Below are 57,671 nucleotides of genomic sequence, written 5' to 3' on the forward strand. Positions count from 1 at the left end.
AGCGATGCCCCGCTGTCTTTCAGCATGTAGCTCAGCCGCTCCTTTGGATACGCAGGATCAAGCGGCAAATACGCCCCGCCGGCCTTCAAGACAGCAAGGACAGCGATCAGCATGTCAGGTGAGCGTTCAGACAGGATTCCGACGATACTTTCGTTTGTGACACCGCGTGCCGCAAGGTGCGCAGCCAGCCGGCTGGCGTACATATCAAGCTCAGCGTATGTCAGCGAACCGCCTGAAAAGCGAACGGCCAGCCGCTCAGGTGTGAAAGCTGCCTGTCGCTCAAACAGCCCATGCAGGGTGAAAGCTTTAGGCGAAACAGCTTCCGTCTTGTTAAACTCATACAACAATTTTTGCTTTTCTCTTGTATTCGTCATATCTAATTCTCTTATAAAGCTGTGCGGATGTTGAAGGGCGTTTTCCAGTATGGTAAGCAGATGAGATTGTATTCGTTTAATATCCTCAAGAGAAAACAAGGTATTTTGATAGTCGAAATTTAATTGAATGGTTCCATTGTCTATCCGTTCTTGTATTTGAACTGAAAGCTCATTCGCGGTGTATCCGCTGAAATAAAGCGCTGTTTCATAGTCAAAATCATCTGCATTGTGCCACTGAAGTGGCTGATACTGCATAGATATACCGATAAGGTTGTGTAAATCCTTCTGTTCATTTCTTAATTCATTTACAAGCAAATTATAAGGAAACCGTTGATGACGCATAACAGAAAGCTGTTCCCTGCCTATTGTGCGGACAAAGGAAAGAAAATCTGTGTCAGGATCAACCGTTATTCTGATTGGAAGAGAACTAACGAACATGCCGAGCATTTCTTTTTCAGCCTTTGACCCTCTGTTGCCATAGTAGGTGCCAATGGCAAGATCTTTTTTAGAAGTGATTCGGCTGATGCATATGTAAAATGAAGCCATAAATAAGGAAATGATATTGATCTTGTGTTCTTCGCAGAAGATTCGAATCGTTTGCTCTAGATCAGGTGAAAGAATGATGGTGTCTCTGGATGCAGATGTGCTCTGTTTTTGTAAGGACGTCTGGTCGGCTAACGAGTGGTATTCCAACGGGTGCTCAAAGGTTTGCGTCCAAAATAAACGGTCCTTTGCAAACCGCGGAGATTGTAGATATTGACTCTCTTTTTCGATGTAGCTCAAGTAAGAAGGTTCCGGCTGATCAGGTAAAGGATCTTTCTTTTTCATTTTTTGATAAAGATCTATAATTTGATTTCCCATCACATTTAAAGAGATTCCATCTATTATGATATGATGGAATTTCGCAAATAGCCAAACTTCATGAGAGTCAATTCTAAGGAGGTAAAATTGATAAAGAGGCGAGTTGAACAGTTTAAATGGAATGCTCGCTTGATCCTGAATCCATTGCTCTATTTCTATCATTTCAACATTTGAAAAATCAATTATTCTAAGTGGATAATATTTATATTCAGTAAGGTGCAATCGCGGCTCAAGCTCTTCTCCTTCTAACAGCTGAAATCTAATGGCGTCGTTGCGGGAGATGGAATGATTCAGCGCTCCCTCCAGAGTATCAAGCTCAATATTGCCTTTGAATTTCACACAGGCTGTGAGATTGCAAATGCTGGTATCTGGCTCCAGCAGTTCGGTAAACCACACTCTCCTTTGGGCATGGGTTAAAGAATAAGTATGTTCGCTCAACGGATTCCCTCCAGTTCTCATAATAAGAGGATAAGAAAAAGTAGAAAAAAGCAGAAAAATGACAATAAAAGAAATTATATGACTATATAATCCATATATGCACTATATTAACGGATATTTTTTAAAGTACAATAAAAAACATTAAATTTTTATAACATTTTTTTGAATATAGTATTATTTCTTTATTTTTCGTTTCTTTTTTTATCAAATTTCCGGATATAAAGTGATAAAAGTATTGTTTTACATAAGGTCTTATACACTACTTTTTAATCGAACTAATTTGCTTTTGTGCATCATTCTTATAATTATTGGAAGATTCGACAAAGACAGACATAAAAAACCTGTTTTCTCATGGAAAACAGGTCTGCCGCTATTATTGATTTGCCAAAATGACAGCGATTTGATCCTCAATATCTTTTCCATCCTCTTCATCAATCAATCCATTTAGAAGAATAGAGAAAACAAGTTTTTTTCCGCTCTTTGTTTCTGCGTACCCCGATAGAGAGCTTACCGTACTGAGCGATCCGGTTTTTGCTCTTACTTTTCCTTGTGCAGGAGTGTCTTTCATACGGTTTCTCAGCGTTCCGCCCACCATTCTGTCAGGATTCCCCGCAACAGGTAAAGAATTTAGATAAGCCGAGAACCAACTCTGATCCTGAATGTCATATAACAGCTGTGAAAGTTGATCTGAAGATACAGCATCAATATGTGAGATTCCTGATCCGTCCCTTAAGACGAGTGATTTAGAATCAACACCAAATTCCGGAAGCGTACTGTTTAACACTTCGAGCCCCTTTTCCCAGCTCCCTTCTCCTTTTTTCACTTTCCCCATCTCTTTTACGAGCACTTCGGCATGTCCGTTATTACTTAATTTCATGAACGGCACAAAAAGTTTCGATAAAGGCATTGAGCGATGAGAGAGCAGCACATCTGAAGAACTAGGTGCTTCACCCGTCTTGATGTCCCCTTTCACAGTAATTCCTTGTTTTTTTAGTGACTGCTTAAATAAATCTAAGGCATATCCGGCAGGCTCCCAGACAGAAATCCATTCCTTTGTCTTGTTTGCGTCAACCGGTATGCTCCCTTCAATTGTAATCGTGTTTGTTCCATGCTCTCTTTCGATTGTGAGGTCTTTCTCTGAACCGGCAGCAGTCGTTTCAGCATCGTTCTTTATCGTTATATAATCGGTTTTCGGAGAGACAGACACGGCAGGCTCTTCCCCTTCTTTTTGATTTGGGGTGACTTCAACAATCACAGTGCCTGCATCATAGTCTTCGTTTGGAGACGCTGTTAGAGCGGAGATTGGCGCGCCATAATATGTGTATTCATCGCTCCAAGGCATATCAGGTGATAATCGCATGTTATCATGCCACGTATCATCACCGATCAGATTGCCTTTAATTACTTTTACGCCGGAATGTTTCAATTTCTCAGCCATTTTGTCAAAATCAGATGGTAAAAGTGTCGGATCGCCTTTCCCTTTCAAATAAAGGTTACCATTCAGCTTTTTCCCTTTCAGTGTTCCATCCGTCCGGACCTCGGTTATAAAAGAATAGTTCTCGCCAAGGACAGAAAGTGCCGCGGCCGCTGTCAAAAGCTTTAGAGAAGAGGCAGGCCTCATTCGGGTGTCTCCTGAATGTTCATATAGAACAGCACCTGTTTCCGCAGAGCGAACGGTGATGCCGGCCATTGCGCTTTCGAGGGCAGGATGATCAGCTAAAATCTTATCGATCTGCCCGGAAAGTGCATCTTGTTTTTCAGCGGCAAGCGCAGCCTGATGCATATAAGGCACCGAAGCAACGACGAAAAGCAGTAAAACAGCAACATAAAGCTTTATGCTTTTTTTCATTAATTTCCCCGCCTCTCTGCGTTTCATCATTAGCTATTGATGATTCAGTTCAATGGTGATACTGCTTTTAGCTGTCGTTTCTTCTCCCGGCTCCAGCACTTGTAAACCAGTGAGTGACGAAGGTAAATCAAGATTCACTGCGTTTGTCACCCATGTGTAAGGTTCAGGGCATAAATACCCTTGTTTTCCGTCCGCATTGTATACAACCCAATGTTTAAACTGTTCATCTGCCTTATAAATAATGCTGATATGTGCATGCTGATGATAAATGACTGCCTGGTTTTCTCCGCCCCTCTTCTGATAAGAAGATAAAAAGACATCATCCAGCTGCTTGTGGCGCAAATCCATTCCTTCATGCAAAGCTTCTTTATTCGGTACATCCATCAGTTTCCCGGTCGGCAGCAGGCGTTCATCCAACTCCCATTGCTGATCTGCTGTCAGGGAGAATAACGAGCTTTCTGCCGGAAACACAAATGTAGTATGATAACCAATTCCCCAAGGAAACGCTTCCTTTCCTTTGTTCATGACCGTCGCATGTTTAAATAGAGTATTCCCCTTTACCGTGTATGTCATCCGAACGACGGCATGGTGAGGAAATTGCTTATACACATGGGGGAGCTCAGAAAGATCAATTTCTGTTTCAACAATCACTTCTTCATCAGTTTTCTTCGCGGTCACTACGTTCCACTTTTCATGGTAAAGAAACCCATGAAGATGGTTGTGTTTATCCTTCTCGTTGATATCAAAATGATACGTTCTGCCCCGGAAACTGAATGTACCGTCACTTATGCGGTTAGGCGGGAACAGGATTGGAATGCCATACAATGTTGGTGTGTCGTGAAAACTTTCTGCTGTTTCCGGTTCACGCAAAAGCTGGACTTTTGTTGTTTTGTCCACGAGAGAAATGACGTTGCTCCCCCACTCAGGGACAACAATCATTTCTAGATGTTCGTTGCCCGCTTTGATGGCCGGCGTTCCCAAATACGTGATTTTCTCAATAAAGTTTGCCATGTTTACTCAACCTCTCCTTGATTCATTGCTAGTATAAGAATTCAATGTACTGTACCATATTTCCTCCATTTTATATTTTCCCCTATCAAATAAAAAAACACCGTTCAAACTTATGAACGGTGTGATTCGGAGGCTATTGGATGAGACGTGTGATTTGTTTCTTTTTCCAGACGAATTGATAATACCCATAAATCAACAGCAAGCTGACGGCAAACGCAGCTGGATAACCAACCCAGACGCCGAGTATTTCAAGCTTTGTATAGTGAGAAAGGACGAAAGCGACAGGCACCTCTACTCCCCAGATTGCAAAAATACTGATGACGGTCGGCCATAAAACCGTTCCGCTTGCCCGCATCGTTGCAGAAATAATTTGGGCATTTCCAAACAGCAAATAGCTCCACAATGTAATCATCAAAAGACGGTGCGCAATGTAAAGCGTCTCTTGCTCGGTTAAAAATAACGATAAAATCTGATGTGAAAAAACATAGATCAGAATGATCAGTACGCCGCCAATGATATAATTCAGCCAAATCCCCACGCGAATGACCTGCTTTAAGCGGTCAAACTCGTTCGCTCCGATCGATTGCGCAGCGAAAATAGAAACCGCAATACCAAGGCTGACGGCCGGCATCTGTACATAGCTGGCCACCTGGTTGACCACTCCGTATGCAGCTGTTGCATTAGAGCCGTAATGATTGACGAATGAAATAACCGCTATCTCTGATAATGAGACAAGAATCATATTGATGCTTGCTGGGACCCCAAGACGCAGCAGGAGAACCAGCAGTTCCTTATCCATTGTCAAATAACGACGCACTGTTTTATCAAATTGCAGCGGGTGTTTTCGCTTTCGTAAATACACCATTAACACGAGAAAAGTCGCAATCGTAGAAATGACAGTTGCATATGCCGAGCCGTATATGCCCAGTTTCGGAAAACCAAACATGCCAAGGATTAAGACAGGCAAAAGCGCGATGTTGATAACCGTGCTCACAATCAGCGTATAAAACGGTGTCTTGGAATCTCCTGTTCCGCGCAAAAAGGTAGTATATGCAAAATATAAAAACATAAACGGCATAGCATAAAATAAAATACGTGCATAGTTAGCGCTGACATGAATGACATTTTCAGGCGTACCCATTAAACGAAGGATATCCAGGGTGAAAATACTGCCGATGACGGCTAACACAACGCCTAATAAAAATGTAAACGTGAGCGTCGTCCCGACAACAGCCTTTAGCCGTTCCTCATTTTTCGCTCCGTAAGCTTGTCCGATCAGAATCGAACTTCCTGAACCGATCCCAATCGTAAATGAGATTAAAAGAAAAAATAACGGGAAAAAGGATGATACAGCTGCCACTGCATCAACACCGAGCCATCTGCCTACAGCCATCATCCCGACTAGCTGGCCGACTGATTGCAGCACATTGCTCAGCAGAAGCGGCACTAAAAAGAGTGACATCGACCGCCAAACTGATGGTTTGCTTTTCTTTTGAGTTACAAGAGGTTCTTGTGATGTTTCCATATTAAAGGACTCCTTTATTTGAAATCGTTTTTAAACATGCCCTCATTTTTTGACAAAAACAGGATATGTAACATGTTATTATTCATCACTGCACATATGAAACCCTTCCCGATTCTTCTAATTTTACACATCTTTTTAGCTTATGAAGAATAAACTAGCAAGTAATGGCGTATTTTTTGTGAGTAAAAGAATAAAAAATAATTTATGCAAAAGTATTGTAATCTATCCGTAATTATTGTAACATTTGTAACATAAGAGAAAGAGATTTTGAAGGAGAGAGCGATAATGAAAAAATGTCTTCTATTTCTAACAACCATTGCACTTATTCTGTCATTAAGCACAAATGCATTTGCGAAAAATACATCAGGCGATTTATCACAAAAACAAGCATTACAGTTGGCATTATCCGCTAGAGAACATTTTTGGAACACCATGAGCGGCCACAATCCGAAGGTGAAAAAAGCAGTTTGCCCATCAGGCACATTCGAGTATCAAAATCTTCAATATGTATACATGTGCAGTGATCTAGGCACCAAAGCAAAAGCGGTGAATTACTTAACTCCTATTTTTACAAAAACAGCAATCGAAAAAGGCTTTAAAGATTATCATTTCACTGTTTCAAAAGGAAAGCTTGCTGTTCCAATCGGTGACGGAGACAATCTTTTGAATTGGAAAAAATCAACTGCTAAACTGGTCTCTAAAAAAGGCGGCACAATCACATACGAATTTACCGTCCCTACATTAGACGGATCCCCTTCTGCAAAACGGAAAGTGACATTCGTGAAAGAAAATAAAAAATGGAAAGTCAATCAATTTGACGCAGTTATATAAGAAAAACGCCCGGTATAAGCGGGCGTTTTTTATTTGGTTTGCATAAAGAAAGACAACAGGCGAAAAGTGCCTGTTGTCTTTTTGTGAATATAACGCTCTAGGAGAGATTCGAACTCCCGACCTGCAGTTTAGGAAACTGCTGCACTATCCGCTGTGCTACTAGAGCTTTTGGTATTTATATAGTAGCTCTGATGATCAATATTTTCAAGCGATTTGTATTAAAGCCCTCCAAAAACCTTATATGCGGCTCTTGTCGTATCTTCATCAATACCGATATACCGCATTGTAATTGATGGTGATGAATGATTCAGTATTCTCTGCAGCTCGGCGATGTCTTTCGTTCGCTGATAAAAATGATAGCCAAACGTTTTCCGGAGTGTATGCGTCCCTATCTCCTCAAGTCCGCACGCCGCAGCGGCCTCTCTTAAAATTCTGTAGGCCTGAATGCGGGAAATCGGCTTCCTGGTCCGCACTGATTTAAAAAGATATTCGTTTTCCTTCATGTCTTTCGTATACTCGTATATTTCCTGTTTCAGCGATTCTAAAATAAGAATCTTTCTTTTCTTTTTCGTTTTGCTTTCAGTCGCCCATAAATGATCTTTATTTTGAACGTCCTTCACTTGCAGCGGCAGAATATCAGAAATGCGGAGCGCGCTGTTGATGCCGAAAATAAACAGAAAATAATCCCGCTTGTTTTTGTTAAGCAAATACTGTTTGACTTCTTGGATTTTCTCTAGACTGCGAATTGGCTGTACAATATGCATCAAAAAACTCCTTAAAACCGTTATGTAACGTTTTGAGGTCTATGTTACTATTATATCTGAAAAACGTTGAATGTCAAAGTGCGGCGGCATTTATGTAACATAATATACATAGTGTTACATAAGCTTTTAAAAAAGCTTCTTCAAACCTTCACCCTATAAAATAAGCTTTAAAGCCTCTTATAAAGCTTTTAACCTCTTGGATACTTATCCCCCTACTAATCATCAAAAATCCTCTTAAAACACAATCTGACGCTCCCAATTTTCTGGAGCTTCCGCAAAAACATACAAAAAAAGACACAATTTCAAATTGTGTCCTAATCCTCATCCTTTACATCAATATCTTCCGGGATTGGTTCATTTAATATTTCCTGCACAAGTGCTTTGTAATTCTCCAGCTGTTCGAGATGCGTTTTGAACTGCTCCTTATAAATCAAAAATTGCTCCCCGTCATGAACGGCTCTGATTTTCCCTTCGAGCACCAAGCTTTTAATATAATCCTCTGAAAGATTTGTATATTCTGCTGTTTCTTCAATCGTTAAATACATATAGCAGTCCCTTCTTAATCCGTATGCTGATTCTAATATAGCACATGGCTCATATCAATATAATCAATTTTGCACAGAAAAACGGCTTTATGCACTATATAATATACCATTTGTCACTTGTGAAAACGCTGTAATTTTTTTACGCTAAGATTGTAACAATACAGCTTCATATAGGAGGGAGAACATGAAAAGAACGTGGAACGTCTGTTTAACAGCTCTGCTTAGTGTTCTGTTAGTCGCTGGAAGTGTCCCTTTTCACGCGGAAGCTAAAAAACCGCCCAAAAGCTACGATGAGTACAAACAAGTAGATGTTGGAAAAGACGGCATGGTTGCGACCGCACATCCTCTTGCTTCTGAAATCGGTGCTGATGTGCTGAAAAAAGGAGGAAATGCTATTGACGCAGCGGTTGCCATTCAATTTGCACTCAATGTAACAGAGCCGATGATGTCAGGTATTGGCGGCGGCGGTTTTATGATGGTGTATGACGGAAAAACGAAGGATACAACGATAATCGACAGCCGTGAGCGCGCTCCAGCAGGCGCAACTCCTGATATGTTTCTGGACGAAAACGGAAAAGCAATACCTTTCTCTGAACGTGTAACAAAAGGTACTGCCGTTGGTGTTCCAGGCACTCTGAAAGGGCTGGAAGAAGCCTTGGATAAATGGGGAACCCGTTCGATGAAGCAATTAATTACCCCTTCTATTAAACTCGCTGAAAAAGGCTTTCCGATTGATTCTGTGTTGGCAGATGCCATTTCTGATTATCAGGAAAAACTTTCACGGACTGCCGCAAAAGATGTATTTTTACCAAATGGCGAACCGCTTAAAGAAGGAGATACCCTTATTCAAAAGGATTTGGCTAAAACATTTAAGCTTATTCGCTCCAAAGGCACTAACGCTTTTTATAAAGGGAAATTCGCCAAAACGCTTTCTGACACTGTCCAGGATTTCGGCGGATCAATGACAGAAAAAGATTTAGAAAATTACGACATTACAATTGATGAACCGATTTGGGGAGACTATCAAGGCTATCAAATCGCTACTACTCCTCCTCCAAGCTCCGGCGGTATTTTCTTATTGCAAATGCTGAAAATCCTTGATGATTTTAACCTTTCACAATACGATGTCCGCTCATGGGAAAAATATCAGCTGCTTGCTGAAACGATGCATTTGTCTTATGCCGACCGTGCGTCTTACGCAGGTGATCCCGAATTTGTAAATGTTCCTCTCAAAGGCTTGCTTCACCCCGATTATATTAAAGAACGCCAGCAATTAATCAACCTAGATCAAGTGAATAAAAAACCGAAAGCCGGTGACCCTTGGAAATACCAAGAAGGATCAGCAAACTATAAACAAGTTGAACAGCCGAAAGACAAAGTAGAAGGCCAAACAACCCACTTTACAGTTGCTGACCGTTGGGGAAATGTCGTTTCCTATACAACAACAATCGAACAGCTATTCGGAACGGGTATTATGGTCCCTGATTACGGTGTCATCCTAAACAATGAATTAACGGATTTTGATGCGATACCAGGCGGAGCTAACGAAGTACAGCCAAACAAACGGCCTTTAAGCAGCATGACCCCGACGATTTTATTTAAGGATGACAAGCCTGTCCTCACTGTTGGATCTCCTGGCGGGGCGACAATTATTTCATCCGTTTTGCAAACCATTCTCTACCACATTGAATATGGTATGGAATTAAAAGCAGCTGTTGAAGAGCCGAGAATTTACACAAACAGCATGAGCTCTTACCGTTACGAAGACGGAGTTCCTAAAAATGTCCTCAGCAAGCTAAACGGGATGGGCCACAAATTCGGCACAAGTCCGGTGGATATCGGAAACGTGCAAAGCATATCAATCGACCATGAAAACGGCACCTTTAAAGGTGTAGCTGATTCAAGCAGAAACGGCGCGGCGATCGGCATTAATTTAAAACGTAAATAAATAAAAAAACTGTACTCGCTTCAAATGAGTACAGTTTTTTCATGCAGATCTTTAATAACAACGGGCATTGCTGATGCTCTGTATCCCTGATTGCAATCCAAAATGACAGAATGATGACTGCTTCTTTGACAAACGTCTTTATTCTGCTAATGCACGTCTATCTTCATCTTTTCATTTCGTTTATCTCATCAAGAAATGTCTGAAACGCACTCGTAATAAAAAAGTCTTTCCTGTATATAAAGACGATCTCTAAGTCTTGATATGCTGGTGGCAATTGATGAATCCATACATTTGTACGATGCTCGGAGCAGTCAACAGCGGACTTTGGGAGCAGCGCCGTACCCATCCCGGCGGAAACACCTTTTATAATAGCCTCCAATGTGCCAAACTCTATGATTTTTTGATTGTGTATGCCTGCTTCCTCTAGTAATCTTTTGACCCTGTCACGATGAGAACAGCCAGCCCCAAAAAAGAGCATCGGCTGCTGAAGCATGTCTTCTGCCGTCCCTTCTCGTGATGAAATCAAAACTAATTCATCATGGGAAACATGGAGTTGTCTAACTGCAGCGTGTTCAACCGGCCCATATACAAAAGCGCCATCAACTTTATGATCAAGAACCTGTTGAATCAAATGATGCGTATCAGCTGTGTTCACTGATAAATCCACTTCAGGAAAACGCCTGAGGAAGGATGCTGCATGCTCAGGCAGATGCGTTACCGCCGTCGTTTCCAGTGATCCGATCCGCAAAGGCCCTTTTGGTTGCCTGCTCATTCGGGTCGATTTTTCAGCTTTGTCTAACAGCGATAATACTTGATCTGCATATTGTAAAAGATTTTCTCCTGCAGCAGTCAGCTTCATCCCCCGATTCGTTCGATGAAAAAGCCTGATATTCAAATCTTCCTCAAGGTTATGCACTCTGGCTGTCACATTCGACTGAACATAATTCAGCATTTGGGCTGCTTTCGTTATGCTTCCTTCGCGGGCGACAGCCTGAAAAATCTTTAAATCTCCGCTTTCCACGCGCTCTCACCTGCTTGCTATGATGAAAAGTGATATTGGCTATCATATTTGTTCATTTTACTCGAAGAAAACCGCTATGTAAAATATGTAAAGATATGAAAATACAATTCAATGAGGAGGCAGACAGCATGAAAGCTGTAATTCACAACGGAAAAGCCGGCCTTCAGGGGTTATCAGTCGAGGACGTTCCATCAACAAAGCCTGGATACGGAGAGGTAAAGGTTAAATTAAAATCCGCGGGCGTGAATCATCGTGACTTGTTTCTTATGAAAAACAAATCGGAACAAGATCCTCACATGATACTGGGTTCTGACGGCGCGGGTATCATCGAAGAGATTGGTGAAGGCGTGAAAAATGTTACTGTTCAGACAGAAGTAGTCATTTTCCCGACATTGAACTGGGATTTAACAGAGAATGTACCACCTGTACCTGAGATTCTGGGAGGTCCTTCGGACGGAACACTTGCTGAATATGTGATCATTCCTTCACAAAATGCAATCAAAAAACCTGCTTATTTATCTTGGGAAGAAGCGGGCGTTTTACCTTTATCCGCTTTAACTGCATATCGGGCTCTGTTTACAAAGGGGCAATTAAAAAAAGGCGAGCATCTATTGATACCCGGCATCGGCAGCGGTGTGGCAACCTATGCTTTATTTATGGCTAAGGCGATTGGGGCAACAGTAAGCGTGACCTCCCGCAGTGAGGAGAAAAGAAAAAAGGCGCTGCAATTAGGTGCTGATTACGCATTTGACAGCTACAGCAATTGGGATGAGCAGTTGCAGGGAAAAAAGGCGGATGTTGTTCTTGACAGCATAGGACCTGCTCTCTTTTCGGAATACTTCCGCCATGTAAAACCAAATGGCCGTATTGTCAGCTTTGGGGCAAGCTCAGGGGATAATCTCAGTTTTCCGGTGCGTTCTCTATTCTTTCCTCAGGTCAATGTTTTGGGAACCTCGATGGGAAGCGGTGAGGAATTTCAAGCTATGCTCGCTTTCATTGACAAACATAAGCTGCGGCCTGTAATTGACCGGATATATCCTTTAGAAAAAGCATGTGAAGCATATAAAAGAATGCAGGAAGGCAGACAGTTTGGAAACATCGGGATCGTAATGGAATAAAAAAAGAAACCGGCTGGCAACCAGACCGGTTTCTCTTATATGATAATCCCCTTTATTTACGGAAGAACTGAACTCCCCATCAAATATCGATCCACTTCACGCGCCACTTCACGGCCTTCATTAATCGCCCATACGATTAAGCTTTGGCCTCTTCTTGCATCCCCTGCGGCGAATACACCATCGATATTTGTTTGATAATCCCCATATGCTGCACTGATTTTGTTATTTACTGAATCAACACCGAACTGTTTCAACAGCGGCTGTTCTGTGCCTTCAAAGCCGATAGCGATAAAGACAAGCTGAGCAGGCCATACTTTTTCCGTTCCAGGCAGCTCGCGGAACTCGTATTTTCCATGCTCATTTTTCACTTTTTCCATTTGGATGGTATGAAGCTCTTTCAGCTTTCCGTTTTTATCCGCAACCATTTTTGTCGTTTGAATGGAGTATTCTCTCGGATCTCTTCCGAATTTTGCTTCTGCTTCCTCGTATGCATATTCAAGCGTAAAGACGTGTGGCTGTTCAGGCCACATATTGTCATTCGTGCGGGTTGGCGGAAGTTTCGGGTGTTTGCCGAATTGGTGCACGCTTTTGGCTTTTTGACGCAGAGCAGTAGCCACACAGTCAGCTCCTGTATCTCCGCCTCCGATTACGATGACATCCTTCCCTTTGGCATCAATGAATTGCTTGTCTTTAAAATTAGAATCTAAATAGCTTTTTGTTGCAAGTGTCAGGTAGTCCATCGCGTAATGGACTCCTTTTGAGTCGCGTCCTTCAATTAAGAGGTCCCGCTGTTTTTGAGCGCCTGTGCATAGGATCACAGCATCAAATTGCTCCTTTAGCTCATCAGCTGTAATGTCAACACCGATTTCTGTGTTCGTGACAAAATCAATTCCCTCTTGCGTCAGCAATTTAATTCGGCGTTCTACAATGCCCTTCTCAAGCTTCATGTTTGGAATGCCGTATGTTAAAAGGCCGCCCGCTCTGTCTGAGCGCTCAAAAACAGTGACGGAATGCCCTGCTTGATTCAGCTGGTCAGCACTCGCCAGTCCGGCTGGGCCCGACCCGACGATAGCCACTTTTTTGCCTGTTCGTTTTTTTGGAATTCTAGGTTGAATCCAGCCGTTCTCAAATCCTTTATCGATAATGGTCCGCTCGATGTTTTTAATTGATACGGCCGGATCTGAAATCGCTAAAGTGCATGATCCTTCACAAGGAGCGGGGCATACCCGCCCTGTGAATTCAGGAAAGTTGTTTGTTTTCAACAGACGTTCCAATGCTTCCTTCCATCTGCCCCGGTAGACAAGATCATTCCATTCAGGAATTAAGTTGTAAATCGGACAGCCGGATGTAAATCCGTTAATGTCCGCACCGATCTGGCAAAACGGTGTACCGCAATCCATGCACCGCGCCCCTTGCCGTTTCGATGCTTCTTCTGAAAAAGGAGCAGAATATTCTTTCCAATCCTTTAAGCGAGTGAGAGGGTCCCGCTCCGCAGGTTTTTCTCGTTTGATCTCCATAAATCCAGTTGGTTTCCCCATGTTCCTCTCCCCTTCCTTACTGTACTACCGCTTGTTTTTGTCCCGATGCTGCTGTATTCTGCTTTGGCTTCGTGTTGGCCTCAAAAGCGAACATGATGGCTTCTTCATCTGATAAACCTGCAGCTTTTTGCTCTTGGATGCTTGCGAGCATTTGTTTATAGTTTTTCGGAATGACTTTGACGAATTTTTTCACACTGTCTTCCCATTGATCAAGCAGATCTTCTGCTTTTTGGCTGTTTGTATACGCAGTATGTCTTTCAAGCATTGCTTTGATTTGCTGGATTTCTTTCTCATCCTCTAATGATTCAAATAAAATCATCTCAAGGTTGCATTTGCGTTTAAACGCTTTGACATCTTCGGCCAGTACATAAGCGATTCCGCCGGACATACCTGCCGCAAAGTTTTTGCCTACTTCACCGAGAACGACAACGCTGCCGCCAGTCATGTATTCACAGCCGTGGTCGCCAATGCCTTCTACAACTACGTTCACACCGCTGTTTCGAACGGCAAAGCGTTCACCAGCACGTCCGTTAATATATGCTTCTCCGCTTGTTGCTCCGTAAAAAGCCACGTTGCCGATAATGACATTGTCATCCGAAGCAGAGTTGAATCCTTCTGGTGACTTGACGATGATTTTTCCGCCAGAAAGCCCTTTTCCGACGTAATCATTTGAGTCTCCGTCCAAATAAAGCGTCATCCCTTTAGGAACGAAAGCTCCAAAGCTTTGGCCGGCTGATCCGGTAAAGTGCAGCTTGATTGTATCTTCAGGAAGACCTTCTTCTCCGTAACGCTTTGAGATTTCACTGCCGGTTATCGTTCCGGCTACACGATTTGTATTATTGATTTCAATCGAAATATCAGCTTCTTTTCCAGATTCGATGGCTTCTTGTACAGCCGGGAGAATTGTTGTGATATCAAGCGATTGATCAATTTTATGATTTTGCGGAGATTGGAATGTCCGCACTCCTTCAGGCTGATAAAGAAGTGTAGACAAATCAAGCTGGCCTGCTTTCCAGTGCCCCTTCGCCCGTTCACTTACATGAAGTACATCAGTGCGGCCGATCATTTCATCAAATGTCTTGAAGCCTAACGCAGCCATGTACTCACGAACTTCTTCAGCAATGAACAGCATATAATTCACAATATGATCAGGATCTCCCATGAACTTTTTGCGAAGCTCTGGATTTTGTGTCGCTACACCGACAGGGCATGTATCCAAATGGCAGGCACGCATCATGACACAGCCGAGTACAACTAACGGAGCTGTTGCAAAACCAAATTCTTCGGCGCCGAGCAAGGCAGCCATCACAACGTCGCGGCCCGTCATAAGCTTTCCATCTGTTTCTAATACAACACGGTCACGAAGTCCGTTCAGCATTAATGTTTGATGTGCTTCTGCAAGGCCAAGCTCCCATGGAAGCCCTGTATGTTTAATACTGGTTTTCGGAGAGGCACCTGTACCCCCGTCGTACCCGCTGATCACAATGACATCTGCAGTCGCTTTGGCAACACCTGCAGCAATTGTTCCTACACCTGCTTTTGACACCAGCTTTACGCTGATTCTTGCGTCACGGTTGGCATTTTTCAAATCGTGGATCAGCTGGGCTAAATCCTCAATCGAATAAATGTCATGGTGTGGCGGAGGTGAGATTAATCCGACACCTGGCGTTGACCCGCGGACATCGGCAACCCATGGATATACCTTGTTGCCAGGAAGCTGCCCGCCTTCACCCGGCTTAGCACCTTGAGCCATTTTAATCTGCAGCTCGTCAGCATTGACGAGGTAATGGCTTTTGACACCAAACCGTCCGGATGCAATTTGTTTGATCGCACTTCTTCTATCATCGCCGTTCTCATCTGGAACAAAGCGTTTGGGATCTTCACCGCCTTCACCGCTGTTGCTTTTTCCTCCAAGACGGTTCATTGCGATTGCCAAAGCTTCGTGCGCTTCCTTACTCAAGGACCCGAATGACATCGCACCCGTTTTAAAGCGTTTGACAATCGATTCAGCGGATTCAACCTCCTCCAACTTCAAAGGCTTGCGGTTTCCGTCAAATGCGAACAAGTTCCGCAAAAATCCGATGCGTTCTTCATCAGCCGCTTTTGTATACTGTTTAAACAGATTGTAATCATTTCTGCGGCACGCCCATTGCAAAGTATGAATCGTTTTCGGATTAAACGCATGATGCTCTCCGCCATTTCTCCATTGGAAGTCACTTCCCGGTTCAAGCGTTTTGCTGTAATCATCCTGATACGCTTCCCGGTGGCGGCGCTGTGTCTCTTCTGCAATTGTTTGTAAATCGATGCCGCCTAGCTGTGATGCAGTACCTGTGAAATAGCGGTCGATTACATCGCGGCTGATTCCTACCGCCTCAAAGATTTGGGCGCCTCTGTAGCTTTGCACAGTTGAAATTCCCATCTTAGACATCACTTTTACGACGCCCTCTGTAATGCTTTTTCCATATTTACTGACCGCTTCTTCATAGCTGATATCCAAACGGCCTTCATCAATTTCTTGCTTGTAGGTCGCATAAGCGAGATAAGGGTTAATCGCATCCGCGCCATAACCGATTAATGCTGCAAAGTGATGCACTTCACGCGCTTCTCCCGATTCCACAATAATACTGACCTTCGTACGCAGCCCTTTGCGGATTAAATGCTGGTGCAGCGCGCTTACTGCCAGAAGCGGCGGAATTGGGGTCAGTCGTTCGTTCATCTTTTTGTCTGATAAAATTAACAAACTTACGCCTTGGCTGATGGCTTTCTCTGCTTGTGTGAACATGTCCTTCAATCCGCGTTCAAGATCTTCTGAAAACAGCACATCAATTTTTTGGCTTTTTAAATCAGGATGAACAATCGTTTTCAATGCGTAAAACTGTTCATTGGATAAAACAGGTGTATACAGTTTAATCCGGCGAACATTTCGTTCACTCGGATGAAGAAGATCGCCTTCCGCACCGAGCCAAGTCATCGTTGAAGTGACAAGCTGCTCACGAATCGCGTCGATTGGCGGGTTCGTTACTTGTGCAAACAGCTGTTTAAAGTAGTTAAACAGTGATTGCGCTCGGTCAGAAAGTACAGCAAGCGGAGCGTCATTCCCCATTGAACCAAGGGGATCTTTGCCTTCTTTAATAACAGGAATTAGATACTTTTGGATATCTTCATATGTGTATCCGAATGCCTTCTGGCGAGTAAGAAGATCACTAAATTGTTCTTCTTCTCTTGACTCCGGATCAGGATTCACTTGTACGAGCTCTTCTTCAAGCCATTTTTGGTACGGATACTCAGTTGCAATTTGTGTTTTGACTTCTTCATCGGAGATAATACGGCCTTCTTCCAAGTCGATTAAAAGCATTTTCCCAGGCTCAAGGCGGTTTTTATATAAAACGTTCTCCTGTTCAACTTCAATAACGCCTACTTCAGATGAGAAAATAATATAATCATCTTTTGTGACATAATAACGGGCCGGACGGAGACCATTCCGGTCAAGGATCGCCCCGATTTGTTTACCGTCAGTAAATGAAATAGCTGTCGGTCCGTCCCAAGGCTCCATCAGGGAGCTATGGTACTCGTAGAACGCCCTTTTTTCCTTGGACATATGCGTATTTTCCGTCCAAGGCTCTGGAATGAGCATCATTGCCGTATGTGCCGGTTTGCGTCCAGCCATCACAAAAAACTCAAATGCGTTATCCAAAATGGAAGAGTCACTGCCATCAGCATTGAGAATCGGCAAAATCTTGTTTAAGTCCTCACCGAAGCTTTCAGAAACAAATTGCTGCTCACGTGCTCTCATCCAGTTGATATTTCCGCGAAGGGTGTTAATTTCACCATTGTGAACCAAATAGCGGTTAGGATGCGCTCTTTCCCATGTAGGGAATGTATTGGTACTGAAGCGTGAATGAACAAGCGCAAAAGCAGAAACGAATGCTTCGTCTTGCAGATCAGAATAAAATGCATCAACCTGTTCAGGTGTTAAAAGGCCTTTGTAAACAATGGTCTGGCTTGAAAGACTGGCAAAATAAAAATCAAGACCTTCCGTTACTCCCCAATTTTCAGCCTGTTTACGAATGACATACAATTTTCGTTCAAAAGATAAATTGTCCTTTAGATCAGAACTTGCGCCGATAAATACCTGACGGACAAACGGACAGCTTTTTTGTGCCACTGTTCCGATTTTTCCGACATTTACAGGTACAGTTCTCCATCCAAGAACGACTTGACCTTCTTGTTCAATCAGTGCATTGATTTGCTTTTCAATTTTTTTTCTTTCATCTTCTTTCTGTGAGAAAAAGACCATTCCTACCCCGTAACGTTCTTTTTCTGGCAGATTGATGTCTTTGCACTCTTTTCTAAAGAAAGCATCAGGGATTTGAACCAGTAAGCCGGCTCCGTCTCCTGTATCCGGATCACTGCCTTGCCCTCCTCTATGGTCTAGCTGGCAAAGCATCTTAAGTCCTTGTTTGACAATGTCGTGAGTCTGCTTGCCCTTTAAGTGTGCATATAGGCCGATTCCGCATGCATCATGTTCAAATTCAGGACGGTAGAGACCTTGAGCTTTTGGCATTTGATTGTACGTCATAATTCCTCTCCCCCGATCAATTTCCGATAATACCGGTCATAAAATCTAACAACTCTATAATCATTGTAGGTTTTCAAAACGATATAAACAATATATAATTTAGATCAAAAGAATCTCAAAATGAGATAGATGGATGTGAGACAAACATGGAGCTGCGCCAACTGCGTTATTTTATGGAGGTGGCTGAAAGAGAACACGTTTCAGAAGCCGCTGATCATTTGCATGTGGCCCAATCAGCAATCAGCAGACAAATTGCCAATCTTGAAGAAGAATTAAATGTGACCTTATTTGAGCGTGAAGGGAGAAATATCAAACTCACGCCAATCGGAAAAGAATTTTTGATTCATGTGAAAACGGCGATGAAAGCCATTGATTATGCGAAAGAACAAATTGATGAGTATCTTGACCCGCATCGCGGAACGGTAAAGATCGGCTTTCCTACAAGCCTCGCCAGCCAGCTTTTGCCGACTGTCATTTCAGCGTTTAAAGAAGAATATCCGCACGTCGAATTTTTGCTGCGCCAAGGCTCCTATAAGTTTCTGATTGAAGCTGTCAGAAACCGCGATATTGATCTGGCCTTATTAGGGCCGGTGCCGACGAATTTCTCTGACATAACGGGAAAAATATTATTTACTGAAAAAATTTACGCGCTTGTTCCATTAAATCATCCGCTTGCTAAACAAAAAACGGTTCATTTAATCGATTTGCGCAACGACCAATTTGTATTGTTCCCGGAAGGATTTGTACTTAGAGAGATGGCAATTGATACTTGCAAACAAGCAGGCTTTGCTCCTCTCGTTTCTACGGAGGGTGAGGATTTGGATGCTATCAAAGGGTTAGTGTCCGCAGGAATGGGCGTTACCCTTCTGCCTGAAAGTACTTTTGCTGAAACAACACCTCGTTTTACTGTGAAAATTCCAATTGAGTTCCCTCAAGTAAAACGGACTGTTGGAATCATTAAACCGAAAAATAGAGAGCTTGCGCCTTCTGCGAATGATTTTTATGAGTTTGTCATTCAATTTTTCTCTAAGCTGGAGCAGTATCAATAAAAAAATGAACCCGAGCTTCTATATAGAAGCTTCGGGTTTTTTTCTGCAAATTAATTTACAGGTAAAGAAAAATCCACATGGCAAACAAATGCTTCTTGATCAATTAGAGCTCTGTTTGTCAGTTCCTTTTTCTTTTCCGGTTCTTGAAGCTGTACAGAAGAGTAATTGACGATTCCAAGGCCGATTTCCGTCCCTTTTGAATCCATCAGCCGAACAACTGAACCGCTTTTGAATTTCCCTTTAATCTTCTGTACACCGTCCAGGTATAAACTCGATTGGCCGTTTGTTATTTTTCGTGAACAATCATCTGATAAAAACATTTCACCTTCCGGACCGGAATTAAAAGCGATCCATTGCTCCTTTTGATTCAACGGAAGCGTTCCTTCTGCTTCAAAATAGGTGCCTTCCGCCTGTTCATGAACGGCGTGGTATAAAATATCGCCGGCATCTGCCTGACCTAGGAAACCTTTAATGCCAGACGCCATTACGATTTTAAACGCATCAAGCTTAGAGCGCATGCCGCCGGTGCCAACGATGCTTCCAGTGTCACCTGCGCATGCTTCGATGTCAGGTGTTATTTCACTCACCCGCTGTATCCTTTTCGCTTCTGGATTTGTGCGCGGATTGCCGTCATATAATCCGTCTATATCTGATAAAATCACAAGCATATCTGCATCAATCAAACCTGCGACTTTTGCCGCGAGCGTATCATTGTCGCCAAACTTGAGCCGATTGACAGTAACTGTGTCATTCTCGTTTATGATCGGGATAATGCCGCGCTCGAGCAGTACATTCATTGTATTCCTGACATTGTTGTATCGATATTCATCAGAAAAATCGCTTCTCGTAATTAAAATTTGGGATGCGACATAGCCGTGTGCCAAGAACAGCTTTGAATAAGCCTCCATCAGCAATCCCTGGCCGATTGAAGCTGATGCTTGTTTTTCTGGAAGCTTCTCGGGCCTTTGGATAAATCCGAGCTTCCGATATCCTGCCGCCACCGCGCCTGAGGAAACCAAAATCACTTCATAACCGGCGTCTTTGAGTTTGACGACCTGGTCGACCAACGCTTCTAATTTTCGAATGCTGATTTCTCCATGAAGGCTTGTTAATGAACTGCTTCCAATCTTCACAACGACTCTTTTCATGCTTGTATCAGGCGTCACTTTATCACTCCTGATAGCGGCGCTGCAGTTTTTTCGATATCTTCGCTGATTTCCTTTGAACGCTTAGCCGCATGCTTTATTGCTTGAGAAATCGCTTCTCCGCCGCCGCTTTTTTTCAAGGCTTGCAGCCCCGCTGCTGTCGTTCCGTTCGGTGACGTGATATTATCTCTTAAGATCTCAGGATGTTCTCCTGTTTCCATGAGCATTTTTGCGGCACCTAAAAGTGTCTGTGCGCCGATGCTTCGAGATAACTGTTTATCGAGGCCCGCTTCCTCGCCTGTCTTTTCAATGAATTCCATTAAATAATAAAAATACGCGGGGCCGCTGCCTGCAATTCCGGTGAATATATCCATTTGATTTTCTTGGATTGTATAGACTTCGCCCATGCATCCGAGCAATGCTTCGGCCAGCTTCTTCAAGTCTTCCGACACATATTTGCCAAGGGCAATAGCTGTTGCAGAAGCGCCAATCATACTGGAAGTGTTGGGCATCACTCTGACAACAGGCTGTTCATTAAGCAATGATTGTTCAATAAAAGAGGTGGTTATGCCGGCAAGGACCGACAATATTAATTGTTGGGGTTGAATACGTGATTTTAGTGATGACAGAGCGTTTTCGGCGTCTTTTGGCTTCATTGCCAAAATGAGTACATCCATGTCTTCAATACATAGCTGGTTCGGCAAGGCGCCTTTGATTCCATATTGAAGTTCAAGTTCAGTTAATCGCTCTGTATTGCTGCGGTTTGTAACGCAGATGTTTTGTTTCGGGATTTTGTTGGCACGAACGATACCTGATATCATTCCTTCCGCCATAGATCCTGCTCCTATAAAGGCTACTTTCTTTTGATCAAAGATCGGTAACATCTCCTTTGTTCGCTTTTTTGTTCGCATTTTCACACGTTTAAAATGTTACCACGTGAGGAAATGATGTCAAGTTTGAAGGCCATTATTGATTTGTATTGTTTCTTTTCGACAAATATGTATAATGAAAAGCAGAAAACACCCGGTTCATACTGCTGCGCCGGGTGTTTGTTTCTATTAAAAGTTATCTGAGAGAGCTTTTTCAATCAGTTTTTTACAGCGATCCAGCTCTACCTTCAGCTGTTTTTTATATAGCTTGGCAGCTTCGTAATCTTTAAATTGATAGAGGACGACTTCCTGGAGCTTAGCCCCTTCTTTTTTTACTTTAATTTGTTTTAATATCCCGTCATCAAGAAGCTCATGCAAAGACCGGTATACTTCTGTATGATTTGGTTTAAAACCAATCTCTTTAAATTCAGACCGAAGTACTTCAAGCAGCTTTAACCCATAGAGTCTCTCTTGCTCTGTCATCGTTATCATATAAAGCTTCAAAAATGCGCGCTGTTTCACTAAAAAGCCTGTAGAACTCCTTTTTTCTTCTTTCATCATATGCACTCCTTCTTCTGTCACTGACAACACTATGTACTAAATATTCAATTTTCTTTTATTGTTTTCCTTCTTTATATTAAATACTGATAGTCCAGTCATTTCATGTTTACTGATTATAGGTGTAGCGGAGAAAGTAAATTCTTACTGAACATTTGGTACATAGTTTTCTTAGTTCTATTATAGCCTGCATTCACTGCTATCTTCAATTTAAACGATTGTCAGGTTTACATATCGCATTTTACCGGTACGGATTTCATTCAAATAAAAAAACCTGTCGAAAGACAGGTTTTCATTTTTAAGGATTTGTTGACCATAATCCCGCTGTTTTGATGAAAATACGAGGATCTAATTTCAATTGTGCCACCATGTACTCAGCAAGATCCTCAGGCTGCATAACTTTTTCAGGATTACCGTCTGTTAAGTTCAATTCGATAGACATATCACTAGCGACAGTGCTCGGCGTTAACGCGCTGACTCTGATATTATGTTTTCTCACTTCTTGCATAAGAGACTCTGTTAACCCGAGAACGGCAAATTTAGAAGCGCTGTAAGCACTTGTTACAGCTGCTCCTCTTTGGCCCGCTGTAGATGAAATATTAATGATGTCTCCGGCTTTGCGTTCGATCATTTCCGGAAGCACCGCGCGCGTGACATGGTACACACCCATTAGGTTGACTTGAATAATATTTTCCCACTCATCGGCTGACAGATCTAAGAAACCGCCAAATTTGCTGATGCCGGCGTTATTAATGAGGATATCGATATCACCAAGCTGTTCCTTCACTTGAGCTACAGCTTGATTAACCTGATCGGCATCTTTTACATCTGCAGCAGCAAATGCATCTTTTACACCAAGCGCTTTGACTTCTTCAGCCACTTTTTCTACATTAGCGGAAGTCCGGCCAATTAACCCGATATTCACGCCTTCTTTGGCAAGCGCCAGAGCAGTAGCGCGGCCAATTCCTCTGCCTCCGCCTGTGATTAGTGCAGTTTTATGTTGTAAACTTTGCAATTGAAGCACCCTTTCTTTGTTTACATATGTACGATATCACATTATAAGTACAATACATCCAATACGCAAATCAAACGAACTGTGTAAATATCATTTCTTCTGATTAAAAAAACGGATACAGGGTAATGACATAAGAAAAGGAGTGAACATATGATTATTGTTTATATCAGTCTTGCAGTATTAGCAGTTTCTATTATCTTCTTAGGAGTTACCGTGATTCAAAACAAGAAAAAAATGGACCCTGCACTAAAGGAGCTTTCCTCTGTTACGCAGGCTATGCAAAAACAAATCGAAGGATTAAAAACAGAAACAGAGCTGCTGACGCAAAAACAAAAGAAGATTCAGCAGGATGTCCAAATGAAAAAATCCGCGTTTCAGCAGACCGCAGCTGAAGTGAAAGAAGTTCCTAAAGCCGTTAAAGAGGTGTGGCAGGCTGGCCATTTAAATAGCAGGTCATGATGAATGATATCCCGTTGTTTCGATCAGAATGGACAATGGGATATCATTTTTTGAGGAGGCTTTCGCATGATTGTAAACCGCAGCTGCTTAAAGGAGTTCGCAGAAAAACTACATTCTCTTCCCTCTTCACTTACAAAGTCGGATTTACTTATTTCTCCATTTCATCTTCATCAAGAAAATGAACTTGACATCTACTATTCACCTCATAATGAATATATCAATCGGACTGCTACGATTGTGATTGCCGGGATCACGCCGGGTTTTTCCCAGATGAAAACAGCGTACGAAACAGCAGTCGAAAGTCTGCGGCAAGGCCGCACTCTTGAGCAAATGGCGGTAGATACAAAAATAGCAGCGGGTTTCTCCGGGTCGATGAGACATAACCTTATCACCATGCTGGATTTATGCGGGCTGCCGCAAGCTTTCGGCATTCAAAGCGCCGCAAAGCTTTTTGGAGAATTACGGCATATGCTCCATACAACTTCCGTTATTAAATATCCTGTCTTTATCCAGCAAAAAAACTATACCGGATACAAACCGGCTATCACTCATTCTCCTATCCTAAGCACTTATGCTTTTGGACACTTCCCTGCGGAGCTTAACCATGTGACGGGACCAGCTCTTCTCATTCCGTTAGGAAAAGCGGCCGAAACAGTATGTGAAACATTGATCAGACAGCACAGCCTCCAGAATTTGATTTGCCTTAACGGCTTTCCCCATCCATCAGGCGCGAACGGCCATCGTTTGAAACAATTCAGCAAAAACAAAGAGCAACTAGAAACACAAATTCGTTCCTTTGCTGCATTGGTTGATTTCGCTATAGAAAAGAGGAAATAAAAGGGATATGATAAACAAAAACACAAACGTGGGGAGTGGTTGAATGTTTCCTATATTAGAAACGGATCGGCTTATACTTAGGCAAATCACAGATCAGGATGCGGAAGCCATTTTTGCTTGTTTCTCAAACGATGAGGTGACACGCTATTATGGGCTTGAAAACATGGAATCTATAGAACAGGCCATTTCAATGATTCAAACGTTTGCTGCCCTCTACAAGAAAAACGCGGTATACGGTGGGGAATTGAAAGACGGGACACTAAAGAACTGATCGGAACAATTGGCTTTCACGCTCTGGCCCAAAAGCATAGGCGCGCGGAAATCGGTTATGAAATCATCCCGGAGCATTGGCGAAACGGATTTGCATCAGAAGTCATTTCAAAGGTCGTATCTTACGGATTTTCTGCCCTTGGACTGACGCGTATTGGCGCAGTTGTATTTACCGCTAATGAAGCATCAAATCGTCTGCTTCTAAAAATGGGTTTTCAAAAAGAAGGCGTTTTAAGACAGTACATGTATCAAAATGGTACTCCATACGATACAAATGTGTATTCTATTGTAAAACCAAGAGAATGACGTCATTCTCTTGGTCTGTGCGCACATCCCTTTTCCTTTAAAAAGATAAAAAACGCCCTCAAACAGGGCGCTTTCTACTTAAGATGCATATTGAGGAGATGATTCCTCCTTAACTGCTTTTTCCTCAGGTATATGAATACATTTCGTCAAGACCGCACTTGCAAGGTAAAGGACCGCAAAGATCCAGACGACGCCTTGCGCGCCGACGAGACCGATGAACAGCCAAGCGAGTGCAGGGCCGACAAACGCTGATAAACCTGCAGCCAAATTCAATACAGACATGGCTGCCCCTTTATCTTTTCCTGCCACCGTCGGCACAATTGCACCAATCGGCACATAGCCTGCCAGCAAACCGCCCCAAATAAAGCCGATCACGCTGACAACCGCTAAGCTTCCGCCGGAGAAAACAGGTGCGTAGTATAATAAGAGGGTGAAAATGCCGCAGCCGACTCCACCGAACCAAATAACAGTATTTTTCCAGCCGAATTTATCGCCGACAATACCAAAGATAAGGTTAAACACAATGTTCCCCAGAAAAATCGTTCCCCAAATTTGCAGCCACACATTGGTTGAAATTCCATGCTGGGCCATGTGCATCGGCAAAAAGACTGGAAAACCATATGTACCAATGCTGTTGATGATTCTGATGATTCCGCCTGTAAGCACGCGCGGATTTGTAAATAAAATCGTAACCCCTTTTAAAAGCTCCTCGGCTGTTTCTGATCTTTTTCTTTTCTTCTTTTCAAAACGGTCTTTATTGATAAACAATGCAAAGAATGCACCGAGACATACCCAGAAAATAGAGCTCCAAAGCGTATTCAAATAACCGAACGCTTTGATCGCGTAGCTTGAGTACCAAGCGCCGAACACAAACATGCCGAGGCAATATGCTATCCAAAACCAGCCGACAGCAGTGCTCAGTTTGCTTTGCGGTGTTCTGTAAATGACCCATGTCAAGAAAGAATAAGCAAAAAGCGGGTAACCTAACCCTTTTACGAAGTAAGTCACATACATCACTGGCAGGTTCAGCTGTTCAAATCCAAATACGATAAAAGCAGCTGTACCGATCACATAAAACAACAGCCCCATAAACATCGTTCGTTTTGCGCCAAATGCTTCGAGACATACACCCGAAAACCAGGAAGCTATGGCAAGCGCAATTCCGTATATACTAAAAATAGAAGCGGACTGCTGAACGGTGAGCCCGTTTTCGATCAAAAAAGGACTGAGCCAGCCTTGTTCAAGGCCATCTCCCATCATAAACAAAACAACCCCTAAAAATCCCCAGGCAAGCCGCTTCGGTATTCCTATTTTATCCAACATGTCTGTCTCCTCCTTAGATGCTCATATCAATCAATTACCGTATTACCTTATTAAAGTTGAAAATTAAATGATTCCTCAAAACAGCAGAAATGCCGCCTTAAATTAATACTTTGCTTTCTGAACCTGAAAAAAAGCGCTGTGTTTGCTTCCATTTCTCATATAAAGCCAATTCTGTCTGACAGTCCTTCGGTTCAATCACCTGGACATTTGCTGACATCTCCTCCGTTAATTGAAAGGTTTCATTGCAAATGACTGCAGCACCAACGACAGATGCCTGATGATATCCCTCTTGGACATAGACCTTTTTTTGAAGAAGATCCGCGATATATTGAGTGAGCACTTTGCTTTGGAATCCCCCTCCGCACACCCAAACATAGTCACGTTCAAACGGAGTAACCTCTGTTAAAATGTCAAAGTTCCATTTGATTGAAAATGCGATTTCTTCTAGCGCTGCACGTACAAAATGTGCCCTCTTTAAATGTGCTGACAGCGGGGCATCAAAAAGAAAACCGCCTCTCGTTAATGCATTCTTTTCAGCCGATAAATAAGAGCCGAGAGCCGCTACACATGCATGGTCTTCTTTTGCAAGTGCAGAAATCTCCTCCTCCATTACTTCGTACGTTTCATTCGGATAAAAAATCTGTTTTAATTTTTGATAATTCAAGCCGGTAATTCCCGGATTCGTTTCCACAAGCCAATGCCCTTGATCTGTATGACAGTTCAGCCAGGCTTTATGTTTTGTGTCGCCATGATCCGCACTAATTTTGGTTATTGGCGTTGTTGTCCCTGATACAATGACAATGTCCTCAAGTCCAGCTTCGGTGCTTTTGACAGCCAGCTGTGTATCCCCGCCCCCTGCTATAACCTTAGCATTTATTGAAAGGCCTAATTCGGATGCATATTCATTTGCTACCGTTCCAATTGCTGTTCCCGCTCTTACAAGAGGCGGAAGGATAGATGGAGAAAAGCCGAAAATGTCGCACATCTCTTCTGACCAAGTGTTTTGCTTCACATCAAATAGCAGGGTTTCTGTTGCCTGTGATGGTTCATATGTTAATATTCCGCTCAGTTGGTACGTCACCCAATCACTGATGCTTGTAAAGCTTGCAGTCTTTTCCCATAAAGAGGGCTGGCGCTGTTTTAATCCATAAAGCTTGAGCGCAGAAAAAAGTGCGGTTGGCAGGCGGCCTGTGCGGCTGTATATCTCTTCCCGATCGGGAATGCTCGCCTCCCACTCTCGGCCGCGATTATCGATGTTCGGCAGCCCGAGAAAAGGATTGCCGTTTTGATCAATCAAAACAATCCCCTGTCTTTGGCTCGTCGATGTCAAACCAATGATGTCAATATCACGCGAACGGGATAGCGCACGTTTTGCCAAATCCATCACCTGCTTCCACAGCACCTGAGGAGAAAAATAACGGCTGTCCGGGTAAAGCGTCTCTGTGGAATACACGATGTCCTCCCGTTCAACTGTTAGAACACTGCCAGTTACACTCACGACCGCTACCCTCGCATTGCCTGTGCCAATATCAAAAACGAGATAGCCTTTTTGTTTTTTCATTCTCTTAGCCTCCTTTCTTATACCCCTGTTTTCAGTTCGTCCTTGTTATACATTGTCGGAATATTAAGAGTTTTTTTACCCTTCCACTTTTTGAGGGCTTTATTCAGTATCGTCACGTGATGATCCTCCACTTCAAATGTTGCTCCAGCGAGATGCGGTGTTGCCAGAACATTAGGCAATGAAATCAATTCATAATCTGATTTCTCTGGAGGTTCATGATAAAAAACGTCTAATATCGCACCTCTGATTTTATGTTCTTTTAATACAGATAAAAGATCTTCACGGTTTACAACAACTGCTCTTGAAGTATTGACGAAAATCGCACTCTGTTTCATCAGATCAAAATACTTCCGATCAATAAGTCCAAGTGTTTCCTCAGTACGAGGCAGATGTACAGAAACGATATCACTGTCTGAAAACACCGTTTTAAGAGATACTTTTTCATACAACGGATGATCGTCTTGAATGTATGGATCGTAATACTTTATTTTACAGTCAAACGCAGTCAGCAGTTTTGCAATCCTTTGGCCAACCGCCCCGAACCCAATCATGCCAACCGTTTTTCCTGATAATTCATTTCCTTTAAATTTGACATAAGCCTGTAAGTAATCCCTGTCCCACTTTCCATCCTTCAGCCATTGATTCGAGACGCTGGTATGGCGGAGAAAGGTAATCACATTTCCAATAAACATTTCAGCAACGGCTTGTGCATTCCGCCCTGGTGTATAAAAAACAGGTATGCCTCTTTTTGAGGCAGCTGCCACATCCACATTGGAGGGCATTCCCCTGCAAACACCGACAAATGAAAGTTCGGGAACAGAAGCAAATACGCTGCCTGTTACCTGATCAAGCTCAGTAATCAAGCCTGTCGCATTTGTTGCTTTTAGCAACTGAATGAGTTCATCTTCCCGATATGCCCGGCCTTGTTCCTTCCAAGATTGATAAGCAACTGAGCCAAACAAGTTTTCAAGCTCTTTTCGTCCTTCTTCGTTGTACGGTGCTGTAACCAAAACCGTCATGGTGCAAAACATCCTTTTCATCGTATTTTTCATAAAAAAAATCTCTTTCCGAAGATGGAAAGAGATTCATATATAGGCGCGCTCTGTTACAGGCAGACGCCGGTATAAACCTTGCTTTCCTATCTTTCAAGCTGACGCTTGCTGGAATTGGCACAATAATGTTGCCGAGGTTTCATAGGGCCAGTCCCTCCACCTCTCTGGATAGAAAATGTTGAGTATGTAATTTTCAGAATAAAGAATACATTTATCATAAAGAAGTCTCAGATTGATGTCAATCTCTTTTTTCAGAATTGACGTTATGATCCGAAATGTTATAATTCTTACAAAATATCTAACTAGAGAGAGGAACTGGGCCATGAAATCTTTTGCCACACAACAAAACGGCATTTTCAAATCCGTTTGCTCGCTGGACTGCCCGGATCAGTGCGGATTGTTAATACATAAAAAAGACGGGAAAATCGTAAAAGTGCAAGGAGACCCTGATCATCCTGTCACAGCCGGAAACATATGCAACAAAGTCCGGAATATGACGGAGCGCATATATGATAAAAAGCGGCTTACTACACCGCTCAAACGAACAGGTGCGAAAGGCCAAGCGATATTTGAACCGATTTCTTGGGAAGAGGCAATCGATACGATCACCTCCCGCTGGAAACAGCTGATTGATGAAGAGGGAGCTGAAAGCATACTTCCTTACAGCTTTTACGGAAATATGGGGAAATTGACAGCTGAAGGAATGGACCGCCGCTTTTTTTACCGCATGGGGTCAAGCCAGCTTGAACGGACGATTTGCAGCAAAGCGGGATCTGAAGGCTATAAATATACAATGGGCATAAGCGCGGGAATCGATCCTGAGGAAACCATTCATACAAAACTATTTATTTTTTGGGGAATCAACGCGGTCAGCACAAATATGCACCAAATTACGATCGCCCAAAAAGCGCGAAAACAAGGTGCCAAAATTGTCGTGATCGATGTGCATAAAAATCAAACAGGACGTCTCGCAGATTGGTTTATTCCAATAAAGCCGGGAACCGACAGTGCACTTGCTCTTGGCATCATGCACATTTTATTTAAAGAAAATATGCATGATGAAGCATTTCTGTCCGAGTACACGGTTGGCTATGAAGACCTCCGTGAACACGTGAAACAATATGATCCTAAAAAGGTATCGACGATCACCGGTGTCAGTACCGAAGATATTTACCGACTGGCAAAAATGTACGGGGAAACCTCCCCTTCTTTTATCAGAATCGGAAACGGACCCCAGCATCACGATAACGGCGGGATGATTGTAAGGACGATTGCCTGTCTTCCGGCGATCACCGGCCAATGGCTGCACACAGGGGGCGGCGCAATTAAGCATAACAGCGGAATTTTAGAATATAACACAAATGCCTTGCAACGGCCCGACTTATTGAAAGGGCGCACCCCGAGGTCATTTAATATGAATCAGCTTGGCAAGGTGCTTTTGGAAACAGACCCGCCTATTCGCTCTCTATTTATTTACGGAACGAACCCTGCCGTCGTCGCGCCCGAAGCAAACAAAGTCAGACAGGGCTTGCTGCGGGAAGACTTGTTTACTGTGGTTCATGATTTGTTTTTAACGGAAACGGCTGCATATGCGGACATTGTACTGCCTGCAACATCCGCTTTTGAAAATACTGATTTTTACACCTCCTACTGGCACCATTACATTCAGCTTCAGCAGCCGGTGATTGAGAGATATGGGGAAAGCAAGTCTAACACTGAGGTTTTCCGATTACTGGCTGAAGCCATGGGATTCACAGATCAGGAGCTTAAAGATTCAGATGAAGAATTAATCCGCCAGGCGCTTGACCATCCAGATAATCCGCATTTGGCAGAGATTGATTACGATGCACTTGCTAAGCATTCATTTATGAAAGCGAAACGCGAAAAGCCGCTGTTTCCGGGCGAACTTCCAACGCCAAGCGGAAAAATAGAATTATATTCAGAAAAAATGAAACAAGACGGCTTCCCTGCTTTACCGACATATACACCTCTTGTAACCGATAATGAACATCCTTTTATGTATGTTCCGGGGCCAAACCATAATTTCTTAAACTCAACATTTTCCAATAATGAAAAACACATCAAGCTTGAAAAGACGCCAAAGCTCTTTATCAACACAAAAGATGCTGAAGAACACGGAATCGTTGATGGGGCACCTGTACGAATTTGGAACAGCCGGGGAGAATGCCAGCTGACCGCTGCAGTTGGAGAACAAGTGCTGCCAGGTGTCGTTGTCAGCCAAGGATTATGGGCGGATGAACAAGGAAAAAAACAGCTTGTAAACGCGCTAACCCCAGACCGATTGTCCGATATGGGCGGCGGCGCCACCTTTTTTTCAGGCCGTGTACAGATTGAAAAGGTTTGAAAAATAATGAAACCCGGAGTATGCCAAGCCCGTATAACATAACATTGACATAATGGAGGCATACACATGGACGTTTTTTTAGGAATTGGTATTGCTTTGGCAGGATATTTTATCGGTGAAGGCTTAAAGCAGATGAACCATACAAAAGGTAGTGAACAAAATGATATCTTGCTTATAAAAGAACGGGATATTTACTTTTACATCGGACTTTTTTTAGGAATAACAACGACTGAAGCAAAACAGTTAGCTGGAGACATGGCAGACCTGCCTTACATTGAAATAAACGGAAAAAAATATGTACAGAAACATATGTTAAAAGAATGGACATTCACATTAGTTGAAAAACATCAGGGTGAATAAAACAAATCTGAGGAGAGCGAGATTCATTGTCACGCTCTCCTCTGTTTAGCTGTATGGATTGACCGCCACCAAAACTTTGTTCTATAAGCGCTGATAAAACGATAAACCACCATCTATGTTCTTTCCTCAAACAACTCAAGATGCCCGTTCCACAACAATAGTTTTTATATTCCGATGACGTGATGATCTTGATGAACGTATGTATCGTAAAACACTTAGAAAACCTATTCGGTTCGAATGTGCGCTCTCATTATGCCCCCATACTGCGCCTTTATCCGCGGAGGATTTTTTAAAAAAAATATGAAACCTAAAGCTTTTAGATCCTGAATTTTTATTGAACCTCCATATTTCTCCGATTGGTAAAAATTAGCCTATACGCCGGAAGCTGTTCGTTTATAAAGGATCAGAGAATCCCATAACCAGTAAATCACTGCAGCCGCAATACTTAACATATAATAAAAATACGATTGCAATGTCCATGCTATTGACGCAGGTTCATTGATAACAAAAAACAGGAAAGCTGCGATAAAAGCAACCACACTGTAAATCAATAGGTACATGACATTGAATGTTCTCGCTTTTTTCTGCAACTTCATTTGGAGCGGAACAGCAAAAAGGCCATACACCACAAAACCGTATAATAAAGCAATTGCTGCCGTAAACAATGCAATTATCATATCGCCATACATAACGAAAGAATAAAACCCTAAAAACAAACCAAATGTAAGGCTGGATAGCCCTAATGTCATTAAATAATATGATGCGATTTTTTTCATTTTTTCACCCCCCCTTGTTTGATTTATTCACAGTGCTGTTAGTATAAATTCACAACCTTTGTATTTCTTTTATCGAGTTGTCTTCCCCAACGTGCTATACGCAATGCGCTAATAAAAGGTTTCAAAAATGACGTTCTTTTATTAGATAATACGCTGGCATGAAAACGCCTCTCCTGATTGGCGAAAGCGCGAATGAAAAAAGTGAATGAATACCTGATCAACAGACAAAATAAGAAGAGTTGATATTCAACACTTTTCGTAAAGGAGTGAAACCAATGAGTAAAAAGGGAATTCAAAATTCAAGTATTGAACAAATGAGAAATGACCATGAGACTGAAACAGCTTTTAAAGCAGATGATCCTAAAAAACATGGTTCTGAGCCTAAAAGAACGAAATAAAACGAAATAAGTTCTTACCCCCACTAAAATATCAATAATCTGGAGGAAGTAAAGTGACTCAAAAAAACGGTGCAGACAGACCTGATGATTATAAAAGATTTTCTTCATTAGACAAGGAATATGATTTTCAGCAATCTATAAGCAGCAATACTAAGACAGAAAGTGTAAACACTGAAACACAAACTCATAACAAAGAAAACAAAAATGACACAACAGATGTTGCCGGGAAATACTTTGAGCCCTCAGATTATAAAGGAAGCACGCAATTAGAAAAAGGATTAGCTGAAACTCATGAACAGGTCAGCGATGACTATTTTGAAGGGACGATCGATCAAAATTTGGACTAGCCATACAAACGGAGCTAACTTAAAAGGTCAGTTAGCTCTGTTTTTAGAAACAACCACAGTAAAAGAGCCAACCCCCACCGAATAGGATGGGGGTTGCACGTAAGTAGCCTGTTTAATATTTAAAACGATTAATGACTTTTTGAAGTTCTTCTGCCAACTGAGATAGAGATTCTGCGGCATAGGAGATTTCCCCCATTGAATGAAGCTGTTCCTGTGATGAATTTGCAACCGCTTCTGTATTAGCAGACGTTTCTTTTGTTCCAGCGGCCAATGTATCAACTGTGTGCTGAATCACTTCAACGCCTGATGTAAGCTGTTGAGTTGCCGCTGCGACTTCTTGTATTTGAGAAGTGACCTGTTCCACAAGGTTCAGTATTTCATTGAAATTTCCTGTTGCCTCTTGAGAAAGAACAATACCTGAGCTCACATTTTCTTGAACAACCTTAATATTGTTTACCGTTTCTATCGATTCATTTTGGATGGTCGCTACCACCGATTGGATGTGGTTTGCAGATTTATTTGTTTCATCCGCCAACTTCCGAACTTCTTCTGCCACCACAGCAAATCCTTTTCCTTGCTCTCCGGCTCTGGCCGCCTCGATCGCTGCGTTTAGGGCCAGCAAATTGGTCTGCTCTGAAATCGTCGTGATAAGCGAGGAAATATCACTGATTTCTGCTGTGCTCGCTACCAATGCCTGTAATCCATTGCCGGCTGAATCTACAGATTTATCAATGAATTTCATCTGATCTAACATCTTGTTGACGGACTTAGAGCCTATTTCAGCCTTGTCTCTCATCGAAGAAGAAAGATCCGCTATGTTCCCTGTATTTGAAGCAACAGATGATATACTGTCTAATAATTCAGTAATGGATTCCGCACTCTTTTCTGTCATTGAGCTTTGTTTCACATTGCTTTCGGCAGCCATCTGCATGGCTCGGGAAATATGTTCAGATGTTGATTTCGATTCTTCCGCGCTTGCCGATAATTCTTCGGAGGAAGCGGCGACTTGTTCAGATGAACTGCTGATTTGCTTCACAATTTGAGATAATGAATGAGTAAAAGAATTAAACGATTGGGCAAGCTGGCCAAATTCATCTTTATTTTTCACTATGACTTTTTTGGTTAAATCAGCCTCGCCATGAGCAATTTCCTCTAGCTGCTTATTTATGCTTCTTAGTGGCACCATAATGGACTTTAACAGCATTATGCTTAGAACAATGCCTAATATTACTGATATCCCTGTGACAATGATAATGAGCGATTGACTCATTTTACCATTGCCCTGTATTTCATCCTTTAGATCCTCTACCTCTTGATCCAGGCGATCAGACAGCTTATTGACAGCCGGATCTACGACTTCTTTTCTTAATGTTCTTTCTTCTCCAAAATGGATGGTTTCTGCTTTTTTAGGATTTGAAGAGTAGGCTGTTACTACCTGCTGATTCAAAGCTCTATACTGAGTAAAACTTGTCTTAATGTCTTCGATATTGGATTGATACTTCTCTTCATCAATCAAGTCATTAACCCGGTCAAGGCTCTTTAAGACATCGTCTGCTTTTTCCTTCATACCCTCGTCGTATTCTTTGTCTCCGGTAATCAAGAAGCCTCTTTCATCATTTGATAACCCGGTCAATTCATATTGGATGTGTTTTATCTCTTTTTGGAATTCCATTTTGTCTTTAAGTTCTTCATTCTTTTTCACAGTAGAAGAAATCATAAATACTGAGGAGCCTCCAATTCCAATAATTGAAACAACTAATATTGATATAATCCCCAGCAATTTTGTTTTCACTTTCATGTGTCGTTTTCCCTTTCCGCACAATGTAATGGCTGAAATAAAATATGTTCAAGCGCGTTTAAATCCAATTCGCTTACGCCCATGTCCATAATATCGACACGTGTTATCAAGTTTTATAGTGCCATTTTCATATGAATAAGCAAATTCTTTACGGCTCTGAATCTTCAAAAAGGCTTCAAGAAAAATTGGCTGTCTTTTGTTGTATAAGCTTCTTATTTTCTATTAGGCATACAAAAAAGGCTTTTCCCACCTCAAATTGGCTGAACCGGCTGTTTTCTCGAAAATATAATACAATACGCAGCATAATATGAAGGAGCGAAACTTAAATGGGGATCATCAATGGTAAAGAATTCATTGACCGATTGAATAAACTAGAAAACGAAATATGGTATGATGGCGAAAAAATAAAGGGTAACATTTCTGAGCATCCTGCATTTAAAGGAATAATCAAAACAAAAAGCTCACTTTATGAATTGCAAACAAAGGATGAGTTAATACATGAAATGACTTATTGCCTTCCTGGAGATCATAATCGAATCGGCCTTTCCTATCTCCAGCCTAAAACCAAAAATGATTTAAAAAAAAGAAGGAACATGATTGAACATTGGGCTAGACATACTCACGGAATGATGGGGAGAAGTCCGGATTACATGAATACGGTTATGATGAGCTTTGCTTCGTCAGCGGAGCTTCTCAAAGATAAAGAGAATTGCTTTCCTGAACATATACTAGATATGTATGAACAAGCTGCTAAGCATGACCTTTCCTTTACCCATACATTCATTACTCCGCAAGTGAACCGGTCACAGTCTTATTTTGGGCTAAGTGAAAAACCGATATCTGCTAAAGTCATTGATAGAACCGAAAAAGGTTTAATGATTCATGGCGCACGTCTGCTTGCCACACAAGGCGGATTGACCGATGAAATCTTGGTTTTTTCAGCGCCTAAATATTTCTTTGAAACAGATGAAGCTTATGCTTTTTCAATCCCTTCTAATACAAAAGGCGTAAAATTCATCACAAGAGAATCATTTGTATTAAGCGACTCTTCCTTTAATCATCCCTTAAGCTCAAGGTATGAAGAAATGGATTCAATTGTGGTTTTTGATCATGTGTTAGTGCCGTGGAATCGTGTGTTTTTTTACGATAATGTGGAAGCAGCTAAAGATTTTATGACAAAAAGCTCCTTTCATGCCTTTACCTTTCACCAGGTTGTCATTAGGCAAATGATAAAAATTGAATTTCTATTAGGTGTTGCACAGCTTCTTGTCGACACCATTAATGTTTCCGAATATCAGCACATCCAAGAAAAGCTCTCAGAAATCATTGTGGGATTGGAAACAATCAAAGCGCTCATTGACAAATCAGAAAATGATGCTCAGTTAGATGAATTCGGCTATATGCGCCCCTGTTTAATTCCTCTTCAAGTCATCAGTACGATCATTCCTAAGCTATATCCTCGATTTACTGAAATCATACAATTAATTGGAGCTAGCGGAATGGTGACACTGCCTACCGAAAATGCATTTGACTCAGAGATACGGGAAGATCTTGACCAATATCTTCAAGCAACCAATACAAATGCTGAAGAACGTGTGAAAATTTTCCGTTTGGCATGGGATTTAACAATGAGTTCATTCGGAACTAGACAAACTCACTACGAAAGATATTTTTTCGGAGATCCTATTCGGATTTCAAGCAGGCTGTATACCAGTTATCCAAAGCAGGAGCAGTTGAACATGATTAAAACATTTTTACATGCAGATGCAGAACAATGAAAAAACAGCGGGAAAAGATCCGCTGTTTCGTATTTTTTATTCAGGAAACTGAACATGGCCCGGTACAGTATAGGCTTTGGACGTTCCGCTTTCAGGCAGCTTTGGAATGGTGTCTTTCACAACTTTTCCGCGGATGTCAGTCATTCTGACTTTGAGAGAGCCTGTCCCTAAATTCGTACTCACAAAATGGTTATAGTCCATTTTCTCCATGTTGATCCACTTACCATCCTTTTCATATTCCATTTTCATAACAGGATACTTGTGATTTCTGACTTGGATTGCTGCCCACCACCTGCTGCTGCCTTCTTTGATCCGGTACGTGAAATTGCCGGTGATTGGGGCTTTGACAACACGCCATTTAATATTGATTTTTCCGTCTTTCATATTGCCGATTTTACGGAAGGCATTAGGTGACAGATCAAGAGCTCCCCGAGCGCCTTCGGGATAAAGATCAGTAACATATACGGTTGTTTTCCCTTTTGGCCCTTCAACTTCCAAATAAGAGCCGGCAAGTGCTGCTTTTACTCCTCCGTAATTGAGATCCGCCGGATTTATTGCAGTAATCTCCATATCGGAAGGAATGGGATCCAGCAGGAAAGCTCCTCCTGAATAACCTGACCCTGTATACGTTGCATAACCTTCATGCAGGTCGTCATATGCTGCCGAAGCTTGCGGGGAAAAACAGAAGATCGTCAACAAAACCATACCAACAAATGCACTCATGATCTTTTTCATATTTGGTCCTCCTCAAACCAGACTTCAAATGAGAATCATTATCATTATAAGACTCAATCCATCTGGTTTGAAAGAGGAAATAGATTCATAGATGCTTTTAAGGCAAATTCACTATCATTCATATATCAAATGTAGGTACTTATGAAAAAGCCAATACAAATGAACGAATGTGCACTTCAGCCGAATGTCTTATTTTGCCCTCTCAAAATTCGCATAACAATAACGAAATGAGACAGGCTGTTGTGATAACAGCTATACAGGAAAAGCTATTTTTCCCCGCTCAGTTTCAACTTAGCTGTCATCATGATGCCAAATATCAGCACAATCGGAACCCAAATAATGAAGTGATAAAAATCAGGCTCAGCCAGAGCAACAATAATAGCCCCCACACAATACAAAATAATAGCCAGTGCTCTTAACACAGTATCTCTTAAGAAAGTCTTCTTCTGCATCTTAAAAAACAATCGGCCGGATATATCCTCTAAAAGAGAAGCCAAAGTGCCGGTCAACACAGTTGAAGAAATACCTGCGATCCCCAGTTTTTTTGCTGCTGTAGTTTGAATCCCCATAGAAATGCTCATGAGTATAATTAGAATGTGCACAGGAACAAAAGCCCGGTAAAAAGAAAGACAAGCAAAGACAAACAAAATGAATGCTTCAAGTGCGAGGGCTTTTGTCACAGCAGAAGGCCAAAGGGTATTTTCCGCCTTTCCGACCATCAATGTGGCAATGATCACGCCGCATATAAATCCGATTAGTGCAGTCAAGGAATTAAAAACAGTGACCTGAATGGATTTGCCGATAGCTAACCCCAATAATACAATGTTTCCAGTCATATTAGCTGTGAACACATGTCCCAGGCTTAAATACCCGATTACATCCACGATTCCAGCTGTTAAACATAAAAGTGATAGCAAGGTGTTTCGATAAGCTGCTGCAGTCAACGGTGTATCAATCCTTTCTTCTATTTTAATTGTTAGTATGTCTTTTGGCGCAATCTGTATTTTTTAAGTAACCCAACATTAATTAGGAAGATAGAACCTATCATTCCTTTCCATTAACTGTAATAATAATCCCCGCAAGGAAATTATTAAAATTGAAAGGAAGCATATTGTGATGAAACGACTTTGTTTATGGTTCACCGTCTTTAGTTTGTTTTTGGTTCTCTTGCCTGGAAAAGCATTAGGTGCAGCCGATTTTCCGAACACCTCAACAAATGGCCTTTTAGGTTTTGCCGGAAATGCCAAAAATGAAAAAGGCATTTCTAAAACGGGCACAACGGGTGGAAAAAACGGGCAGATTGTTTACATTCAAAGCGTAAATGATTTAAAAACCCACCTAGGAGGATCCACTCCGAAAATTTTAGTGCTTCAAAATGATCTTTCCGCATCTGCGAAAACAACAGTTACCATTGGCTCAAATAAAACACTCGTGGGCTCTTACGCGAAAAAAACGCTGAAAAATATTTATTTAACAACTTCATCAGCTTCTGGAAATGTCATTTTTCAAAATTTAACGTTTGAACACAGTCCGCAGATTAACGGAAATAATGATATCCAGCTTTATTTAGATTCCGGTATGAACTATTGGATTGATCACGTCACATTCTCAGGTCATAGCTATAGTGCAAGCGGAATTGATTTGGACAAACTCCTGTATATCGGAAAATCCGCAGATTATATCACGATCAGCAACTCAAAATTTGCGAATCATAAATACGGTTTGATTTTAGGATACCCGGATGATTCTCAGCATCAATATGACGGCTACCCTCACATGACAATCGCCAATAATTATTTTGAGAACTTGTATGTTAGAGGCCCAGGTCTGATGAGATATGGTTACTTTCATGTTAAAAACAATTACAGCAACAATTTTAACCAGGCGATTACAATTGCTACAAAAGCAAAAATATATTCCGAATATAATTACTTTGGGAAAGGCAGTGAAAAAGGCGGCATCCTTGACGACAAGGGCACTGGTTATTTCAAAGACATAGGCAGCTATCCATCACTCAATAAGCAAACCTCTCCGCTGACTTCTTGGAATCCCGTGTCAAACTATAGCTATCGTGTCCAAACGCCGGAATATACAAAAGAATTTGTCACGAAATATGCCGGATCACAAAGTACAACTCTGGTATTTGGCTACTGATATAAAAGAGGCCCTGCGTTAAAAACGCTGTGCCTCTTTTTATACTTATAGGCTATTTTTAAGCGATCCTTGTAACTCCATCAAGATCCAGCGTCGGTCCAACCAAAAAGCATATGTTTTTTTCCACAATAACTTCTTAAATGGCTTTCTTATTATACCAGTTTATCGCAAGTGAAAAGAAATCATTGTTCTGAACCTGTATTAAATGAACGTTCGTCCCACAAACTATTCAAAAACCCCTAAAAAGGATGATGGATATGTGCGGCAGGTTTACTTTGTACTCTGCATTTGATGATATTATTGACCAGTTTGACATCGATCAATTTTTTCCTAAAGATGAATACCAGCCAAGCTACAATGCCGCACCATCACAAAACATCCTTGCGATCATCAATGATGGATCAAATAATCGCTTAGGCAAGCTTAGATGGGGACTTATTCCACCTTGGGCAAAAGATGAAAAGATCGGTTATAAAATGATCAATGCTCGAGCCGAAACAATTACCGAGAAACCGGCCTTTCGAAGACCGCTTGTCAGCAAACGCTGCATCATACCAGCAGACAGTTTTTATGAATGGAAACGACCTGATTCCAAAACCAAAATCCCAATGCGGATCAAATTGAAATCATCTGCTCTTTTTGCGTTTGCTGGCTTATATGAAAAGTGGAGCACACATCAAGGATACCCTCTTTATACCTGCACCATCATAACAACTGAGCCTAATGAGTTCATGAAAGATATACACGACCGAATGCCGGTTATATTGGCCCATGATCATGAAAAGGAGTGGCTTAACCCCCAAAATACAAGCCCTGATTATCTGCAAAGTTTGCTGCTGCCTTATGATGCTGATGACATGGAAGCATACCAGGTTTCATCATTAGTAAATTCACCTAAAAATAATTCAGCTGAGCTTCTTGATGCAGAAAATCATATGTAGTGATTGAAATTCTCTAGCAAGAACTTGTCAAATAGCTTTGTTCCTTAGGTGCCAATCCCTCTAGTAATTATGAATATTTAGTACATAGATCAATTAGTTATTTTCAATATCAGTTTGAAATAATTTTATTATGTAAACTTAAATAAGCAATGTTATCCCTTTCATATAAAATAGTTTACATTTCTTATAAAATCGCTTCACTTTTCTATTTTGTCAGCAAAAAAACTGAACCACATTACACTGATAAAACCTGCCGCACCTGTGATTGCAAATATGATATAAGCCCATAGAGGTAAATCCATACACTTTCCCTCCTAAGAATTAAATGAAATTTCTTTCATCTTACATGAAGGTCTTCTTTCTTTTGTTTATCCAGTGTAATACTTAATAATATGTTGATGAATGCAGCTGGAAAATATATAAATCCCACTCCCAGAATGCCTAGTATCGTACTTAAACTTACTATGTAATTCTTTGTCATCGTTTGACTGTCAATCAATAATAGAAGTGAAATCAATCCAGCTAAAACACCTATAAACCAAGCATCGCCAACAGCATAAGAATCATCCAGCATCCCTAACCATCGCCCCAATATAGAGCTCCCAATAGCAGTCAAACTGGATAAAAATATGAGTGCTTTCATTCTTGTCCTCCTTTAAAGCCAATCAAACTGGTAGAAATCGGCCATTGAATTTCCATTAGCGGGTGGTTATCATTTCCACATTAACATTTTAAAGCTCATTACAATACGATTCAAGCAGAAAAACCCTACATAACGTATATATAGGGATTTGATAAAACACAGGCCAACACCCAGCTCTAGTTACTTTAAGACCACTGTATGATCGGTTCAGTCTTTACGTACCGGGATATTTCACAACAGGCACTTTCTTCTTACGCAGAGAATCAAGCATGACTGATCCAGCATTCAAGTTGCTTTGCACTAATTCTTTAGGCGTCAATGCCATCCACTGATTGAGTGACACATCTGCATAGCGGTCACTTTTGAACATTTCTAAAAACCATAATGTTTCTGTACCAGTGTTTTGTATATAGTGTCCAGCATTAGAAGGCACGTATCCAACGTCGCCTGCTCTATAATCAAATGTGCGGGCAGTCCCATTTCCGATAAATACCGTCATTCGTCCCTGTCCTGTTAGATAATATTGCCACTCATCGCTATTGGGATGCCAATGAAGCTCTCTCATCGCGCCAGGCTCAATCTGAACAAGTGCAGCGGCTATCGTTTTTGAAATTGGAAAGTTAGAAGAATCCACAATTCGTACACTCCCCCCTGGCATTTGAATTGGGGGTTGATTTAACAACTCGTGTTTAAAGGTCATGGGGACTTTTCCATATGGTGACTGAATGTCTTCACTGGCGACTGATCCCGGCACATTCCCTTGGTAGATATAGACTTGCTCAGACGGAAGAGAGTTGAAAGCATTCTCCGGAACACCGAAATTTGCAGACAGAACGTCTTTTGGTGTGTGTGCAAGCCAATCTGAAATGGTTAACGTTGAAAACTCAGAAAAGTTTCCATCATCGAATACGAGCAGAAACTCGCAGTGTTCCAATCCCTGTATGGAATGCGGAATTCCTGCTGGGAAGTACCAAAGGTCGCCGGGACCAACATCAGCAATGAAATTTCGTCCGTCTTGGTCAACAGCGGTGATACGTGCCCGTCCCAAAAGCATATAAGCCCACTCCGCTTGCTTATGCCAATGAAGCTCGCGGACGCCTCCCGCAGTTAAGCTCATGTTTACACCTGCAATCGCAGTCGAAATCGGAAGCTGTCTTACGGTGATTTCTCTTGACCAGCCGCCGTGATCTAATTTCATAGGAGCATCAGAGAATGAAAATCTCAAGTTAGGAATCATACCCTCATCTGTAACAGGCGGCACAAGTATATTCGGATTTTGAATATCCCGCATTATATTTCGCGGGCCTGCATCAATAGCTCCAGCTCCATCACTTCGAATAGGCTGCGGCACGTTTCTGTCTTCATGATTGATTGGTTGTTGTTCCAACAGCATGCACCTCGTTTTAGAAATGAACAAGATTTTATTTCAGCCTATGCAGAATCTTAGATTGCTGTGCCTAGGAATCCGCAAATAAAAAAGTGACCACGAATGTGTCACAAATACATCAAATAAGCTATTTTTTATACCATGGCTTCTTATGTAATTTGATTTCTTCTGTCTGTTTTTTCTGGCCTGTCCTCCACTCCACTTTCACTAATACATCATGTCCTATCACTTCATCTTCAGGCATATAATCAAAGGTGGCAATATGGTCCTCCATGCGTCCCCCACCCGGCATTTCATCACCTGTGTACTCTGACAAATCATAATTTTCCCTGTTATCATACATTTTACCATCTATGTATAAGGTGATTTTTTCTATGACCGTCCTCTTTTCGTCCTTCTTACTCCCCTGCCAATACAGATTTAGAAAATAATTGGGTCCAATTGAAGTTTTGTCTGATTTTTCAAGGTTAGACATCCACAGTCCGCTTTTCCCGCTGCCCTCATATTTCACTTTGTTTCCTGACACCATTACAAATAATGTGGTGATGCAGATGATCAAGAATCCAGCAATGATCAATAGCCATTTCTTAACATTGTTCTTTTTTCTCATGTTTTTCCCCACTTTCCTAACTCGTTAGTAGGAAAATATGATCAAAATGTTACTGAAAAGAAAATAAAAAAGAGCTAATGATCTAACAGATGGCTGTTTAAACTTTTGACTTAAATTAATGCGCTCTCTAAAGACAAGATTAAAACTTTTAACAGCTCTTAAATGCATTTTTTGTTTCATTGAGTCAATAACCTTAAAATGGGCTTTTTATTTTTATAACTGAATTGACTGAAATTGAACTCTGAAAATTTAGAAATTAGAGTTTTTTAATAATGAACGGGCTGCACTTGTTAGGTGTTACTGTCATTATCAGTAAAATGTTAAGCTGAAATGCGCAGTCAGTCACAAAGTCTCTATTCGTATTCAATAAAGACTTTGTGATCATCGACAAACATTTCACTCTCATCAGATAAGTGTATCCAAAAGGCCTCCTCTGGTTCTTCTCTATAGTCATAAATCACAGTCACTTTGACATTTGATTCAGCTATGATTGGTTTCCCAACAATTATTTTCGTTTTTTCCTCAGGCAAAGTAAGAGATCGAATCATCAAAGCCATTCCATCTTTACTGTCTAATTAACGCCATCTTCAGTGAATTTAAAGGTCTGTTTTAAATTGCGTCCTTCTTGCCCTTTCTGTGTCCAAATAATCACAACCTCTAATTCAGAGGCCTTATCTGCCAGCATAAAATGATTGAACTTCAGCGGTGAGCCATCATTTAAACTTTCAGCTAACATTTTAGAATCTTCTTTTGGTTTGTCACAATTTTCATCGAGGCATCCAAAAAGTGAAAATCTTGTGATTGAATCAGGATCATTTCTATACAATTGCACATCCACTGTAGCTGCTTTTTCCCCTATATTTTTGACTTCCAAGGAATATACTTGATATTCTCCTTTTTGAGGTCTCGCAAATTCCTTTACATTTTTTGCTTCACTTACTTTTACTGACCACTGTTCTGTTTTTTGTGTAATAGGCAACACCGTAAAAGTCAGGGCATGCGCTTTTGATTGGCAAAACGTAAATCCAACTGCTGTAAAAACAATTACAGAAAATAATACCCTTTTCACTTCATTTATCCCTCCTTCCTTTCACTGGCCGCTCCTTAAAGAATTGATTTTGAGCAATCTACAAGCTCTCTTAACCAAAACCTTACCTGAGGTTTTGTCTTTACTGCTCAGCATTTATTTCTTTCGGTATCCGAGATGGAGCTTTGGGGATTTTTCTCAATTTGCTGTTTATCACATCAGAAGAGTATAGCGTAATAATCATACTTCCCCCATACCTTTTTGCCCGAATTAAGATTGGTTGGTTATATTGGTTTTGAAAGCGAAAGTCAGGACCTCCCCAGCTTACCGTCGCATCCCGTCCGGGCGGTACATATGGTACACTTCTAGTATGAGAATAGCGCTGAACGATCTGCAGTCCTGCACGATCAACTGCATTAAATAGAGTTGAGGACACCTGACAAATTCCTCCTCCTACACCTTCAGACAACTCCCCTTTTACAATAATGGGTGCACTTTTATATCCTTTGTTCCGAGTTCTCATTCCCACAACTTGGTTAAACGAAAACGTCTCATTAGGGAAAACAACGTGATTATCGATTGCTTTTGCAGAAAGAGAAATATTGTGTGAACGGCTTTTATTGCTTGAGTTAAAATACGTCACGTACTGACCAAGCTGCTGCGTACTGATGTGAGCTAGCAGCTCGCTGTCAACTTTCGGATAAATGTTCATTTCCGGCACTTCTATCTTGGAGGGACCTTGCCCATAAAAATACGCATAAAACTTTTCCATAAACGCCTGTTGATACAGTTTGTAGCCAACCCTGCCCGGGACGATGCTTCCATGATCGTTAAGGACAGCATTTATCGGCTCACGGTACACTTTCTGATCAAGCTGTTTGATGAATTTACTGTATTTTTCATAGTCAACCATTGGAGTGCCGGGAAGAGGCATTGTAAAGTCTTCACGGTTAACAGTGGCAATCGTCCGTCCTTGCTGTGTGACCGTTAAACTGTCCTGCGGCTCACTCGGCTGAGCCAATAAAAAAAGACCAGTGATCAAAATTTGTATCATAAGTCGGTTTACCTCCCGATCATTAGTATGAACAGCCGCTTATCCTTTGATGTATTTCTTCCCATCGTTTGTTTGAATCTTTAGACGTTGATAAAAGCCTTCATAAAAGAGCTTAGCTTTATGTTCACACCGATCCCTGAGTTCACTGAGGTACACGGTTCATTCAGTCGGCAAAGTTTAAAATAGTTGAGCATCTCCAGTGATGAGGGATGCTTTTTTGTCTTGTCAAAAATGAAAAGGGTCTCCTATAACAACAAATCAATCCATTTCAATATTTTTTTATTGAGAAACGATAAATTTTTTGTTACATTCAATTAGACAACAAATAAATGAGGTGCTTGTTATGAATCGAATGTCGACAATTTTTTTAAAGATAGCTTTGGTTCTTATTGGAATTCCAATTCTTGCTTTATGCATTTTTTTAGTGCCTAAGATAGCCAACTATTCAGCTGAATTATTTCCAAATATCGCTTATATAAAATATCTCGTTTTCATCTATTTGTATGTAACGGCGATACCTTTTTACTTTGCTCTTTATCAAGCGTTCAAACTTTTAAGCTATATTGACAAAAACAAAGCTTTCTCGGGTTTGTCTGTAAGAGCTTTGAAGAATGTAAAATACTGCGCAGTCACTATCAGTATCTTTTACGCAGCAGGCATGCCTGTCTTTTATCTGATGGCCGAGATAGACGACGCCCCGGGTATCATTGTGATCGGATTGATTATTATTTTTGCTTCAATGGTGATTGCGGTCTTTGCTGCTGTTCTTCAAAAACTGTTAAAAGAAGCGATAGATATAAAATCAGAAAATGACTTAACGGTCTGAGGTGATGACATGGCGATTATTATCAATATTGATGTGATGCTAGCTAAGAGGAAAATGAGCGTAACAGAGCTTTCAGAGAGAGTTGGCATCACCATGGCTAATCTTTCGATATTGAAAAACGGAAAAGCAAAAGCTATTCGATTATCAACTTTAGAAGCGATTTGCAAGGCTTTAGAATGTCAGCCCGGGGATATATTGGAATACCGAAATGATGAAGACACACAGGATTCGTAAAGAAAAAATATGTAGGATCAACAGAAAAATAAAGTGATTGGCGGTGAGCTTATGGACATAAACTTATATCCATCTAGCTGCTATACTAAGCGTCCCTTCCATACACGAAGAACACAACTATGGAGGAGGCATACATCATCATGAGAGCAATAAAACAAATCGTTCATTTTGGCTGGGAACAAGCCCTTTCATGTTTGTTTCCTGCCGTTATTTTTGCCTCTTTGGCTATTACGCAAATCATCCCACTACCCTTCTTGCCGCGGTATGACTGGCTGCTCATTATCTGCGTTCTCATGCAATTGTGGATGGTGCGTTCCGGTCTTGAAACACGGGATGAATTAAAAGTGATCACATTATTCCACCTTATTGGGCTTGCTCTGGAACTTTTTAAAGTCCATATGGGCTCCTGGTCTTATCCAGAAGAAGGATACTCCAAAATATTTGGAGTGCCTTTGTATAGCGGCTTTATGTACGCAAGTGTAGCCAGTTATTTGTGCCAGGCATGGAGAAGGCTTAAGGTTGAACTGGTTAAGTGGCCGCCTTTTTTTGCAGTTGTTCCGCTTGCCGCAGCGATTTATTTGAATTTTTTCACCCACCATTTTTCTATAGACATTCGATGGTGGTTATCTGGGCTTGTCATCATTGTCTTTTGGCAAACATGGGTTACATACGAGGTGAATGGAGCTCGTTACCGTATGCCGCTCGCACTTTCTTTTGTACTTATCGGATTTTTTATATGGATAGCGGAAAATATCGCTACGTTTTTTGGAGCTTGGAAATATCCAAACCAAATCGATACATGGAGTCTCGTACACCTTGGAAAGGTAAGTTCATGGCTCTTGCTAGTGATTGTTAGCTTTCTTATAGTAGCATCATTAAAACAAGTTAAGGAGCAGAGTCCCAGAAAGGCAGAGATGGATGAATCTTTTTCTTAGCATACAAGGTCCCAAATAGAGTGAAAAGCAACGTTCAAATGGTTGCTTTTTTCTTTTATGTAACTCTGCCGGTGAGTATTCATCTTCTTCAAATTTCATCGCAACACGATAACTGATTCAGATTACAACTGCTTTCAACACTTTGACAAACTCATGCGCCGCCGGCGTTATCTCTTCAAATGAATGTGCGATGACGCCAATATCGCGTGTGACCCTAGGAAAGATGTCCTTTTTAATCAACTGATGCGGGACGGATGAAAGTGTAAAGTTTGAAATGATGCCGATACCCAAGTTATTTTTGACCATATTAATCAAGGTTTCGGCATTTTGCACAGTTAAGTTTTCCTTTAATTCGATGTTGTATTGCGAAAATGCGTTTGACATCGCGATTTCATGACCGCCTTTACAAAAAATGAGGTCATCTTGATATGTTTCAAGGTCGACATGCTTTTCAAGTTTTAATTCGTCACGCTGCGGCGGGATGACGGCCACCATATAGTCGTTACACAATAGCTGATTTTCAAACGGTTCAAATGGAGATGCTGCGATCCCGATATCAACCGTCCGATCTTCAACCCATCCTTTTATTTGGTCAGAGGTTCCTTCGATCAATTCTATGCGGATCAGCGGGTAGTTTGATCTGAATGCCGCAATCGCCTGTGGCATGATATTTGTTGAAACTGCAGGAAATGAACCAATTTTCACCTTCCCGTTTAACAGCTTGTTTTCCCGGTTGGCTACTTGATATATTTTGCTTTCAATTCCCTTCATTTGCCTCGCCAGCAGCAAAATTTCTTTTCCAATGTCCGTCAGCATTAAACCATGATGTTTATCCCTGATCAATAATTTGAGCTGCAGTGAGCTCTCCAGGTTTTTTATCGCTTTACTTACCGCCGGCTGAGAGATGAACAATTCTTTTGCCGCTTCTGTAATATTCAATTTCTCCCCGACTTTTACAAATATGTGAAGATGGTTCATATTCATAACCATTTGGTTATACCCCCAATAATAAAAATGTATTTCAGTTATACATAAATGTAACATATGATAGAAACCAGCACGATATTTAAACAAGAAAGGCGGCTTCATTATGGTAAAAGTTATGCTGGGAATCATATCTGTCACACTTATTTGGGGTTATACTTGGGTTGCGATGAAAGTAGGAATTCATGACATCCCCCCGCTTTTATTTTCGGGTTTGCGCCTGTTCATCGGAGCGGTTCCTTTATTTCTCATTCTCTTCATCCAAAGAAAAAAGCTTTCAATTAAAAAAGAACATCTCAAAAGCTATATCATCATGAGCCTGTTGATGGGGCTGGGGTATATGGGGATCTTGACATATGGAATGCAGTTTGTCGATTCAGGGAAAACCTCTGTTTTGGTATATACAATGCCTATATTTGTTACGGTGATCAGCCATTTTACATTAAACGAGAAAATGAATGTGTATAAAACGATGGGACTGGTCTGCGGCCTCTTCGGACTGTTATTTATATTTGGAAAGGAAATGCTCAATATCGATCAAAGCGCTTTATTTGGGGAGCTGTGCGTCCTTGCAGCAGCGCTTAGCTGGGGAATCGCGAATGTGTTCAGCAAGCTACAATTCAAGCATATCGATATTATTCACATGAATGCCTGGCACCTTATGATGGGAGCCGTCATGTTATTGGTGTTTTCCTTTATATTTGAGCCGGTCCCTTCAGCCGAGTGGACATATCAGGCGGTGTGGTCATTGCTGTTTAATGGCTTGCTTTCCACTGGCTTTACCTTTGTCGTATGGTTTTGGGTGCTCAATCAAATCCAAGCGTCAAAAGCATCCATGGCATTAATGTTTGTTCCCGTATTGGCCCTATTCTTTGGATGGCTGCAATTGCACGAACAGATCACCATCAATATTATCCTCGGCGCACTGCTGATATGTTGCGGGATTTTTATGAATACATTTACATTTTCACGACGGAAAGTGTGAATGATATACATTTCCCCTGTCATTTGGGCTTCATGTGACAGGAGACGACTATTACGAGAAAGTCTTCTAGAATCCTGACGACAGCCTATTAAACAATGAAAAAAGCTAGTGTCTGCATGTGAGACATTAGCTTGGCTGGCGTTTAGGCCGGTGAGAATCTAGATTCTTTTTTATTACCATTCTGGCTGATCAAACTGAAAACCGTATAGACCTTTTACTTTAACATCTCCGCAATCTGGATCTTTTGTCAAAATCAAATAATGAGTCTTATAAGGCATCGTCTCAACTCGATCAGTTGCACTCAAATCAAAATGATCCCCTGAGAAGTTTTTTTCACTAACGGTTATTTCATATCCTGACAAAGTCATTCGCATGATTCTTGTGTTAATTGTACATCCTTCAGTATCGAAAATGGTGAATCTGTACCCAAAGTGAGATGTCCAATGGTTTGAATTTAGGTCATCAGACTTCATAAACCATTTTTCATTTTCTGTCATTGTAAAACTCACTTTCTCCTCATCTTTCACGATAACGGCCGAAGCTTCCCCTACATGGATAGTCAAAGCCAAAAGAAATGTAAAAGCTAACATCAACATCTTTTTCAAAAGAGTTCCTCCCGATATCTTTTTACTTCAATATATTGGAAGGGTCTTTTCTGATCAAGACAGTCTTCTCCAAATGAATCTTTAGCACCATGAAATGAGCCTTAATAAGAACAGTTTTAACCCAAATCAAACTCTATTCGAAATAAGGCTTACCAATCTATATTCTTTTTAAAAGTTTCTGCATTTCTTTATATAGCTCCTAGACACATATAAAAAATGCTCCCATAAGTTTAGGAGCACTACAAAAAACTGCTAAAGTGTTTTCTATCGATTTATTGTATTCATTAGCTCAAAGAAGTATTCAGGCTTTTGAGTCTTATTTAGCTTATACCATGAACGCAATGTATCTGGTGCAAATACATCTAATTTTTTCAATACTTCTACCGCAAATTCCAGAGGAGCAATTCCTGATGCAGTAACCAAATTTTCATCAGATACTGCTGGTTCCTTTTCATATAGTGTTTCTCCTTTGTAATAAGGGCAGACCATTTTCATATACTCTAGGTCATTGCTTGTGTGCTTTCTCGAATCTAAGTATCCTTCATTCGCGAGGCCCAAGGTTGCCCCACAAATTGCAGCAATAGTCGTGCCGAGCTTTAAAGCATCGCCAACTTTTTTCAAGATCGGCTGATGAATATCTTCTCCCCAAGTGTTTCCTCCGGGTAAAATGATAAGATCTTGACTCCCAAGAGTACACTCATCAAGAGAAATATCTGGTTTTATGCTTAATCCTCCCAACGTAGTTATCATTTCTTTATTAGCCCCTACTGTAACTACTTTTAAAGATGCTGCATCTTGTTTAAAATATCTCCCTGAGTTTAGTTCAGCAATTAAATATCCATATTCCCAGTCTGACATTGTGTGAAATACGTAGAGATAAACTTTTCTCGTTTGCATCCAATAACACTCCAATCACAATTGATAAAGCTTTCTAATAGATGACTTTGCTGACAGCCATTGTCAGCATATGTATTCTGATTTGCCTATTCTTATATAATACCATGTAGGTGGGCAATTGCCCTTGTTCTCCCAACTTATTAAAAATATAAGATCAATTGATTCTATGTTTACTAGCTCAAAGGGGTTTGTTACACTAACTGTCATGGGAAACATTTCATTGGAAATATCTCAATATCATTCCTGCGATGTGAATTAGAAGGTAATACAAAATCATTTGAATGAGGAGGCCTGATGAAGTTGAAAAATAAAGCGTCAATAAAATTTGGAATATGTGTTGGGCTTTTATGTTTAAGCATTACTGGTTTCACACCTTTTTACAGCTCAACGCATGCCGAAGCAAAATCCATAGAAGACACAAACATGGCAAGCTGTATAACGAATAAAGAATTTGTTCAACTTGAGAAAAAATTTGATGCCAGGCTTGGCGTTTATGCAATTGATACAGGTTCAAACAAGACAATCGCCTATCGGCCGAATGAGCGATTTGCTTACGCATCAACCTATAAAGTTCTAGCCGCAGCTGCTGTCCTGAAGAAAAACTCAATTGAAAAACTTAATGAAGTCATCCACTACAGCAAGGACGATCTTGTTACATATTCTCCAATCACAGAGAAACACCTAGATACAGGCATGAGTCTAAAAGAAATCTCGGAAGCGGCTATCCGTTACAGCGATAATACCGCTGGGAACATCTTGTTGCAACAGCTTGGCGGCCCTAAAGGTTTTGAAAAGTCACTGAAACAGATTGGGGATCATGTAACGAAAGCTAAACGATTCGAGACGGATCTAAACTCTGCGATTCCTGGTGATATTCGTGACACCAGCACCGCAAAAGCACTGGCAACCGATCTTAAAGCTTTCACTTTAGATAACACGCTCACGACTGACAAACGCACGATCTTAACCGATTGGATGCGAGGCAATGCTACTGGTGACGAACTGATTCGGGCAGGCGCTCCAATAGGATGGGAAGTCGGCGATAAATCCGGAGCCGGAAGTTACGGGACACGAAACGACATTGCTATCGTTTGGCCGCCTAACAGAGCTCCTATTGTTTTGGCAATTCTGTCAAACCGCTTTACGAAAAATGCTAATTATGATAATGCTCTTATCGCTGAGGCTGCAAAAGTCGTCCTTAACGATCTCAAATAAAAAATTTGAAGCACAATATTGCGAATTCCTTTATCCTTTTGCCATAAAGGAAAAAAGACATTACTTTTGTAAACCCCGCCGTTCATTTTTAATGAACGGTTTTTTCATATTCTCACTAATACCTCTCTTTCTTTAAGTATCTTAAAACACGAATCGTTAACATGAATGGCAAGTTTTCATTTATGAAACCAAGTAAAGTTTGAAACAGACCATCAGAGGTTATCTATACGAGAATTCAATTATTTTTTTTGTAATAATTTATATTGTTGTATCGTTGCACTTGGTGGATTTGACTCTTTTCGTGTATGGAACCACACTTTTATTTTTTCACCTCTTTTGAGATCTTCTGTGTTATCAATCTCACTTAATCCTACAATTATTATGTTATTTTTAAACTTGTTCATAAGTTGTCCTTCAGAAAGATTGTAATCTTCTTTTACTGGAGCTTTTGTATCGGTAATGAGAATTGCCCTTTCATTGTCTTTAAGCACGACATAGCCTACTAGGCTCTGCATCTTTGTTTCTTCTCCGTGTTGTTCATTTTTATTGCAGCCTGCAAGGAAAATAATGAGTATAATGAGCACTATCAAGCTTACTCCGATTTTCGGCATCTTTCTCCCTCCTCTTTAAACTCTTTTTGATCTTTAAAATAAACAACAGGATATCACCCAACCCATCTACTTCTTTTTGCAATTCATAACAGCAGCATACTCATTCTCCAATTCCTCAACCTTCTTCTTATTCTTTCTCAAATATTTGCATGTGGTAGCCCTCGATATTATCCTCTTACTCATTTTTGTGCTTTCAAATATATTATTGAAGGTCGCTTCTTTCTGGATTCCAGCATAAATATACTTATCCTTACTGTCGTTTACTATCGCAACTTCCATTAAAATCAAAATTTTCACATTTTATGATCCATTGTTCACTTACAAAATAACTTCCAACCGCTACATAATATATGTATTAATTGTAAATGGAGTTGGTATAATTGAACATGAGGAAAATCTTATTGAGTTCTGCTTTATCCTTTGGCATGCTCATATCCGCGGTTCCCGCATTGGCTGCTGGCACTTCGTCTGAGGTTGCAGTAAAAAATGAAGAATATGATTACGATACTATATACCGCATTAGTCCTCTACCAATGGACCTCCAGCCAACAATAGAATACAACGGTTATACTTATACGCTTACACGTCATTATTTTGATTACTCAATCGGGTTTTACACGGCTATTTATACAAAAGTTGTTTAAACTCATAAAGGAGCTTTTTAGCTCCTTTTTCTCTTGTTTTAAGCAAGGTATTTCTTTCTATGTCGTCCCCTATCAAATACAATATCAACATTCTCCAGTTCTCTTTGACACGAACAAAATCTAAAGTTTGGTTTTAAATGCTGGTAATAAAAAATTCATTTTAAAGAAGTGCCGCCCGCAAAATACGGCTTTTGCACACTACGCCAATTTTATATAGAAAAGCCAGACCTCCTCCAAGAGGTTCCAGCTTTTCTTAATGTGCTATCGATCTTCGTTAGTTCAACGGAACTTTATCATTCGGTACAATTGCAGCCTCCCAACTTCTAGTTAGGGCTGATGGCGGAATATCTGATGGCTCTCTACACACATCAGACATTATAAGATTTCAATGTAGCCTTCTGTCCCATGAACGCGAATTCGTTGCCCATCTTTTATCAGCTTGGCAGCATTTTCAACGCCAACAACTGCAGGTAAGCCATATTCACGGGCTATAACAGCTCCATGGGTCATCAGCCCCCCAACTTCGGTGACTAGGCCTTTTATGGATACAAACAATGGTGTCCAGCTTGGATCGGTAAAGGAGGTAACTAATATATCTCCATCTTCTAAATCAGCATCTTCCATGTTTAAAATGACACGCGCTCGCCCCTCTATAACTCCGGAGGAAACAGGTAGACCTACAATCGCTCCGGCTGGGAGATTTTCTCGTTTATACTCACCTGTAACGATTTCACCATCAGACGTGATAACACGTGGTGGAGATAGTTTTTCATATAATGTGTACTCGTCTTTTCGTGTACTGATGATTTGATAATCCAGTTTATGTGTGCGCACGACTTCGTGAAGTTCTTCAAAAGTGAGATAGTATATATCTTCTTTTTCATGAATAACGCCCGCTTCTATGAGTTGTTCGGCTTCTTTCAGTAAAGCCTGCTTATAAACGAAGTATCGATTAATCATTCCATATTTTGGATATTCCCTAAACCCGCTGAAATTCCGGATGATATCTATCATTCGTTTTGTTTCTTTGGCTTTTTGTTCACCATCCGGTAATTGCTTCAATCGATCTAATAACTCTTGTTCTTTCTTCAAAGCTTCCTGTCGCCCTTGCTCAAATTTCCGATGGCTGGCATTAGGCCCACTGTTATTGATATTATTAAGAATCATTGGGATAAGTGTAGTTGGTTTTTCGCTCCATCGAGTTCTTGTAATATCAATTTCTCCAATACATCGCATTCCGTATTTGCTGAGATAATCATAGATTGCGTCTCGGGTTTTGCTTCCGCCATCAAACTTAGCCAGTTCATCCAAAAAGTTATCATCTTTTACATGTTGTAAGTAATCAATTACCTCTGGATAAGGACGAATCACATCTGCGACGTCTAATAGCGCAAGACCCATTTCTGAAGTAATATTATAGGGTACAGATTGAGAAAGCGTATCTGCTGCGTTTTTTTCACCTAACCACTCGTTCATTTTTTCGTTAATCCATAATGAAGCATTCATAGCAGTTCGAATTAGAACCGAACTTTTTGGGTTAAATAAAATCTTCTTTAATTCCTGAATATCTTCCAGAATAAAACGAAATAAATCTGATCCTGATTTCGTGTGGATGATTTGTTTTAACTCTTCTATCGATGTTTGACTGCTCTCAATCAAATCAGACACGATTGTCGGATCGTTTTCAACTTGAGCCGGCATATCTGCATTGCCTCTGCTGGGATTTGGTGCTGTTTTATCATTTGGTATCGACTTTATGAAATCTCGTCGCTTTATTATGGTCATAAGTGCGTCTTTTAAGAGCTGATCGTGCTGCCCCATGCCTTTTAAGAAAACTTCTCTGCTGTCAGGGGATGCCAGATGATGTGTGACATCAACAAATAGCCTTCCACCCGCTTTACGCATGGGTGCAACAGTCGTCAACAGAAAAAAAGACAATCCCAGTGGTTTTATGGGATCCGTCATCATTTGTTGATGACCAACAGAAATATAGACGTGATTTTCTTGGTCACTCGCTTCAGGGATGGGGAATAAAGTAGTGATTGGACGACTCTGTACAATATAAAAAGTATCGCGGGCCAAACACCATTCGATATCTTGCGGCTGGCCGAAATGAGCTTCGATCTGTCTTCCAATGCGTGCCAGCTGTAAAATTTGTTCATCAGTCAGTGTTTGAGCCTTTTGCTGATCAGAATCGATCTGCTGTGTTTCTGTTCCGCCTTCTTTTCGTCCGTAGATAGCCATTTTTTTAGTTGCTATTCTCTTACCGATGATTTGCCCATCCTGTACTTTATAACAATCGGCAGATACCAAGCTAGAAACCAGTGCTTCACCAAGTCCAAAACCGGCATCGATGGATAACACCTTTCGGTTGGAGGTAATCGGATCAGCGGTAAATAAAATCCCCGAAGCCTGAGGGAAAACCATCCTTTGAACGATAACGGATAAATAGACTTGGCTGTGGTCAAATCCATTTTGCATACGGTAAATAACCGCGCGATCCGTAAATAGGGACGCCCAGCATTTACTGATATGCTGCAAGATTGCATCGACGCCGATTATATTTAAATAGGTGTCTTGTTGACCGGCAAAAGAAGCATGTGGTAAATCTTCAGCAGTTGCACTAGAACGCACGGCATAGGCATGTTCCTCGCCGAACTGGGAGAGATAGTGAGCCACTGCTTTCACAACATCGGAAGGAATGTCTACTTCCATAATGATTTGCCGAATCTTCCGGCTGATGTTACCAATCTGATCTCGGTCCTCAACTTTTAGCATCGCCAACTGATCCAACAACACTTGTAACGTTTCGTTTTGTTCGATGGCTTTTTGATATCCTACTGTTGTGACACAAAATCCTTGTGGTACTTGTATACCTTGAACTTTTGATAATTCCCCTAAATGTAACCCTTTTCCTCCAACGAGCGAAAGCTGTGTTTTTTCAATTTCATGTAAACCGAGAACCAAAGAACTCATTCTACATCTCCCCTTCAAAAAATAAATATTGACAAGAGCTTCCCAGCAGGATATAATAAAATTATAAGATGGGTATCTATAACTTTTTAACCAGAAAGCGCACGTAGTGTGATTATATCACCGTGTCTGTTTTTGTGCAATATAAAAAGAACCTGGGCAATTTCACCAGGTTCTTTTCTTAATTTCCGTAACTAGTCACATTAAAAACTTGGTTCGAGCTGATTCAATCCTCTTAGGAAATCCTAAAGTTGGTTCTTTTTGGAACTAACCTGCTTTATTCGTAGGTCCCCATTTATAAATTAGACTTTTTGTTCTTAACAGTCCCACCTTTAACTAGTATAAAGTTATGAGGATCTGGTTAACTACCAGATATTTTTATTTTGAAAAAGGCTTATGTTTGATAAAGAAGGGTTATGTAAAGGTATCTGTTGTGAGCAAGCGCTGACTACAAAAAATTGATAGCATTCTCATTTAAATACCATTCTATTAACCTATAGGGAAAGTTTTAAAACCAGATGGAGAATACCCTACCTCCAGCAATTCCAAGGCCGTTCACCTAGTAGAAAACAACCTTTAACCATTACTAACGATTTTAATAATCATTGATTATAAAACTTCTCAAGGAACGATCAGCAGCCCGTTAGCTACCCCTGATTAAGGATGATCTGCTACCACACTGTTACGTTAGAACTTCCACTACTTTGATATCCTTCTGTCGCCATGACTTGGTAAGCCCAATTACTGCCCAGATTCATTCCATGGCTCTTCCATGCATTAACATGATTGCTGAAAGTGATTGTAGCGTTGCTTCCAGTTGGTCTCTTCGTCTGACGAACACTCCAGTACTGCGTAAAAGTAGTGCGATCGCCATCAATGGAAGGTGCGTTATAACGTGTAGTTGTATATATGTCATATGTACCCCCATCACTTTTTACAGTACCCTTATACGTTCCAGTAGGTCTATAAGTACCCCATGAATCCACTACATAATATTCTATGAGCGGTGATCTCGTCCAACCATATAAAGTTAAATATCCATTGCCATTCGGTGCCCAAACTCCGGCATTATAGTTTATCGTCCTAAATGGCGAACCTGTAGTCCAACCTTTACCAACAACGAAATTTCCGGTATTAGACCAATTAACACTGTAATTCCCGCCAGACCCATTGACAGCGTTTACTATACCGCCCCCATCAGTCCAATTTTGCCAGTAGTCTGTGCTAGCTGCAGAGGCGGTTGCCGAAAACAAGCTAATACTCATTAAAGCTGCCGATAATCCAACTAAGAAATTCTTTTTAAACTTAAACATATGTTACCTCCTATAATATTTTTTCCGACTTTGAGGTAGCACTCGTATATATTTAAAACATTCTTAATTACTAACGCCAAAGCTTTTGATCGTCCCCTTCAGTATAATACCACGAATTCATGAGCGAATATTAAAAGTATTTGTAATTTAATTACAAATACCTAAAAATCACATAATAAATGGTTTTGTCCTGCCATATCCTGATCCTTTTTTCGCAGGATCACAATTCT

At 41.1% G+C, this 57,671-nt stretch carries 51 protein-coding genes, 1 tRNA gene, 4 pseudogenes and 1 riboswitch; of the genes and pseudogenes, 20 read left to right on the forward strand and 36 right to left on the reverse strand.

What is annotated here, in order from left to right; translation table 11 throughout:
* The 4 genes from ACZ07B_RS00005 to ACZ07B_RS00020 form a co-directional block, all read right to left on the reverse strand.
* The coding region (locus ACZ07B_RS00005) for a condensation domain-containing protein (RefSeq protein WP_464876727.1) at positions 1-1,673 on the reverse strand (1,673 nt) is incomplete at its 3' end.
* A gap of 373 nt (positions 1,674-2,046) precedes the next feature.
* The gene (dacB, locus tag ACZ07B_RS00010) at positions 2,047-3,522 is read right to left on the reverse strand and encodes a D-alanyl-D-alanine carboxypeptidase/D-alanyl-D-alanine endopeptidase (protein WP_464876728.1); all 1,476 of its coding nucleotides are present in this window, start codon (positions 3,520-3,522) and stop codon (positions 2,047-2,049) included.
* 33 nt (positions 3,523-3,555) lie between these two features.
* On the reverse strand, positions 3,556-4,533 hold the full coding sequence (gene galM / locus ACZ07B_RS00015; RefSeq protein WP_047182695.1) for an aldose 1-epimerase: 978 nt from the start codon (positions 4,531-4,533) through the stop codon (positions 3,556-3,558).
* Between the two features lie 133 nt (positions 4,534-4,666).
* On the reverse strand, positions 4,667-6,058 hold the full coding sequence (locus ACZ07B_RS00020) for an MATE family efflux transporter (protein WP_046160454.1): 1,392 nt from the start codon (positions 6,056-6,058) through the stop codon (positions 4,667-4,669).
* A 285-nt stretch (positions 6,059-6,343) separates the two neighbouring features.
* On the opposite strand from ACZ07B_RS00020, the gene iseA reads away from it, so the two are divergent.
* A complete protein-coding gene (gene iseA, locus ACZ07B_RS00025; protein ID WP_014479968.1) occupies positions 6,344-6,889 on the forward strand; it encodes a DL-endopeptidase inhibitor IseA in 546 nt (181 codons plus the stop codon).
* 93 nt (positions 6,890-6,982) lie between these two features.
* On the opposite strand, the gene ACZ07B_RS00030 is transcribed toward iseA, so the two are convergent.
* The 3 genes from ACZ07B_RS00030 to ACZ07B_RS00040 all read right to left on the reverse strand — a co-directional run bounded on the left by ACZ07B_RS00030 (position 6,983) and on the right by ACZ07B_RS00040 (position 8,198).
* Positions 6,983-7,055 (reverse strand) — tRNA-Arg (locus ACZ07B_RS00030).
* A gap of 52 nt (positions 7,056-7,107) precedes the next feature.
* Positions 7,108-7,653 (reverse strand): site-specific integrase, encoded by a 546-nt coding sequence (locus ACZ07B_RS00035; protein WP_003231473.1) that lies wholly within the window; start codon positions 7,651-7,653, stop codon positions 7,108-7,110.
* A gap of 314 nt (positions 7,654-7,967) precedes the next feature.
* Positions 7,968-8,198: an excisionase family DNA-binding protein gene (locus ACZ07B_RS00040; RefSeq protein WP_003231472.1), complete on the reverse strand. Its 231-nt coding sequence runs from the start codon at positions 8,196-8,198 to the stop codon at positions 7,968-7,970.
* A gap of 184 nt (positions 8,199-8,382) precedes the next feature.
* Here ACZ07B_RS00040 and ggt point away from each other — a divergent pair, with 184 nt between their 5' ends.
* Positions 8,383-10,146, forward strand: a complete 1,764-nt coding sequence (gene ggt, locus ACZ07B_RS00045; RefSeq protein WP_464876729.1) for a gamma-glutamyltransferase — start codon at positions 8,383-8,385, stop codon at positions 10,144-10,146.
* Between the two features lie 163 nt (positions 10,147-10,309).
* Here the strand turns inward: ggt and yofA are convergent, their stop codons facing one another.
* On the reverse strand, positions 10,310-11,167 hold the full coding sequence (gene yofA, locus ACZ07B_RS00050) for a LysR family transcriptional regulator YofA (RefSeq protein WP_464876730.1): 858 nt from the start codon (positions 11,165-11,167) through the stop codon (positions 10,310-10,312).
* Positions 11,168-11,295: 128 nt separating this feature from the next.
* Between yofA and ACZ07B_RS00055 the strand changes: the two genes are divergently transcribed.
* Positions 11,296-12,285 (forward strand): zinc-binding dehydrogenase, encoded by a 990-nt coding sequence (locus tag ACZ07B_RS00055; RefSeq protein ID WP_426692205.1) that lies wholly within the window; start codon positions 11,296-11,298, stop codon positions 12,283-12,285.
* A 56-nt stretch (positions 12,286-12,341) separates the two neighbouring features.
* Here ACZ07B_RS00055 and gltD read toward each other — a convergent pair whose 3' ends face one another.
* Together gltD and gltB are read right to left on the reverse strand one after the other, a co-directional pair.
* A complete protein-coding gene (gene gltD / locus ACZ07B_RS00060; protein ID WP_212130377.1) occupies positions 12,342-13,823 on the reverse strand; it encodes a glutamate synthase small subunit in 1,482 nt (493 codons plus the stop codon).
* Positions 13,824-13,839: 16 nt separating this feature from the next.
* Positions 13,840-18,402: a glutamate synthase large subunit gene (gene gltB / locus ACZ07B_RS00065; RefSeq protein ID WP_464876731.1), complete on the reverse strand. Its 4,563-nt coding sequence runs from the start codon at positions 18,400-18,402 to the stop codon at positions 13,840-13,842.
* A 146-nt stretch (positions 18,403-18,548) separates the two neighbouring features.
* Here gltB and gltC point away from each other — a divergent pair, with 146 nt between their 5' ends.
* A complete protein-coding gene (gene gltC / locus ACZ07B_RS00070; RefSeq protein WP_004399246.1) occupies positions 18,549-19,451 on the forward strand; it encodes a glutamate biosynthesis transcriptional regulator GltC in 903 nt (300 codons plus the stop codon).
* A 50-nt stretch (positions 19,452-19,501) separates the two neighbouring features.
* Here gltC and proB read toward each other — a convergent pair whose 3' ends face one another.
* The 4 genes from proB to ACZ07B_RS00090 form a co-directional block, all read right to left on the reverse strand.
* The gene (gene proB / locus ACZ07B_RS00075; protein WP_015383806.1) at positions 19,502-20,617 is read right to left on the reverse strand and encodes a glutamate 5-kinase; all 1,116 of its coding nucleotides are present in this window, start codon (positions 20,615-20,617) and stop codon (positions 19,502-19,504) included.
* On the reverse strand, positions 20,614-21,507 hold the full coding sequence (proC, locus tag ACZ07B_RS00080; RefSeq protein WP_464877025.1) for a pyrroline-5-carboxylate reductase: 894 nt from the start codon (positions 21,505-21,507) through the stop codon (positions 20,614-20,616). The genes proB and proC overlap by 4 nt, the downstream gene beginning before the upstream one ends.
* A 147-nt stretch (positions 21,508-21,654) precedes the next feature.
* Positions 21,655-22,023: a replication termination protein gene (gene rtp / locus ACZ07B_RS00085; protein WP_003220337.1), complete on the reverse strand. Its 369-nt coding sequence runs from the start codon at positions 22,021-22,023 to the stop codon at positions 21,655-21,657.
* Positions 22,024-22,321: 298 nt separating this feature from the next.
* Entirely contained in the window at positions 22,322-23,038 is a 717-nt protein-coding gene (locus ACZ07B_RS00090) for a 3-ketoacyl-ACP reductase (RefSeq protein ID WP_464876732.1), read from the reverse strand.
* Between the two features lie 150 nt (positions 23,039-23,188).
* Between ACZ07B_RS00090 and ACZ07B_RS00095 the strand changes: the two genes are divergently transcribed.
* The 3 genes and pseudogenes from ACZ07B_RS00095 (at position 23,189) to ACZ07B_RS00105 (ending at position 24,910) form a co-directional block, all read left to right on the forward strand.
* Positions 23,189-23,497: a DUF948 domain-containing protein gene (locus tag ACZ07B_RS00095; RefSeq protein ID WP_021481395.1), complete on the forward strand. Its 309-nt coding sequence runs from the start codon at positions 23,189-23,191 to the stop codon at positions 23,495-23,497.
* Between the two features lie 66 nt (positions 23,498-23,563).
* Positions 23,564-24,334, forward strand: coding sequence for a hypothetical protein (locus ACZ07B_RS00100; protein WP_216995977.1), 771 nt, complete (start codon positions 23,564-23,566; stop codon positions 24,332-24,334).
* A gap of 43 nt (positions 24,335-24,377) precedes the next feature.
* A pseudogene (locus ACZ07B_RS00105) lies at positions 24,378-24,910 on the forward strand (GNAT family N-acetyltransferase).
* Between the two features lie 78 nt (positions 24,911-24,988).
* Here the strand turns inward: ACZ07B_RS00105 and ACZ07B_RS00110 are convergent.
* The 3 genes from ACZ07B_RS00110 to ACZ07B_RS00120 form a co-directional block, all read right to left on the reverse strand.
* Positions 24,989-26,233 carry an MFS transporter gene (locus ACZ07B_RS00110; protein ID WP_041335442.1) on the reverse strand — a complete coding sequence of 415 codons (1,245 nt, stop codon included), beginning with the start codon at positions 26,231-26,233 and terminating at the stop codon, positions 24,989-24,991.
* Positions 26,234-26,330: 97 nt separating this feature from the next.
* Positions 26,331-27,794, reverse strand: coding sequence for an FGGY-family carbohydrate kinase (locus ACZ07B_RS00115; protein WP_167559593.1), 1,464 nt, complete (start codon positions 27,792-27,794; stop codon positions 26,331-26,333).
* Positions 27,795-27,811: 17 nt separating this feature from the next.
* Positions 27,812-28,846: a 2-hydroxyacid dehydrogenase gene (locus ACZ07B_RS00120; protein WP_217003150.1), complete on the reverse strand. Its 1,035-nt coding sequence runs from the start codon at positions 28,844-28,846 to the stop codon at positions 27,812-27,814.
* Positions 28,847-28,929: 83 nt separating this feature from the next.
* Positions 28,930-29,021: riboswitch (SAM riboswitch) on the reverse strand.
* A gap of 147 nt (positions 29,022-29,168) precedes the next feature.
* On the opposite strand from ACZ07B_RS00120, the gene ACZ07B_RS00125 reads away from it, so the two are divergent.
* Positions 29,169-31,211, forward strand: coding sequence for a molybdopterin oxidoreductase family protein (locus ACZ07B_RS00125; RefSeq protein ID WP_217003149.1), 2,043 nt, complete (start codon positions 29,169-29,171; stop codon positions 31,209-31,211).
* Positions 31,212-31,277: 66 nt separating this feature from the next.
* Positions 31,278-31,571, forward strand: coding sequence for a hypothetical protein (locus ACZ07B_RS00130; RefSeq protein WP_041335454.1), 294 nt, complete (start codon positions 31,278-31,280; stop codon positions 31,569-31,571).
* A gap of 371 nt (positions 31,572-31,942) precedes the next feature.
* Here the strand turns inward: ACZ07B_RS00130 and ACZ07B_RS00135 are convergent, their stop codons facing one another.
* Together ACZ07B_RS00135 and ACZ07B_RS00140 are read right to left on the reverse strand one after the other, a co-directional pair.
* Positions 31,943-32,347, reverse strand: coding sequence for a UPF0715 family protein (locus ACZ07B_RS00135; RefSeq protein ID WP_015714052.1), 405 nt, complete (start codon positions 32,345-32,347; stop codon positions 31,943-31,945).
* Positions 32,348-32,436: 89 nt separating this feature from the next.
* Positions 32,437-32,554: pseudogene (locus tag ACZ07B_RS00140) on the reverse strand (hypothetical protein); the annotation flags it as partial.
* Positions 32,555-32,622: 68 nt separating this feature from the next.
* Between ACZ07B_RS00140 and ACZ07B_RS00145 the strand changes: the two are divergent.
* Together ACZ07B_RS00145 and ACZ07B_RS00150 are read left to right on the forward strand one after the other, a co-directional pair.
* Entirely contained in the window at positions 32,623-32,745 is a 123-nt protein-coding gene (locus ACZ07B_RS00145; protein ID WP_029318080.1) for a hypothetical protein, read from the forward strand.
* Between the two features lie 53 nt (positions 32,746-32,798).
* The gene (locus ACZ07B_RS00150; protein ID WP_015251959.1) at positions 32,799-33,092 is read left to right on the forward strand and encodes a YozQ family protein; all 294 of its coding nucleotides are present in this window, start codon (positions 32,799-32,801) and stop codon (positions 33,090-33,092) included.
* 112 nt (positions 33,093-33,204) lie between these two features.
* Here the strand turns inward: ACZ07B_RS00150 and ACZ07B_RS00155 are convergent, their stop codons facing one another.
* Positions 33,205-34,890: a methyl-accepting chemotaxis protein gene (locus tag ACZ07B_RS00155; RefSeq protein ID WP_464876733.1), complete on the reverse strand. Its 1,686-nt coding sequence runs from the start codon at positions 34,888-34,890 to the stop codon at positions 33,205-33,207.
* A gap of 326 nt (positions 34,891-35,216) precedes the next feature.
* Here ACZ07B_RS00155 and hpaB point away from each other — a divergent pair, with 326 nt between their 5' ends.
* Positions 35,217-36,668 carry a 4-hydroxyphenylacetate 3-monooxygenase, oxygenase component gene (hpaB, locus tag ACZ07B_RS00160; RefSeq protein ID WP_024571751.1) on the forward strand — a complete coding sequence of 484 codons (1,452 nt, stop codon included), beginning with the start codon at positions 35,217-35,219 and terminating at the stop codon, positions 36,666-36,668.
* 36 nt (positions 36,669-36,704) lie between these two features.
* Here the strand turns inward: hpaB and exlX are convergent, their stop codons facing one another.
* Positions 36,705-37,403, reverse strand: coding sequence for an expansin ExlX (exlX, locus tag ACZ07B_RS00165; protein WP_003231419.1), 699 nt, complete (start codon positions 37,401-37,403; stop codon positions 36,705-36,707).
* Positions 37,404-37,669: 266 nt separating this feature from the next.
* On the reverse strand, positions 37,670-38,347 hold the full coding sequence (locus ACZ07B_RS00170) for a YoaK family protein (protein WP_042975966.1): 678 nt from the start codon (positions 38,345-38,347) through the stop codon (positions 37,670-37,672).
* A 172-nt stretch (positions 38,348-38,519) separates the two neighbouring features.
* On the opposite strand from ACZ07B_RS00170, the gene ACZ07B_RS00175 reads away from it, so the two are divergent.
* Both ACZ07B_RS00175 and ACZ07B_RS00180 read left to right on the forward strand, forming a co-directional pair.
* Complete coding sequence (locus tag ACZ07B_RS00175) at positions 38,520-39,557, forward strand: polysaccharide lyase family 1 protein (protein ID WP_464876734.1); 1,038 nt, start codon at positions 38,520-38,522, stop codon at positions 39,555-39,557.
* Positions 39,558-39,814: 257 nt separating this feature from the next.
* Complete coding sequence (locus ACZ07B_RS00180) at positions 39,815-40,498, forward strand: SOS response-associated peptidase (RefSeq protein ID WP_464876735.1); 684 nt, start codon at positions 39,815-39,817, stop codon at positions 40,496-40,498.
* Between the two features lie 337 nt (positions 40,499-40,835).
* Here ACZ07B_RS00180 and ACZ07B_RS00185 read toward each other — a convergent pair whose 3' ends face one another.
* The 7 genes and pseudogenes from ACZ07B_RS00185 to ACZ07B_RS00215 all read right to left on the reverse strand — a co-directional run bounded on the left by ACZ07B_RS00185 (position 40,836) and on the right by ACZ07B_RS00215 (position 45,219).
* Entirely contained in the window at positions 40,836-41,141 is a 306-nt protein-coding gene (locus ACZ07B_RS00185) for a hypothetical protein (protein ID WP_024571746.1), read from the reverse strand.
* A 214-nt stretch (positions 41,142-41,355) separates the two neighbouring features.
* Positions 41,356-42,534, reverse strand: a complete 1,179-nt coding sequence (oxdD, locus tag ACZ07B_RS00190; protein WP_124058210.1) for an oxalate decarboxylase — start codon at positions 42,532-42,534, stop codon at positions 41,356-41,358.
* 121 nt (positions 42,535-42,655) lie between these two features.
* Positions 42,656-43,138, reverse strand: a complete 483-nt coding sequence (locus ACZ07B_RS00195; protein WP_212130367.1) for a DUF4944 domain-containing protein — start codon at positions 43,136-43,138, stop codon at positions 42,656-42,658.
* 24 nt (positions 43,139-43,162) lie between these two features.
* Positions 43,163-43,318, reverse strand: coding sequence for a hypothetical protein (locus ACZ07B_RS00200; protein ID WP_464876736.1), 156 nt, complete (start codon positions 43,316-43,318; stop codon positions 43,163-43,165).
* A 69-nt stretch (positions 43,319-43,387) separates the two neighbouring features.
* Positions 43,388-43,605 (reverse strand): annotated as a pseudogene (locus ACZ07B_RS00205) (hypothetical protein).
* A 104-nt stretch (positions 43,606-43,709) separates the two neighbouring features.
* Positions 43,710-44,207: a hypothetical protein gene (locus ACZ07B_RS00210; protein ID WP_024571432.1), complete on the reverse strand. Its 498-nt coding sequence runs from the start codon at positions 44,205-44,207 to the stop codon at positions 43,710-43,712.
* 100 nt (positions 44,208-44,307) lie between these two features.
* Positions 44,308-45,219 (reverse strand): VanW family protein, encoded by a 912-nt coding sequence (locus ACZ07B_RS00215; RefSeq protein WP_015714063.1) that lies wholly within the window; start codon positions 45,217-45,219, stop codon positions 44,308-44,310.
* A 343-nt stretch (positions 45,220-45,562) separates the two neighbouring features.
* Here ACZ07B_RS00215 and ACZ07B_RS00220 point away from each other — a divergent pair, with 343 nt between their 5' ends.
* The 3 genes and pseudogenes from ACZ07B_RS00220 (at position 45,563) to ACZ07B_RS00230 (ending at position 47,214) form a co-directional block, all read left to right on the forward strand.
* Complete coding sequence (locus ACZ07B_RS00220) at positions 45,563-46,045, forward strand: DUF2975 domain-containing protein (protein WP_128737929.1); 483 nt, start codon at positions 45,563-45,565, stop codon at positions 46,043-46,045.
* A gap of 9 nt (positions 46,046-46,054) precedes the next feature.
* A pseudogene (locus ACZ07B_RS00225) lies at positions 46,055-46,311 on the forward strand (helix-turn-helix domain-containing protein).
* Positions 46,312-46,419: 108 nt separating this feature from the next.
* Complete coding sequence (locus ACZ07B_RS00230) at positions 46,420-47,214, forward strand: DUF817 domain-containing protein (RefSeq protein WP_464876737.1); 795 nt, start codon at positions 46,420-46,422, stop codon at positions 47,212-47,214.
* A gap of 117 nt (positions 47,215-47,331) precedes the next feature.
* On the opposite strand, the gene ACZ07B_RS00235 is transcribed toward ACZ07B_RS00230, so the two are convergent.
* Positions 47,332-48,204 (reverse strand): LysR family transcriptional regulator, encoded by an 873-nt coding sequence (locus ACZ07B_RS00235; protein WP_004399248.1) that lies wholly within the window; start codon positions 48,202-48,204, stop codon positions 47,332-47,334.
* A gap of 100 nt (positions 48,205-48,304) precedes the next feature.
* Here ACZ07B_RS00235 and ACZ07B_RS00240 point away from each other — a divergent pair, with 100 nt between their 5' ends.
* Positions 48,305-49,183 (forward strand): DMT family transporter, encoded by an 879-nt coding sequence (locus tag ACZ07B_RS00240; RefSeq protein ID WP_341283790.1) that lies wholly within the window; start codon positions 48,305-48,307, stop codon positions 49,181-49,183.
* Positions 49,184-49,356: 173 nt separating this feature from the next.
* Here the strand turns inward: ACZ07B_RS00240 and ACZ07B_RS00245 are convergent, their stop codons facing one another.
* Positions 49,357-49,788 carry a hypothetical protein gene (locus tag ACZ07B_RS00245; RefSeq protein WP_024571436.1) on the reverse strand — a complete coding sequence of 144 codons (432 nt, stop codon included), beginning with the start codon at positions 49,786-49,788 and terminating at the stop codon, positions 49,357-49,359.
* Positions 49,789-50,052: 264 nt separating this feature from the next.
* On the reverse strand, positions 50,053-50,685 hold the full coding sequence (locus ACZ07B_RS00250; RefSeq protein WP_464876738.1) for a type 1 glutamine amidotransferase family protein: 633 nt from the start codon (positions 50,683-50,685) through the stop codon (positions 50,053-50,055).
* 294 nt (positions 50,686-50,979) lie between these two features.
* Here ACZ07B_RS00250 and bla point away from each other — a divergent pair, with 294 nt between their 5' ends.
* Complete coding sequence (gene bla / locus ACZ07B_RS00255; protein ID WP_080467301.1) at positions 50,980-51,900, forward strand: class A beta-lactamase; 921 nt, start codon at positions 50,980-50,982, stop codon at positions 51,898-51,900.
* A 239-nt stretch (positions 51,901-52,139) separates the two neighbouring features.
* Here bla and ACZ07B_RS00260 read toward each other — a convergent pair whose 3' ends face one another.
* On the reverse strand, positions 52,140-52,511 hold the full coding sequence (locus ACZ07B_RS00260; RefSeq protein WP_015383836.1) for a DUF3221 domain-containing protein: 372 nt from the start codon (positions 52,509-52,511) through the stop codon (positions 52,140-52,142).
* A gap of 66 nt (positions 52,512-52,577) precedes the next feature.
* Positions 52,578-52,808 (reverse strand): hypothetical protein, encoded by a 231-nt coding sequence (locus tag ACZ07B_RS00265; protein WP_464876739.1) that lies wholly within the window; start codon positions 52,806-52,808, stop codon positions 52,578-52,580.
* An 83-nt stretch (positions 52,809-52,891) separates the two neighbouring features.
* On the opposite strand from ACZ07B_RS00265, the gene ACZ07B_RS00270 reads away from it, so the two are divergent.
* Entirely contained in the window at positions 52,892-53,155 is a 264-nt protein-coding gene (locus ACZ07B_RS00270) for a hypothetical protein (protein ID WP_464876740.1), read from the forward strand.
* A 375-nt stretch (positions 53,156-53,530) separates the two neighbouring features.
* On the opposite strand, the gene ppsA is transcribed toward ACZ07B_RS00270, so the two are convergent.
* The gene (ppsA, locus tag ACZ07B_RS00275; RefSeq protein ID WP_464876741.1) at positions 53,531-56,131 is read right to left on the reverse strand and encodes a phosphoenolpyruvate synthase; all 2,601 of its coding nucleotides are present in this window, start codon (positions 56,129-56,131) and stop codon (positions 53,531-53,533) included.
* A 668-nt stretch (positions 56,132-56,799) separates the two neighbouring features.
* Complete coding sequence (gene xynA, locus ACZ07B_RS00280) at positions 56,800-57,441, reverse strand: endo-1,4-beta-xylanase XynA (protein WP_015251938.1); 642 nt, start codon at positions 57,439-57,441, stop codon at positions 56,800-56,802.
* Positions 57,442-57,671: the final 230 nt, after the last annotated feature.

This window comes from Bacillus sp. 9.4, assembly GCF_055486415.1.

Bases quoted from the DNA above. Each gene is read 5' to 3' on its own strand.
- dacB (WP_464876728.1), bottom strand. From the start codon at position 3,522: ATGAAAAAAAGCATAAAGCTTTATGTTGCTGTTTTACTGCTTTTCGTC.
- galM (WP_047182695.1), bottom strand. From the start codon at position 4,533: ATGGCAAACTTTATTGAGAAAATCACGTATTTGGGAACGCCGGCCATC.
- ACZ07B_RS00020 (WP_046160454.1), bottom strand. From the start codon at position 6,058: ATGGAAACATCACAAGAACCTCTTGTAACTCAAAAGAAAAGCAAACCA.
- iseA (WP_014479968.1), top strand. From the start codon at position 6,344: ATGAAAAAATGTCTTCTATTTCTAACAACCATTGCACTTATTCTGTCA.
- ACZ07B_RS00035 (WP_003231473.1), bottom strand. From the start codon at position 7,653: ATGCATATTGTACAGCCAATTCGCAGTCTAGAGAAAATCCAAGAAGTC.
- ACZ07B_RS00040 (WP_003231472.1), bottom strand. From the start codon at position 8,198: ATGTATTTAACGATTGAAGAAACAGCAGAATATACAAATCTTTCAGAG.
- ggt (WP_464876729.1), top strand. From the start codon at position 8,383: ATGAAAAGAACGTGGAACGTCTGTTTAACAGCTCTGCTTAGTGTTCTG.
- ACZ07B_RS00055 (WP_426692205.1), top strand. From the start codon at position 11,296: ATGAAAGCTGTAATTCACAACGGAAAAGCCGGCCTTCAGGGGTTATCA.
- gltD (WP_212130377.1), bottom strand. From the start codon at position 13,823: ATGGGGAAACCAACTGGATTTATGGAGATCAAACGAGAAAAACCTGCG.
- gltB (WP_464876731.1), bottom strand. From the start codon at position 18,402: ATGACGTACAATCAAATGCCAAAAGCTCAAGGTCTCTACCGTCCTGAA.
- gltC (WP_004399246.1), top strand. From the start codon at position 18,549: ATGGAGCTGCGCCAACTGCGTTATTTTATGGAGGTGGCTGAAAGAGAA.
- proC (WP_464877025.1), bottom strand. From the start codon at position 21,507: ATGCGAACAAAAAAGCGAACAAAGGAGATGTTACCGATCTTTGATCAA.
- rtp (WP_003220337.1), bottom strand. From the start codon at position 22,023: ATGAAAGAAGAAAAAAGGAGTTCTACAGGCTTTTTAGTGAAACAGCGC.
- ACZ07B_RS00095 (WP_021481395.1), top strand. From the start codon at position 23,189: ATGATTATTGTTTATATCAGTCTTGCAGTATTAGCAGTTTCTATTATC.
- ACZ07B_RS00100 (WP_216995977.1), top strand. From the start codon at position 23,564: ATGATTGTAAACCGCAGCTGCTTAAAGGAGTTCGCAGAAAAACTACAT.
- ACZ07B_RS00110 (WP_041335442.1), bottom strand. From the start codon at position 26,233: ATGTTGGATAAAATAGGAATACCGAAGCGGCTTGCCTGGGGATTTTTA.
- ACZ07B_RS00115 (WP_167559593.1), bottom strand. From the start codon at position 27,794: ATGAAAAAACAAAAAGGCTATCTCGTTTTTGATATTGGCACAGGCAAT.
- ACZ07B_RS00120 (WP_217003150.1), bottom strand. From the start codon at position 28,846: ATGAAAAATACGATGAAAAGGATGTTTTGCACCATGACGGTTTTGGTT.
- ACZ07B_RS00125 (WP_217003149.1), top strand. From the start codon at position 29,169: ATGAAATCTTTTGCCACACAACAAAACGGCATTTTCAAATCCGTTTGC.
- ACZ07B_RS00130 (WP_041335454.1), top strand. From the start codon at position 31,278: ATGGACGTTTTTTTAGGAATTGGTATTGCTTTGGCAGGATATTTTATC.
- ACZ07B_RS00135 (WP_015714052.1), bottom strand. From the start codon at position 32,347: ATGAAAAAAATCGCATCATATTATTTAATGACATTAGGGCTATCCAGC.
- ACZ07B_RS00145 (WP_029318080.1), top strand. From the start codon at position 32,623: ATGAGTAAAAAGGGAATTCAAAATTCAAGTATTGAACAAATGAGAAAT.
- ACZ07B_RS00155 (WP_464876733.1), bottom strand. From the start codon at position 34,890: ATGAAAGTGAAAACAAAATTGCTGGGGATTATATCAATATTAGTTGTT.
- hpaB (WP_024571751.1), top strand. From the start codon at position 35,217: ATGGGGATCATCAATGGTAAAGAATTCATTGACCGATTGAATAAACTA.
- exlX (WP_003231419.1), bottom strand. From the start codon at position 37,403: ATGAAAAAGATCATGAGTGCATTTGTTGGTATGGTTTTGTTGACGATC.
- ACZ07B_RS00175 (WP_464876734.1), top strand. From the start codon at position 38,520: ATGAAACGACTTTGTTTATGGTTCACCGTCTTTAGTTTGTTTTTGGTT.
- ACZ07B_RS00180 (WP_464876735.1), top strand. From the start codon at position 39,815: ATGTGCGGCAGGTTTACTTTGTACTCTGCATTTGATGATATTATTGAC.
- ACZ07B_RS00185 (WP_024571746.1), bottom strand. From the start codon at position 41,141: ATGAAAGCACTCATATTTTTATCCAGTTTGACTGCTATTGGGAGCTCT.
- oxdD (WP_124058210.1), bottom strand. From the start codon at position 42,534: ATGCTGTTGGAACAACAACCAATCAATCATGAAGACAGAAACGTGCCG.
- ACZ07B_RS00195 (WP_212130367.1), bottom strand. From the start codon at position 43,138: ATGAGAAAAAAGAACAATGTTAAGAAATGGCTATTGATCATTGCTGGA.
- ACZ07B_RS00200 (WP_464876736.1), bottom strand. From the start codon at position 43,318: ATGAAACAAAAAATGCATTTAAGAGCTGTTAAAAGTTTTAATCTTGTC.
- ACZ07B_RS00215 (WP_015714063.1), bottom strand. From the start codon at position 45,219: ATGATACAAATTTTGATCACTGGTCTTTTTTTATTGGCTCAGCCGAGT.
- ACZ07B_RS00220 (WP_128737929.1), top strand. From the start codon at position 45,563: ATGAATCGAATGTCGACAATTTTTTTAAAGATAGCTTTGGTTCTTATT.
- ACZ07B_RS00230 (WP_464876737.1), top strand. From the start codon at position 46,420: ATGAGAGCAATAAAACAAATCGTTCATTTTGGCTGGGAACAAGCCCTT.
- ACZ07B_RS00235 (WP_004399248.1), bottom strand. From the start codon at position 48,204: ATGGTTATGAATATGAACCATCTTCACATATTTGTAAAAGTCGGGGAG.
- ACZ07B_RS00240 (WP_341283790.1), top strand. From the start codon at position 48,305: ATGGTAAAAGTTATGCTGGGAATCATATCTGTCACACTTATTTGGGGT.
- ACZ07B_RS00250 (WP_464876738.1), bottom strand. From the start codon at position 50,685: ATGCAAACGAGAAAAGTTTATCTCTACGTATTTCACACAATGTCAGAC.
- bla (WP_080467301.1), top strand. From the start codon at position 50,980: ATGAAGTTGAAAAATAAAGCGTCAATAAAATTTGGAATATGTGTTGGG.
- ACZ07B_RS00260 (WP_015383836.1), bottom strand. From the start codon at position 52,511: ATGCCGAAAATCGGAGTAAGCTTGATAGTGCTCATTATACTCATTATT.
- ppsA (WP_464876741.1), bottom strand. From the start codon at position 56,131: ATGAGTTCTTTGGTTCTCGGTTTACATGAAATTGAAAAAACACAGCTT.
- xynA (WP_015251938.1), bottom strand. From the start codon at position 57,441: ATGTTTAAGTTTAAAAAGAATTTCTTAGTTGGATTATCGGCAGCTTTA.